Here is a 55,756-nt window from a genome sequence, read left to right on the forward strand (position 1 = left end):
TGGCAGCGTGACGACGGTCACCGAGGCGATCAGCAAAAAATCCGAGATCAAGGGGAACTACAAGGCACCGACCAGCGGCCCCGGCGACCTCACCAGCGTCATCCCGAAGGACGCGCAGAGCGACATCAACATCGGCAGCATCAATGCCGACTTCGACGCCAAAGTCAGCCTCTGGATCAACTCCATGATGGAGTCGATGGTTGAGATGGCAACCGGCGCGAACACCTCCGGCACCACGCCTCTCTGCGGCACCGCAGGCCAGATGGGCGGTTCGCTCAACCGGATGAAGTGCATCGGTGACTACCTAACGGTCGCCCGCGCTGGAATCGGTGCAGCAGACGTGGCGATCAAAACAGGAGCCACCGCGCTGCGCGTAGTCGCTGGCACGTTGTCCTCGGTCAAGGGTGTCGGCACCGGCCTCGATCTCGACAAGGTGGTAACGCCAATCTGGGATTGGGTGATCGAAGTGCCGGTCAAGCAGCTTGCCATGATGGCTACGTACATCGAGCCGATGGCCTTCTACTTTGGCGTCTTCCTGCCAAGCCTGCCCTACGTGATCTTCATGACCGTGGTGGTCGGCTGGATTCTGGCTGTGCTCCAGTCGCTGATTGCCGCGCCGCTGTGGGCGGTCATGCACATGACGCCTGACCGCACCTTCGTCGGCAGCCAATCGCAAGGCTACCTGCTGCTGTTGTCGCTGTTCGCCCGCCCGGCGCTGGCAGTGGTCGGCCTGTTTGCGGCCATGCTCGTGTCCGACCCGATCATCGACTTCATCGCCAAGGGCTTCTTCGCAATGCGCGGTGCCGTGGTCACATCAACCGGCACGGTCGGCGCAATCAGCTCGTTCCTCTCGTTTGCATGGTGGTTCATGGTCTTCGGCCTGACGCTCCTGCCGGTGCTCTACATGACCTTCGGCCTGCCGCAAATCCTGCCGGATCATGTGCTGCGCTGGATCGGTGCTGGCGTCAGCGACCTCGGCGAGACGCAAGCAGTCGGGCAGATGCGCAGCGGCATGGCACACGCCGCGTCAAGTGGTGCGCTGCCCAGTGGCGGCAGCAGCCCATCCCGGCGAATCGGGGGTGACGGCGGATTGCTCCCCGGTGGCGGCAATGGCGGCACACCACCCACCGGCAATGGCGGTGGCACTCGCGGCACTGCGACGCCTAAGCGGGCGTTGCTGAGTGCAGGCGACCAAGGTGTCGCTCCATCCGCTCCCGACTCACCCGCTCCGGCCCATCAGTCCGACAACCGTTCTGGGCGGCAAAAGGTCAGCGATGCCGCAGGCGTCGGACTGGGCCGAGCTGCTACCGGTGCAGCGGGAGCTACCGCCCGCAGCGCAGGCCGTGTTGCTGATGCAGCGATCTCGACTGGCAGCGCCGGAGTTGCTGCGTACCGAGACGCCAGCGAAAGTGGTGCAAGCCTCGGTCAGCGCATTCGGGCTGGGCTGACTGGCTCCGGTGCAGCCGCCGTCACTGGCTTTGGCGGTGCAGCTTCCGCATCCGCCAATGATTACGCCGCATCTGGTCGCACAGCTCTTGCCGAAGGCAAGGCCGCCTACTCCGAGGGGGCCGACGCCCGCATTGCGGCCTACAAGGAGTCGCTGCGCGGGAAACCCGTTAGCACCGGCAGCGAAGTCGTTACCGACTCGGACGGCATCGACCAGTCCTATGACAGCCGCTACTCCCCGCCACCGACCGATACCGATAACGGCGAAACCTCGCCGGACAAGGAGTGATGACCATGTACAAAACCGACGAGGCATTCACCGCCGAAAGCCATGGATTGGTCGTAGGTAAGGCTTACGGCCTCCGCCAAGGCTACGACGAGGGCTGGAATGCCGCTATCGCTCATGTGCAGCCTCAGTACGACGCCGCGCTCCGCGAGCAACGCGAGCTGGCCTATGCGCTAAACGCATTGTCGGTCATCGCCTATTCCGCGCTGGCTGCCCTGAAGGCAGCCCCAGAGCAGCATCGTCTCGCGGTCACCGACATCTACGCCAAAGAAGTGAATCGGTTGATGAAGGCTGGCCAGAACGCCCCCGGCGCGATCCGTGCCGTGCCGCACACCGACCCCGCCTTGCTCGCTCGGGAACACGACATCGCCAACCTGGTGCGGCAATGGTTTGAGCAATCACTGGCTCTGGCGAAGCAGCAGCAACGCTCCAACGACAACTCCCCCAGCCCATGAAGGAGGGCCATATGGACATGATCGACACCACCGTTCCCGCCGCCGTGCTGGCCATCCTGCTGTCTGTCGCGGACACCGTGTTGGCCCAGCGTAAACGCCGCAAAAACTCCCGGAGGGCTCGCGCATGAAGTTCATCAGTGGCGCGAAGCGCGCGGCCAAATTCACCTTGGTGGACATGCCGCTATCAATCCTTGGCTGGCGTCAGCTCAAGGCGAACCACGGATTCATCAGTGATCTATGGCACACCCTGCGCAATCCACGCTGTCCCGAATGCAGCCGCGGCGTCATGCACCTGCCCGCCGACGCCCAGTCCGATGACAAGGCGCTTTATGGCTGGGAGTGTTCCGCCAAGTGCGGCTTTGGCGTGTTCGCCCCGAACGACCAGACCGAGATTCGCCGCATCGTCGAGGCCCGCATAGCCGAGCGAGGAAAACAGCGCCTTGCCTTCCTCGGTGACCCCGAGCGGAACAAGCTCATCAGCAGCCACCTATGGAAGTCTCGCGCATACTGGGCAGTCGTCTTGCTTGCGTTCCTGATGGCCGCTTGGCTACTCGCAATGGGCGCTCCCATGGTGGTCGTCCTGAGCGTGCTATCGCTCACGTTGGCAGCCTCCAGCAATGCGATCCGCTGGAGCTATCGAGCATGGCAGATGCGTACTGGCACGCTGTTTGTCCCCGGCGCATTCAGCCGCTATGTGCGCGACATGCTATGGATTCGGAGGGTGCAGTAATGACCTCGATCCTGCGCACTGTCTTGCAACGCCTTAGCCGCGAGCGAATCACCGCGATCTGCTGCGCACTCGGCACCTGCCTCGCGCTCTGGGTGGAAAGGGACGTGCTGATTAACGGGCGCCCCGCCGACCAGCTCGGAACCATCGCCCTCGCCATCGTTGTCCCAATCCTATACCTGACGCCGCTGGTCTGGCTCGTTTACCGCTACCTCGTGAGGCCCGCCCATGAAAACCGCTGACAGCTATCTCGTACTGCGCGTCTCGTGGCTGCGCGAGCACGATCAGGTCATCGCCGAGCTGGTTGAGCTGTGGCTCGACCGGCAGGCCAAGCAGCAGCCCGAACCCAAGCCCATACGCATCAGGGCACAGCACAACGCCAACATCAGGATCAGGAGTCACCATGCCCATGCGTAACAAGCTCACCCCAGTGGCCGTATCGGTCAGCCACTTCGTCCGCAGCAACACCCGGTTCGCCCTCGGCATCGCCGTGGGCGTGTCGGTGATGTTCGCCGGGTACGCCGTGTCGGCGGTCAGCTCCGGCAGCGGCAGCATCCTCGGCAACGCGAGCAGCCAGTTGCTCTCTCAACAGACCTCGGTGGTCGCGGACAGCATCAAGGCCGACGCCGAAGCCTGCGCGACTGGTACTCAAGACGGCAGCATCGGCCACTCGATCCAGCAGGCCATGCAGATTCACCAGACGATTGCCGCCGCTCCGGTGAACGTCGAATCGCTGTTCGATGTGAACAGCGACTGCTTCTCTGGCCTCAACCAGATTTACGACCTCTCCTTCTCGATCCCGAGTCTTGCAAGCATCGTCGGCGCTGCCAGCGATGCCGTCATGAAGTACGCCCAGAAGAAGGTCTGCACGGCGGTCAATCAGGTGTCCGGCCTCGTCACCTCGCCGATCAATCAAGCCATCGACAAGATCAACGGCATGGGCGCGTTCGGCGACCTCAACGGGCTGACCAATGGCCTTGTGCAGCAGGGAATGGCCCACATCGACCCCAATATCGCAGCCGGTTACAGCAACAACCAGAGCGGCGGCACCTACACCGTGGGCACCAACCCGTTCGGCAGCTCGCAGGTCGATTTCGGCGGCTCCACCGGCACGAATGGGGACATGGGCAGCACCAACGCCCAAATCAACTCGCTCAACCAGCAGATCGCCAACGTGCAGGCTCAAGTCGGCCCGGCGCAGTACCAGCTCCAGCAGGCCCAGCAGCAGCTCTCGAACTGTCAGGCGTACCAGTACAACAACTGCACCTCGTATCAGCAGCAGGTCGCCAACGCCCAAAACCACCTCAACACCCTGAACGGGCAGCTCGCGACCCTGCAAACCCAGTTGGGCAACACCTCGCCGAGTATCTATGGCACCCAGACTGCCAGCGCGAGGAGCGCCCCAGCCGCCGCGCCGAAGCCAGCGGCATCGGACAGCAGCAGCTTCATCCAGTCCATCGGCAACCTGTTTAACTGAGATGGAGCAGAGTCCATGTTGAGAACAATCACCACCACCCTCCTGACCCTGAGCTTGGTCGGCGCTGCCCATGGCCAGATGCCCGTCCCGCTTCTCGACAACGAACCAGCCGCACCCAACGCAGCACTCTGGGCCGTGGCTGGCCCGATGCTGCAAGCGGCGCTGGAATGCCGCGAAGACCTGCCTGACCATCCGGCCACCCGCGCCCTGCTGCCGCGCAAACCAGCAGGCGAGGAACAGCACTACCGGCTGACGCCTCCCAGCGGATTCAAGGTGTTCGGCCTGCCGGTGGCCGAGATTGAGGTCTGGGTCGATGACGGCAGCGGCGAACTTGGCCACGGCTACACCTCACACATCCGGGGCAGGACACTGGCCGAAGTTGCCAAGGCGGCCAAGCTGAACAAGGGCAAGAGCTTCCACAACCGGAAAACGTCGATGGGTGGCTTAATGGCCGATCAGCCGTTCGGGCCGGAATCGGTGCAACTGACCTGCACCATCGACGGCACCTACGCCGCCCACGAAAACGAGTACCGGGAGCCATGACCATGCGCAAGCTGCTTGCTCTGGCCGCACTGGTGGCCGTGACTCCGGCACTGGCCGATACCTGCATGGTGTCGCCAACCGAGAAACAGACCGTCTCCGGGCGCTTCGGCAAGTTCCGGGGCGGTGGCTCTGGCAACTTTGGCAGCGCGAACCAGAAGCCGCACATGCACGATGGTCTGGACTTCTCGACCAGCGGTGCATCACAGCCTCTGTACGCCACAACGGACGGCAAGATCACCTTCATCGGCAACCGGCGCTCGGCAGGCAACGCGATCCTAATCGAGCGCAGCAATGGCGACGTGGTGGCGTACTACCACATGAGCGGCTTTGCCACCGGCTTGAAACAGGGCATGGAGGTCAAAGCCGGGCAGTACATTGGTCTGTCCGGCAACACACCCAGCGACGCGATGGTGAAGCACCTGCACTTCACCTACGGCACAGCGCAGAAGGATGAGGCCCGAGCCAAGGCGTTCACCCAGAGCGCATCACAAGGCACCTTCAATCCCGGCCAACTGCCGTTCGCGTTCAATCAGCAGCAAGGTATCGGCTGGAAGACCGATCCGGCTCCGTATTTCTGCGCGACTTTCCCGATCCAAGACGGCAATCCGCAGCACTACCCGATTCTGGGCAAGGACACCAAGGAACAGCATGCGATCCTGTTCGGCAACGTCCCTCCGGGCGGCGTGGCTCCGAACGTCAAGTTCGAGCCTGCGCAGGTCGTGGCGGCGAATGCGGACGCGGCGCTGGCCGCCGCCGAGGGTAAGTCTCCCGCCGAATGGCTGTCGGACAAGGACGGCTACGGCTCGCTACCGACCGCGCCCATCGGCGGCTATCAGACGATGAGCACCCAAGAGATGCTGCTGACCGAGGCGGGGCGTCGGCTCAGCGACGCCGAGTGGAATAACAACGTCACCAAGGTATCCAGCCGGGCGCTCTGGTCGGATTACGTCCATGCCGTTGGCGTCAGCAACTACTTGTCTGAGGCGATCTACCGCAAGAAGGAGCGTGTCGAAGCTCTGCTGGCCACCTACACGTCGCAGAAGACCGAGCGGCTGCGGCGACAGACTCAATCAGCACATGAGCGGGCGCAGCGCGGCGGCGTTTCGCGCAGCATCCAATAGTGGAGGAAGGCAATATGTTTGTGTTTCTGCACCCAGACGTGATGGAGCGTCTCTGCATGGAGAAGGAAGAACGTCAGAGGTTTGTCCAGGCGATGCGCTCGTGCCCCGGCGTGATTCTGGAAATGCTGCCATTCGCGCCCAGAAAGCGCAGGCCGGAACCTCGGATCGTGCTGATTCCGTCCAGTTTCCGACGGCAGCGGGAGTACCGCCGCGAGGAACTGGTCATCTGCTGCGACCAGTTTGATCTCGTCGAGAAAATCACGCTGCTGGCGTACATCTCGATACTCCAGATGCGGATCGAACAGGCGGTCATGGAGGGGCGGTAGCCCTACCCCTGCCGGGCTTTGACGATGGCGGCGGCGGCAACAGCCGCCGCTTCGTTTTCGGCAGCCTCACGCGCCCACCAGGCTGGCTGGGCGGCAGCACTCGACAGCGCCCCGGCTGCCCACATGGCAAGCTCCTTGTCGCCCAGATTGATAGCCTGAGTGAACACCGCGCCAAGCTGCCGCAGCTCGTCGGCCAGTGTCTGATATTCGGCAGCGGTCGGCATCACTCCACCCGGCCCTTTCTGGCTCCCTTCGGCGCGACCCCTGCCGCAGCCAGCCGCTCTTCGAGGCTGGCAAGCTGCCGCTGGACATCGCCAGCCTTGGCAAGCTGGCCTTGCAGGTCGATCACCTGCTGCTCGGCTTTTGCGAGTGCTACACGGGCTTCCCGCAGTTCGGCCTCCATGCGCATCGAGTGTTCGGCACGCTCTTCAAGGCGGCTAACCTTCAATTCCAGCGCCCGGTTCGCCTCACGCAGCGCGGAAAGCTCATCGGCGCGGGCGGCGTCCTGCGTCTCCAGCCGGGCGATTTCCTCGGTTGCCTCGGCCAGTTCAGTCTTCATTGCGCTGACGCGGGCTTCGGCGTCCTTGCGCACCGCCTCGGATTCCACCCGCGCCTGCTGGGCAACCTCGGCGTAGATGCTGCGCACGAGGTCTGCCCCGCGTGCCAGCAGAGCGTCCGGAACTTCTACCGCAGCCTCTTCGCCTTTTTCGCGCCGGGCTTCCCAGTCGGCCAGCATCGGCTTGAGCGTGGTGAATGACCCACCGACGCGCTGCTGGATCAGTCGGAAGGTGGGCTTGCCGCGTGCGGCGACGATGGCATCAGCGGCGGCATCTACCGCCTGCTGAGTGACGACCTGCTGCATGACTGCCTCCTTCTCATCGTAACATCATAACGTGTTACGTTATGATAACGTAACGATAGGAGTAAGCCAAGGTGAAACAGCCTTCGCTCCCTTTGGTCGCTGCGCGTCCGCCCGTGGACAACCTGCCCGCCCACAGCGCAAGGCTATGGACGGCCCGCCGCTGGCGGGTACGCAGGTATGCCCACCGGCTCCCTTGCTGGGGCTACTCGCATTTTTCAAATGCTGGATGGGCTACTTGCTGACGCCTCGCTGCGCTCGTTGTCGGCCAGCCGACAAGGCCGGGAAGGCTGCGCCATCCCCACCTTGACGACTGGCTCTGCTAGAAAACAGCCGGAGCGGCTCACGGCGCGTTTTTTGTTGCAGGCAGCAGGATAGGCATAGCTTTCACCGAGAACGCGCCATATCGGGCGTTTCCGGGCGCTTGCAGATGGATTCCAGCGGAGGGGCAGGGTCAAGGGGTTGGTGCGGCCCGCAGCCCGAAGGGCGAGGACACGGCCCCTTGACGCTGAACCGCAGCGGACAGCCTGTGCGAGTGGGGGCAGGGACGAAGGGCGCAGCCCGCCACCCCTGCTCCCCGAGCCTCACGGCGGCGAGTGCCCCCCCCGGCAGGGCCGCCGGAGGCACATTGAAAACAGCCGACGCCAAGTAGCCCCTGTCATTCTTTGAATGACGAGTAGCCGTAAGGAGGCCGGTGGGTAACGGCTTGCCGTTATCCACGGGCGGACGCGCAGCGACCGGAGGGCGCGAAGGATTGCCCACAGCCGAAGAGCGGCAGCTACTAGGTTTTTTATAAATACTAGAAAAGCCTAAAAGCTGAACTACTAGGGGCGGTCTTTCCATTTCGCTGAATCCCCCTCCCAGTGGGGCTTACAGGCGATTTCGCACGTCGGTCTTGACTAGCGATGTCACGTAAAACGGCTAGTGATGTCACGTGCCAATGACTAGCGATATCACGTGGACAACTTGCAGGAAAGCCGCCAAAGCCAGTTCTGGCAAGGGTTTTCAGCCTTGCTAGTGATGTCACGTGGACAACCTGGAGAACTCACAGGCTTATACCTTCTTCTTGGTCGCCGTGATGTGCAGACGAGCAGGGGTGAGGATCAGGTGCTCTTTCGTTTCCTCGATGTGGTTCCGAGCATCGGGATAGAACAGCAGGGCTTCATTTAACCGGAGCCGGAAATTCGTCTTGAAGTTGGCCAGCCCCTTGGGAGTATTCGCATAGCCAGAGCCGAACTGCATCATCAATCCAGCCCACGGCACCTGAGCAAGCCGCTTGCCGCCCTTGATTGTCGCCACGTTCAGACTGAACATGCGGTAGACCAGCCATGTGTAGATATCCATCGCCAGAGGCGACTTCTTGAGTGCTTGCAGTGCCTCCATCCTGATCGGCACCGGAGCATGGGTCAGGCTCTCGAAGAAATCGGTGCTCAAGGTGATTGAGCTGTCCCATAGTCCGGGCTGCTCAGTATCGCGGGTGTTCCAGAAGAGGAACGCCCGCTTGGCGATCAGGATGTTTTCGATGCCCAGCGCATCTCCGTCCGCGCCGCTGACGGAGATCAGCGAGCGGACTAGCCGCAAGCTCTGGTCACGCACTCGGGCGATGTACCGGCCATCGTTGTGCAGATCGAGTTTTTGCAGGAATTCCGCCTGTGAGCGCCCCAGCGATAGCTCTGGACTGCCTGTGCGGACGGCTTCTGTACACATCCACGCCAGCAGCAGGCGCGGCAGCCCGCCATAGGGCACGCCATACTTGGGGTTGGCTGTGATGGAAAGGGTCAGCTTGCCAGTGCCTCGCTCAAAATAGTTGCTCTTGGGGTCTGTGTGGGGGAGCGTGGCCTGCGCCAGAAAGTGCGCGATGTAGCCTGTCGCACCTGCGCTGCGGGCCTGCTCGATCTCCATCTCCACGGCTTCGTCGATCAGGTGGCGCACCCGTGGAGTCAATGCATGGGCGGCGTCGTGCTGCTCCGCCTGCTTTGTCACCTCGGCGGCTTTCTGCCTGATCCGCTCCAGCGGATCGCGCTTGGGCGTGGCTTCTGCCACGCCAGCGTCCAGCAAGCTGCCCAAGCTGCGCATCGTCGAATCCTGACCCTTGGCCTGCGGGATCGCAGCGATCAGGGATAGACAGCGTTGTTGCTGGCGGCGCGGGCGGCAGCGGCCTTTTGTTCGAGCCACGCGTCAATCTCGTGCTCAAGCCAGCCAACGACACGCTTGTTGATCTGGATGGATACCGGGAATGTCGGATCAGCGCGGGAGATGCGCCAGAGAGTCACTTCATTGATTTCGCCCAGCTTCTCGCAGACAGCCTTCTTGCGTAAAATCTTCATCGTCATCACCCCTGCATTTCGATTGAATGCAGACAGTTTCAGACGGCGGGCCAATCACGGTCACGGATTCCCAGAAGGGAATTTTTGCAGCAAAAAATCCGAAAGCGGCGATGCAGCACAGGCAAGCGATACGCGGGCCTCGCTCCGGGTAGCAGCGGCCAAAGTGTATATAGAAGTGACTACAAGATGAGAGAAAACAAGGTGAATGCCGCTTCTACATATGCGTTTCAGCCAGACTTCTTGTTTAACGTCTAAGCGAAACCGCACATTCCGAGAAGCGCCCCAAAGATTGGACCCTGGTCCGATCTTTGGGGTGTTTTTCATGGTGAGGCGTCAAGAGCAATGCGCGCCGCTTCAGGAAGGGCTTTGCGAGAACGGCATGAGGGACGAGAAATGATCGGTCGCGGCGAATAGGCTGGCTATTCGCCGCAAATCATGCGGTGAATAGCGGGATGACTGGCAGCGACCGGGTTGGACCGCATCAGCAGATGGTGTGATCGCACAGACGCAGGTTTTCAAGCGGCACCCAGCCCGCCTCTTCACCAATAAGCCTGACCGCCCACACCCATCCATTCAATTCGCGTTCTCCGCGCAGCATTTCGCCTTGCGCGACATCCAGTTCCTTGTTGGTGAAATCCTCCAGCATGGTGGCGCTGCCGTCGGCGTGACGGTCCAGGAATTGCGCCGGCACGAAGCCGGCTTGTTGGTCTGTTGGCGTGCACAGATACCAGTCGGGCCAGCCCTCGGGGCCATCGTACCGTTCGCCGACGGCGACGCGATCGCCCTTGCGCACCAGCATGGGTTCGGGGAACTCGCTGGCGTGGGCCTGGATGACGAGGTAGCGGCGGTCGGGATTCATGGGCATTGCTGGGTCCGTATTGCGGGTACGGAAGGAACTATGCCATGCGCTCCAGCAGCCGCGGCACCGCCGAGGCCAGCAACGCGACTCCGGAAGCCGTCAGCAGGCCCAGCACGATCTGCCGGAAGCGCGCCTCGCTGATGCCTATGTAAAGCTTGGCGCCCAGCAGCACCGGCACCAGCATGGCGGCGGCGACGATGGCGAACATGGGCAACATGGCGCGCGTGACGATGCCGCTGGCCAAGTACGTGCCCATGGTCACCAGCAGCATGGACAGGTTGAAGTTCTGGATGATGGCGCGTTGCGCGTCTTTGTCGAATCCGCGCAGGGTGCACCACAAGGTGGGCAGCGTGCCCGTGAAGCCGCCGATGCCGCCCAGCACGCCGCCAGCCATGCCGACGGCCGCGTCGGCGGCGCGCCCGCCTGCGGAGATCTTCGGGAGATTCTTGGCCAGCAACATGGCGGGGCACCAGATCACGAGCAGGAGGCCGAGTATGGTCTTGAACCAATCCATGTCCAGGCGCGGCAGCAACGCCACGCCCAGCGGAATGCCGAACAGGCCGCCGATCACGAAGGGCAGCAATCGTCGCAGATCGAAGCCGCGGCGCACGGTGATGGCGGCGAGGATCTGTCCGACCAGGGCGCCGAATACCGCGAGCGTCGCAGCCAGGCGCGGGTCCAACACCCAGGCCCAGAACGACATCGCCACCAGGCCGAAGGCAAAGCCTGACAGACCTTGCACGAAGCCCGCGATGACCGCGCCCAGGGTCACCACCAAATACACGGAATCCATTGCCGCCTCTTTGTTCTTATGTCGGGAACGGCTTGTATTCTGGATGATCCTGACGGCTCGCGAATCGCGTTTTGCTATGGGCCGATACCACGCTTCTTATGGCGGCGCAGTGGGTTCTAGTTCGGCGTCTTATCCGCCGCTCGCAGGAAGTTCGCCTCCAGCACGCTCAGCACGCGATTCAACGTATCGATATCCGCGGCCGACAACCCCTTGAGCGATTCTTCGAAGAAGGCCGCCCGCTTGGGCAAGGCTTCGTCCACCACGGCCTGGCCGGCCGGCGTGAGGCTGGCGTTGGTCAGGCGGTTGTCCTGCGGATCCACGGCGCGCGCGATCCAGCCCAGCTTCTGCATGGCCTGCAGCTGCCGTGTGAGCGATGCGGGATCGAGCCGGCAGCGTTCGGCCAGATGCTTCTGCGAACATTGGCCGCACTCATGCAGCGCCAGCAGGATGCGCCAGCGGGGCAGGGCGTGGCCAACCGTGCTGCTGAACGCGCTCTGCATGCCGCGGTAGGCCTGTCCCATGTGCTGGATGACCTGCAAGCCTTGTTGTTGTTTGGGCAAAAGCTATTCTCCGACGCCGGCCGGCTCTGGTTTGGAGGGGCGGATCAACTGGACCGGCGGCACGCGCCGCACGCACCAGAGCGCGAACACCGCAACCGCCAGGGCAATGAGCTGCCCTTCGTGGATGGCGCCGACGAGCGCGACGCGCGCGATTTCGATCAGCGAGGTTCCGTCCTGGCCTTGATGCGCCAATTGTGCCAGGAACTGCGTCTGGGCCGCGGGATTGACCAGCATCTGGGGATCGTTCAGCTCGGGCAGCCAGCGCGCGGAAGCGCCGCGCAGCGTGGATTCGACGCCGCTGAAATAGCTGTGGCTGACCATGGTGCCGACGATCGCCGTGCCCAGCATGCCGCCTATCATGCGCAGGGACTGCAGCAGCGCGGTGGCGATGCCCAGGTGGCTGCGGCCGGCGGTCTGCTGCGCGAAGACCGTCAGGTTGGGCATGATGAAGCCCATGCCCAGCCCGGCCATCAGCATGTATGCGGCGATGAGCGCATGTGACGTATAGCTATGGGTGGTAACAATGCCCAGACACGAGAGCGCCATCAGGATGAAACCTGCGTACAGCATGCGGTTGGGATTGCGGATGCGGGTGATGATGCGGCCGTTGACGATGCTGCCCACGGTGATGAAAACCACCATCGGCGTGATCAGCAGTCCGGCGTCCTGGGGCGACAGCCCGAAGCCGCCCTGCAGCAGCAGCGGCGCGTAGAACAGCAGCGAGTACATGGTCACGCCCACCAGCAGAGCCAGCGTGAAGAGCATGGCCAAGCCGCGATTGCGGAACATATCCAGGGGCAGTAGCGGGTGCGGGCAGCGCCGTTCCCACCAGAACAGCAGGGCGAAGGCCGCCGCGCTGCCCACACCCAGCAGCATGATGGATGCGCTCAGTCCTTCCTTGGGCAGCAGCTCGACCAGTAGCTGCAGGCTGCCCAGCGCCAGCGCGATGAGCAGCGCGCCCTGCCAGTCCAGCCGCACGCGGCCGGTCGTGTGGTTGCGCAGGTGCGGCAGATGGCGTCCGACGAACCAGAGGCCGAGGATGCCGATGGGCAGGTTGACGTAGAACACCGAGCGCCAGCCGTAGTGCTCGGTCAGCGCGCCGCCCAGGGTCGGGCCGATGGCATTGGCGATGCCGAAGGCGGAACTGAGCATGACCTGCCAGCGCAACCGCACGTGGGGATCGGGAAACAGGTCGGGGATGGATGCGAACGCCGTGCCTACCAGCATGCCGCCGCCTATGCCTTGCAGCGCCCGCGCCAGGACCAGCGTGAACATGCTGTCGGCCGCACCGCATAGCGCCGAGGCCAGGGTGAACAGCACGATGGCCGCCACCACGAATGGTTTGCGCCCGTAGTAGTCGCCCAGGCGGCCGAAGATGGGCACGGTGATGACGGAGGTAAGCAGGTAAGACGTCGCTACCCATGCATACAGTTCGAAGCCCTTGAGTTCGGCCACAATGGTCGGAAGCGCGGTGCCGACCACGGTCTGATCGATGGCGACCATCATCATGACGAAGCACATGCCCAGCATGGCAAGCAAGGTTTGGCGGAAAGGAAGCACCTGGCCGGGCGAGTGAGGGGTGCCTGTAGCGGGGGCGGACATTGTTGGATCTATCAATGATTGATGTATCAATCATTCTAGCCCTACAATCCGCGAGACAGAAAGTTGTCAGGTCCGAGGCCGGATTTCGACGTGCGGCATTGATGCTGATAGTGTTGATTTTGTGTTGCCTCGCCCGGCCATCTGCGCGAAGCCGGCCCGATTTGTTACGATAGCGCTATCTGTACGCTGGCTCGGCTGGCGTCTTCATCAAGCCTTCCTTGGCAGATCCCATTTTTGGCGCCGCAGCCCCAGGCTCGGCAAGAGAGCGGGCACGCCCTGAAAGGCCGTGGCTAAATGGGCCTGGCGGTTTTTCCGCAGCTAAAGCACCTTCCGCGCGCCTGGCGCCGCGGACGGCATTCAAGGATTTCCAGTCGAGGTACCGACGGGGCAGCAATGAAAACGTGGTTCAAGCGCATTTTGATAGGCCTGGTAGTGTTGGTTGTCGTGGCCGTCGTTGGCCTGGCCATCTTCTTGCTGACATTCGACCCCAACGCGTACAAGTACAAGCTGGAAGAGCTTGTCCAGCAACGCTACCAACGCACGCTGACGATCGACGGCGAGATCGAGCTGTCACTCTTCCCGCGCATCGGGCTGTCGGTGCAGGGCGTGTCGCTGTCCGAGCCGAACAGCTCCGAGACATTCGCCTCCATCGATAGCACCAGGCTGGCGGTCGCCGTGTGGCCGCTGCTGTCCAACAGCTTTGTCGTCGACCATGTGGCCATCACCGGTTTCAAGGCCCGTGTGGTGCGGGACAAGCAGGGTCATTTCAATTTCAGCAATCTCGTGGGCGGCACCGCTCCGATCACGGCGGCGCCGGCCAATCCGGCTGAAGCCTTGGCGGGCGCGGCGCAGAGCGCGGTGCAGGCCATCGCCAACGGCAACCTGCCGCAGCCGCGCAACAACATGCAGATCGACATCGCCGGGCTTGACCTGAAGGACGGCCAGGTGCAGTTGCAGGACGAGATCTCGGGCATGGCGGTGGCGGTCACCAAGATCAACGCCAACACCGGCCGCGTCACCTTCAATCAGCCGTTCGATGTGCGCATGACCGCGCGCGTCGAAGGGGGCGATCCACGCGTGGACGCCAATCTGACCGGTCAGGCCCTGCTGACGCTGGACCCGTCCGCCAAGCGCTACGCCGCGCAGAAGCTGGACCTGCGCATGGACGGCAAGCTGCCGGGCGCCGAGGCCAAGAGCCTGGCCATGCGCGGCAACCTGGCCTTCAACGGCCAGAAGTCGGCACTGGATATTGCCGGTCTGGAAATCGTCTTCCAGGGCGACGTCACGGATCCCGCCGCGCGCGCGACCAATGTGGATGCCAGCGTGGCCATCCCCAAGTTGGCGATCGACCCGCACAAGAGCCAGCTGCAGATCGAAAAGCTTGCCATCCGCGCCAAGGGCGGCATGGCCGACGGTCCCTTCGAATTCGCCGTGGACGCGCCCGCGCTCAACATCTCTCCGGCTTCGGCCACGGGAGAGGCGCTGACCGGCCGTGTGCGCATCAGCGGCCTGGACGCGAGCTTCGGCCTGAACGGCATCAGCGGCAATGCCGGCGAACTGGAAATCAAGGAAGCCAAGCTGGACAGCACGTCCAAGAACGGCGAACGGATCGTCAAGCTGAACTTCGCTTCGCCGCTGTCCTTGAACCTGCTGCAGCGCAGCGGCGGCTTGTCCGGCCTGCGCGGCGACGTCAACATTACCGATCCGGGACTGCCCAAGGGCAGCCTGCAGATTCCCGTGATCGGCAGCGCGACCGTGGATCTGCTGAAGGATCAGGCCACCAGCAAAATCAACGCCGTGCTGGAAGGCGGCAAGTTCGATCTGAGCGCGGACATCACCAAGCTGAGCGATGCGCCGAAGGTGAATTTTGCGCTGGTGGTGGACACGCTCGATCTGGACAAGCTGGTGCCTCCCGCGGCGGCAACGCCTGCGCAGCCGGCGCCCAAGCAGCCTGCGGAAGCCAAGAAGGAAGATGGCAAGCCGGCTCAGCCGGCTCCTGCGCCCGCCAAGCCTGCCGACGATACGATCGACCTGTCGGCGCTGATCGGCCCCAGCGTCAACGGCACGATCAAGGTCGGCAAGCTGGTCGTGCGCGGCCTGAAGGCCGATGACGTCGGCGCCGCGGTCAAGCTGGACAAGGGCAAGCTGGATATCTCCAGCCTGACGGCGGGCCTGTACGGCGGCAAGCTGGCGGGCACGCTGTCGGTGGATGCCGCGCAGGGTAACCAGCTGGCCACCAAGATGTCGCTGGCCGGCATTGCCATCGAACCGTTCCTGATGGACCTGGCGCGCCAGAACGTGCTGAGCGGCACGGGCAGCCTGGCGCTGGATTTGAAGACGGCGGGCGCCAACGCCTATGCCATGAAGAGCGGTCTGGGCGGCACGATGCAATTGCGCCTGCGCGATGGCGCGGTCAAGGGCATCAACCTGACGCAGACGCTGCGCGAACTGAAGGCCGCCTTCAAGCCTGAGTCGCAGAACGAAACCGTCGCCTCCGACACCAGCAAGCAGACGGAATTCTCCGAGATGGACGCCGATTTGGCCTTCGCCAAGGGCGTGGCCGCGGTCAAGCGCCTGAACGTGGTGTCACCGCTGTTGCGCGTGACGCAGGGCGACCCGGCCACCATAGACTTCGTCAAGAGCGAACTGGACCTGGTGGCGCGCGCCCGCGTCGTCAATCCGGCCGCCGATCCGGAAGGCAAGGAGCTGATAGACCTGAAGGACGTCACCATCCCCGTGCACGTCAAGGGGCCGTTCGACAAGCCGACCTACACTGTGCTCTGGAAGGACGCCATAGGCGGCATACTCCAGCGCAGCCTGGAAAACAAGCTGCGCGAAGCGGTGACGGGCAAGGGCAAGGGCGGCGCGGCCGTCGACAAGGCTTTGAAGGGATTGCTGGGCAAATGAACGCCGAGAACTTCCAACCCGTGGCCGAGTGCGGCTTGACCGCGCAGGCCGAGGCCGCGGGCTATCACCGGCAATGGCTGGTCGCCAACGATTCAGGGCAGTGGCTGAACCGCGCCCTGTGTCCGCGGCTGGCCGAGGTCTCGGTCGAGTTGCGGTTGGGCTACCTGGTGCTGAAGGCGCCAGGCATGCTGCGCATGGACATTCCGCTGGACGTCATCGAAGACGACGACAGCGTGCGCTACAGCATGAAGGTGGGTGAGCAGGTAGTCGATGTGATCGACGAAGGGGAGCTGGCCGCGGCCTGGATTTCCAACTTCGTGCAGGTGCCTTGCCGCATCATGAAGGTACACCCCGACACGCCCGTGGCCGCTTGGCCGGCCTGAAGGGGCCGGGCGCAAGGGCCGCTCAGGCCTTTGCGCCAGAGCGTTTGAATTCGAACGCCGCGTGGGCCAGCAGGCCTGCCAGCAGGCCCCAGAAGGCCGATCCGATACCCCAGAAACTGAAGCCCGATGCCGTGGCCAGCAGCGTGATGAGCGCGGCTTCGCGGCGTTGCGGGTTGGCCATGGCTGCAGCCATGCCGCCCATGATGGTGCCCAGCAGCGCCAGCCCGGCCAGCGCGGCCAGCAAGGCGGCGGGCAAGGCCTGGAAGAACACGGCCACGGCGCCGGCCACGACGCTCAGCACGACATAGCCCAGGCCGTAGGTGGCGGCGGCGATGTAGCGCTTGGACGGGTCCGCATGCGCTTCGGGACCGGTGCAGATGGCCGCGCTGATGGCGCCCATCGTGACGCTGTGCGCGCCGAAGGGCGCAGCCAGCAGGCCCAGCAGGCCGGTGGCCGCCACCAGGCGCGAAGCGGGCGGCTGGTAGCCGGCCGCTTGCAGGATGGCCAGGCCGGGAAGGTTTTGCGAGGCCATCGCGACCACGAAAAGCGGAATGCCCAGGCTGACCGCGGCCTGCGCGCTGAAGGCGGGCGTGGTCCAGACAAATTCGGTGAGGCGCCAGTCCAGCAGGTCCAGCTGGATCAGGTTCAGGCCGAAGGCGATGGCGATGGCCACCAGCATGACCACCAGCACCGCGTAGCGCGGCGCCCAGCGCCGGCACAGTAGATAGGCGGCGCACATCGCCAGCACCAGCGCCGGCTGCTGCTTGATGTTGCTGAAGACGCCCATGCCGAAATTGAGCAGCACGCCCGCCAGCATGGCCGCGGCGATTTCGCCGGGGATGCGGCGCAGGATGGGATCGATCCAGCCGAACAGGCCGCAGGCCAGCGTCAGCGCGGCGGCCAGGATGAAGGCGCCGATGGCCTCATTGAACGGAACCCCGGCCAGCGCGGTGACCAGCAGGGCCGCGCCGGGAGTGGACCAGGCCATGACGATGGGCAGGCCCGTGCGCAGGCTGTACAAGGCGCCGCCCAGGCCGAACGCCAGGCTGAGCGAGCCGATCCAGGAGCCGATGTGCGCGGAATCCAGGCCCGCGGTGTGGCCAGCCTGCACCATCAGCACGGCGGTGCCGCCGAAGCTGACCAGCACGGCGACCAGGCCGGCGGCGATGGCCGATGCGGACAGGTCGCGGCGGGCGTGGTGGGGGGAAGGAGGGAGGTTGATGCTGGACTGCGCGGCGTCGCTCATGCGGCACCGGTCAGCCGACGGTACTTGGCCATGAGCTGTTCCTGGCCTTCATTCCATTGCGGGTGCAGCTCGATGCACTCCACGGGGCACACGACCTTGCATTGAGGCTCGTCGTGATGGCCCACGCATTCGGTGCACCGGTCGGGGTCGATGACGTAATAGTCCTCGCCCATGGAGATTGCTTCGTTCGGGCACTGGGGCTCGCAAACGTCGCAATTGATGCATTCTTCGGTGATGGTCAGGGCCATGGCGGGCTGCGGTATGGGGCGGGTAGGGCTGAGCGCATTGTACCGCCGCCGTCCGCCCCGGGCTGCGCAGCGCAAGAAGGGCGCTTTGCGCGCCCTTCGAGGGTGGAGCAATACCTGCCCGGCGGGGCTCAGCCCGGCCAGGACTGTTCGCGGCGTTCCTTGGCTTTTTCCTGGAGCCAGCGCTCGACCGACGGAAACACGAACTTGCTCACGTCGCCGCCCAGCTGCGCGATTTCGCGCACGATGGTGCCGGAGATGAACTGGTACTGGTCCGAGGGCGTCATGAACAGTGTTTCGACGTCGGGCAGCAGGTGGCGGTTCATGCCGGCCATCTGGAATTCGTACTCGAAGTCGGACACGGCGCGCAGGCCGCGCACGATCACGCGTCCGCCCTGGTCGCGCACGAAGTCCTTGAGCAGGCCGCCGAAGCTTTGCACTTCCACGTTGGGATAGTGGCCCAGCACTTCGCGCGCGATTTCCACGCGCTCGTCGATGCTGAAGAAGGGCTTCTTGTTGCGGCTAATCGCGATCCCCACCACGACTTTGTCGAAAAGCGTGGCGGCACGGCGGACCAGGTCCTCGTGGCCTCTGGTCAGCGGGTCGAAAGTGCCGGGATATACAGCGGTGATCATAGGAGCTCCGTACCGTTATAAGTGGTGTACACCATCCTCCGAAGCTCGGATTATTGACCTATTTGCGCAATGCAGCAAATTCCAGCAGGTGGTAGTGGACCGCGCCTGCCTTGTCCTGCCGCAAGATCGTGAATCCTTCGGGGGCTTCGATGGGATTTTCCGCCTCTACGTAGACTAGCCCATGCTCGGTCAGAATGCCCGGCAGAATCGGCCACAGGCGCGGCAGCCAGCCCTGGCCGAAGGGCGGATCCAGCAGGATCAGGTCAAATCGGGACGCATCCATGCGTTCAGCGACCTGCATGGCGTCGCCTACATGGATGCGTATCATGTCGGCTTTGAGCTTGTCGCGCAGTGTCCGCAGCGCGGACGCAGCGGTCTTGTCCCGCTCGACCATCTGCACATGCGCCACGCCGCGCGAGGCCGCCTCGAAGCCCAGGGCGCCGCTGCCGGCGAACAGATCCAGCACCTGCTTGTCGGCGAAATCGCCGCCCCACAGGTGATTGAGCCAGTTGAACAGCGTCTCGCGCACCCGGTCGGGCGTGGGGCGCAGCGTCTCCACGTCGGGCACGGCAATGGGGGTGCGTCTGTATTGGCCCCCGACGATACGAATATACTTGTTACCCATGTTTAGCCGCTTCTTCAAGAAAAAATCCCCTCCGCCCGCCGCGCCGGTCCAACCCGCGCCGCCGCCGGAGGCCGCAGACGCCGTAGCCGCGCCTGCCGAGCCCGCCGCCGTCCCGGTTACTCCCGCGCCGCCGGCGCCCGTGGCCGCCGAACCGCGCCGCGAACCCAGCATCGAACAGGCCGCCGTCGCACCGGCTGCAACGCCGGTTGTTGCGCCAGTTGCTGCGCCGCACGAGGCTCCAGCAGTAACGCCCGCGCCGGTTGCACCCGCAGCGTTTACGCCGCCACCCGCTCAGGCAGCGTCACCGGCACCTGTTCCGGCGCCAGCGCCTGCGCCGGTAGCGGCTCCCGCGCCTGTCGCGGTTTCTGCGCCAGTGGCGGCAACGCCTGCCCCGGCCGCCGCGCCTGCGCCGGTTGCGGCTCCGGCCATGCCCGCCGTCGAGCCCGCCGCTGAAGCCCCCAAGAAGGCTTCCTGGCTGTCCCGCCTGAAGCAAGGCCTGTCGCGTACGGGCCAGAGCATCGGCGGCATCTTCATCGGCGTGAAGGTCGACGAGAACCTGTTCGAGGAACTCGAATCGGCGCTCATTATGGCCGATGCGGGCCTGGAGGCTACCGAAAAGCTCCTGACCGCGCTGCGCGCGCGAGTCAAGAAGGAACGCATCGAAGACCCTGCCAAGGTCAAGGCGGCGCTGCGCCAGTTGCTGGCCGACCACCTGCGTCCGCTGGAGCGCGCCTTCGATCTGAAGCGCACGCAACCCCTGGTCGTCATGATCGCCGGCGTCAACGGCGCCGGCAAGACCACTTCCATCGGCAAGCTGGCCCACACCTTCCAGCGCCAGGGGGCCAGCGTGCTGCTGGCCGCGGGCGACACCTTCCGCGCCGCCGCGCGCGAGCAGCTCATCGAATGGGGTAGCCGCAACAACGTGACGGTGATCTCGCAGGACGGCGGCGATCCGGCAGCTGTCGCTTTCGATGCCGTCAATGCCGGTCGCGCGCGCGGCATGGGCGTGGTGATGGTGGATACCGCAGGCCGCCTGCCCACGCAGCTGCACCTGATGGAAGAGCTGAAGAAGATCCGCCGCGTCATCGGCAAGGCGGATGCCGCCGCGCCGCACGAGGTGCTGCTGGTGGTGGACGGCAATACCGGCCAGAACGCCTTGGCGCAGATCCGAGCCTTCGATGCCGCCATCAATCTGACCGGCCTGGTCGTGACCAAGCTGGACGGCACCGCCAAGGGCGGCACGTTGGCCGCCGTGGCCGCGGGTAGCCAGGGCGTGCGCCCGATCCCGGTGTACTGGATCGGCGTGGGCGAAAGCCTGGAAGACCTGCAGCCCTTCGTGGCCGACGAATTTGCCGGGGCTTTGCTGGCGGATTGAGGCCCGGGGACCCGGCGCGCATGCGCCGGAAACAACAAAGGGACGGCGCATGCCGTCCCTTTTGCATTCAAGCCCGCATCACTTCCAGAACGGCTTGCTGGCGGCCAGGTCGTCGAACGCATTCTGCGCGTCGTCGGCCAGCTCTTCCAGGCGCGCGCTGATCCAGCCCAGGGCGAACCAGGCTTGCGGGTGGGTGGCGGTACACGACTCGTAGTAGTCCTTGGCCACCGCCAGGTCGTTGATTTCGCCCAGCACGTCCTGCACGCGCGACAGAAGCTTGCGATAGCCGCGCAGCTTGCCGGCGGGCAGCAGCGATTCGGCGAACGCCAGGCTATAGCGCAGGCGCTTGCCGCGCTTGCGCAGTTCGTGGCGCGAGGGGATGTCCAGCGTCGCGAACTGTGTACCCTGGTCGGCCACCTTGCTATGCCAGCGGTGCAGGCGCCGCGCGAGCTGCTTGTGCAGGCGTTGCGGATCGGGCTCGGGCGCCAGCATCGGAATGATGGTGGGTCTGACGCTGGGGCCGGCCACGCCGCCCTCCAGCTTGATGGCGGGTTCGGGCGCGGCGTCGCTGGGCGTGCCGTTGGCGATGGCCTGGTTGTCCACGGCGGGCAGGGCTGGCGGCACATCCAGGCTCCATTCCAGCAGGTCCAGCATCCAGGCCTGGAAGGCCTTGCCGCCGGCGATGCTGCGCGCGTCCTGTTCCGGGGGCGCGGCTTCCATGGGGATCACAGGCATGCCCGCCCGCGTCAGCGCGGGCGCCACCGTTTCGTTCAGCACGTCCTGGTCGCGGTTGGCGCCGAAGGCGGCGAAGTGCGTGCGCACGCCTTGCAGCAGAGCGTCGGGAATCGGCGCGATCCAGCCGTCGAACAGCTTCCAGGCTGAACGCAGGCGGCGCACCCCCACGCGCAACTGATGCACGTGTTCGGAGTTGCCGGCGCGGTAGACGCCCTCGGTGTCGACCTCGGCCAGCACGGCGGCGTTGCGCGCGATCTGGTCCAGGCATTCCGCGGCGATGCGCGCCATGGCCTGGGGCGCGGTCATGTCTTCGCGCAGCTTGACCGAAGCGGCGCCGCGCGGCGCCCAGAATTGCGCAATGGCTTGCGCGCGGCGGGCTTCGAGATCATCGCCGGGAATCGCGTCGGCATCGGCCAGGCGCTGCGCCAGCTGGGCCAGCGCGTCGCCGCGTTCGGACTTGCTGCGCGGATCCAGCACCAGGCTGTGGCGCCGCTGCCAGCCGCGAGCCGCCGCGAAGATGGCGGCGGGACGGCCCGACACCAATTCGAATTCCAGCTCGGAGATGGGCAGCTCCAACGCGCCGGCGCGCAGGATGCCGGTGTCGTAGGCCAGCTCCACCGTGCCGTAGCGCGTGCGGACCTTGCGCAGCAGCCGCTGCACGTCGGTTTCATAGCGCAGGCCCAGTTCGCCCTTGACGGCGGCCAGCGCGGCCTCGACCTCGGTGCCGGCATACACCGACAGGTCCAACACCGGACCCGGCCGTGGGTGGTTGAGTTCGATGCGCGTGATGGCATTGATGCCGGGCATCTTCAGCGTCTGCACCCAGTCGCGGCCTTCCTGGCGTAGCCGGATGGCGATGCGCGCACGCGCAAGTTCGCGTTCCGGCGTATCGAAATACATGGCGTGCAGGCGGATGCGGGTCGCCTCAAGCTGCTTGATCTCTCGCTGCACCGCCTGGCGCGAAGCCGCGGGCACGTGCAGTTTCAATTCCTGTTCCGACATGGCGACGAGCGTCCAACGGCAAAAGCCGAGATCTTAATCAAACGGGGAGGGCGATTTGATGACCGGTCATATTTATTTCACATGGAGCATAGACGCGTTTGCGGCGCATCAACAACTGGGGCGAAGGGCGCGCGGATCCTGGGCCGGAGCAGCGGACTGGCGCATTGGCGGCCGCGTGTGCTTGAGCGGATGTGCACTCTGAAATTACCCAGTTTCAGTGATATGCATGGTTACGGATCGCTTTTCTAATTGTAATCGGCGGGTTACGCGGCCCGCGCCATCCGATTCCACACGCGTCCGCATGGCGTCAGCCCGAGCGGGCCACGATTACAGAAGAGCGCCATGAACCGTACGTATCGCATTGTCTTCAACCGTAGCGCGGGCTTGTGGCAAGTTGTAAGCGAGCACGTCCGTGGGCAAGGCAAGGGCGGCCGCCATGCAAGCAGATCCGCGCGCAGACGCCTGCCCTTCATGGCGATGCTGCTGGCGGCCCTGGGTGCGGCCGGCCAAGCGCAGGCGGGGCCGATGGTCACCTTTACCGGCGATACTACTTTCGCACCCTACACAGGTCCAAATTTGGTGGCCTTCGCCCCGCTATATGTGGGCATATCCGGTGTAGGAACATTGACCGCCGCCGACGGCGGCCAGGTGACGATATCGCCGGGCTACACGGTGATTTTGGCCGACTCGGCCTCGGCTCAAGGCACGATCAACATCGGCGCGGCTCCTGGCGCTGCACCCGTGGGCGCGGGTTTCCTGGCGACGTCGCTACTCGAGTTCGGCGCGGGCACGGGCACGCTGAACTTCAACACCAACAGTTTTCACGACTTCGGCGCGGCGCTGGTCAGCAGGGATGCAGGCACGCATCAGCTCAATCACTATGCGGGCTCCACGCGGCTGGTCGGCGACAGTTCAGGCTTCGTCGGCAAGACCACCGTCACGGGTGGGAGCCTGCAGATTCTCAACATTCTGGGCACCACCGAAGGACGTATCGATGCCGGGCAAGCTCCCGGCGCCACGGCCCGGGTCAGCGTGTTCAGCCCCGGTTCGACCTGGGCGCTGACGGACAACCTTTTTGTCGGCGGCGCCGGACTCGGAGAGCTGAGCATCTCCAGTACCGGTACGGTCTCGAACCAGTTTGCAACGGTGGCTGCTCAGCAGAACGGAGCGGCGAAAGTGACGGTTTCCGATGTCGGGTCGCTCTGGAGCAATCGCGCAACGCTGCTGGTTGGCACCGAAGGCGGGATGGGCAGCGTTTCGATTCTGGCGGGTGGGTATGTGACCAGCGTCGATGGCGTCGTCGGGCGCGAGGAGGACGGCAGCGGCGTCTTCCTGGTGTCGGGACGCGGCTCGGCCTGGACCAATAGCGGCGAGCTCAGGGTGGGCGATGTGTACGGTCGGGGCATTCTGAGTATCGAGGCGGGGGGCTTCGTCTCGAACAAAGACAGCTATGTGGGCAGCGTGAATGGCAACGGCAGCGTCGTTGTCCGTGGCGCCGGCTCCATCTGGGACAACAGCGGCGCGATGATCCTGGGGTTCGGTACGGGATTGGGGGCGGGCACCCTGACGATCGCGCAAGGCGGCGCTGTCAACGTCGGCGCGAACGGTGGGGGGACCGTTTCGCTGGCGCAGGACCGGTTTTTTATCTTTCCCACCACCGGCACGATCAATATCGGCGCGGCGGCGGGGCAGCCGGCCGTAGGCGCCGGCACGCTCAACGCCAGCGCGATCCAGTTCGGCGCCGGTATTGCCACCGTGAACTTCAACCATACCGAGCCCGCGTACACGTTTTCGACGCCGCTGTTGAGCACAGGCGCCGGCACACATAGTCTGAACCAGATCGCCGGTACCACGTTGCTGACGGGCGCCAATAGCTCATTCCGGGGCAGGACCACGGTGTCGGGCGGCAAGCTGGTGGTGCTGGGCCAGTTGGGAGGTTCGGCCGCCGTCACGGGCGGGGTCTTGCAGTACGGAGACGGCGCCACGGGCGCGGCCAACACCCTGAGCGGCAACCTGAATGTCTCAGGCGCCGGCAGCACGCTGGCGGTGCATCGGGGCGCCACGCTGGCGGTCACGGGCGACGTGGAAATGGCCGATGGCACCGTGCTGGACTTGATGGCCGGTACGGGCAGCCCGTTGTTGCAGGCAAACAAGGTCACGCTGGGCGATGGCGTGGTGTTCAGGCTGAGCGGCATCGCCGACAAGAGCGGGCTCAATACCGTGTTGATCGAGGCGCCCACGGGCGGTATCGACGGTGATTTCGGCGCCGTCAGCGTGGGCGGTTTTACCGGAGAGGTCGACTATCTCACCGTCAACACGCGCAAGTCCGCGGACAACAAGCAGTACCTTGCCACCTACGGCCTGAGCTGGACCGCCAACAACAACCTGGCCCATGGCACTTTCACGCTGGCTGATGCGTCGAACCGGTTCACGCTGGGGGTGCCGCTTTCCGACCAGGCCGCCAATGCCGCCGCCGGTTGGGACGGCAAGAGCTTGACCAAGACCGGCGCAGGCACGCTGGTGCTGCAAGGCGCCAACACGTACAGCGGCGGCACGGCCATCGTAGGCGGCACGTTGCAGGTCGATCGCGATGCCAACCTGGGCGCTGCCGCCGGAAGGCTGCGTTTCGGCGACGGCACGCTGGCGACCACCGCCAGCTTCGACACCGCGCGCGCCGTCACGCTGGCGCAGAGCGGACGTTTCGACGTCGCGGCGGACACCACGCTGGGCTTGACCGGCGCGGTGTCGGGCGCTGGGGCACTGGTCAAGAGCGGCGCGGGCACGATGGTCTTGAGCGGCAGCAATAGCCACGGCGGGGGGACGACGATTGCCAGCGGCACGCTGCAGATCGACCGCGATGCCAACCTGGGGGCAACGGCCGGCGGCCTGGCCTTCGGCGACGGCACGCTCGCGGCCACGGCCACTTTCGACATCGCGCGCACGGTCGCCTTGGCGCAGTCGGGGCGATTCGACGTGACCACGGGCGCCACGCTGGGCCTGACCGGCGCGGTCTCGGGCGCAGGCGCGCTGGCCAAGAGCGGCGGCGGTACGCTGGTTCTCAGCGGCAACAACAGCTATAGCGGCGGCACTACGATCGCCGCAGGCACCTTGCAGGTCGCAAGCGATGCGAACCTGGGCGCGGCGTCTGGCGGCGTGGCATTCAGCGGCGGCACGTTGGCGGCATCGGCGTCCTTCGATACCGCGCGCGCCATGACGCTGACCCAGGCCGGACGCTTCGAGGTGGCTGGCGGCGCGACGTTGGGGCTGGTCGGCGCAGTCTCGGGCAATGCAGACCTGATCAAGACTGGCGCCGGCACGCTGCGGCTGGACAACGCGGGCAACGCCTATGGCAACACCCAGATCCAGGAGGGCGCGCTGATCGGCAATGCCGGGTCGATCCGGGGCAATGTCGATAACAACGGCACCCTGGTGTTCGACCAAGGCGCGAATGCAACGTTCGGCGGCGCCATCTCCGGCGGCGGTGCGCTGGTCAAGAACGGCGCCGGCACGCTGGGGCTGACCGGCGACAGCTCGGGCTTTACCGGCAGCACCACGGTGCTGGGCGGCCGGCTGGCCTTGAACGGCAAGCTGGGCGGCGCGCTCACCATCGGCCAGGGCGGCGTGCTCGGAGGCCGGGGGACCATAGGCTCGGGCGTCGGCTCGGTGGTCACGGTGGCGGCCGGCGGCACGCTGGCGCCGGGCAATTCCATCGGCACGCTGACTGTCGATGGCAATCTTGTCATCGAGAATGGCGCGCGCTACGCCGTGGAAACCAATCCGCAGGGCGCCGATGCCGATCTCATCCATGTCACCGGCAATGCCACGATCAATGGCGGCTCCGTCGCGCATATCGGCATCGGCGGCGGCTACGGGCTGCGTTCCGTCTACACGATATTGGCGGCTGATGGCACCTTGTCCGGCCGCTTCGACACGGTGACCTCCGACTATGCCTTCCTGACGCCGAAACTTGGCTATGACTACGGCGCCGGCCGCGTCTCGCTGGAATTGACGCGCAACGGCACCGCAATGGCTTCGGCCGCCAACACGCGCAACCAGCACGCCGCAGCGGGCGCCATCGACAGCATCGGCATGGCGGCGGGCAATGGGCTATACGATGCGATCGCCACGCTGCCGGACGACAAGGGCCTGTTGCGCTCCAGCTTCGACCAGCTATCCGGCGAAATCCATGCATCGGCCAAGACCGTGCTGCTTGAGGACAGCCGCTACGTGCGCGACGCCGCCAACGAGCGCCTGCGTTCGGCCGCAGGCGCGGTCGGCGCTTCGGCGGCGCCGGTGCTGGCGTCCGCCGGGGGCGGCGCCCGTCTGGCTCCGGCAACTGCGATGGGGCCAGCCAGCTGGATACAGGGGCTGGGTTCCTGGCGCCAGACCGATGGCGACGGCAATGCCGCCCAGGTCAAGAGCTCGACCGGCGGCTTTCTGCTGGGCGTGGATGCGCCGGTTTCCGATGCCTGGCGGCTGGGCCTGATGGCGGGCTACACCCGCACGGATTTCGATGTGCGCGACCGCGCGTCTTCGGGCGACAGCGACAACTACCATCTCGGCGCCTATGGCGGCGGCCAATGGGGCGCGCTGGGCCTGCGCGGCGGGCTGGCCTATAGCTGGCACGACATCGCCACTCGGCGCTCGGTTTCCATGCCGGGTTACTCAGACCGCCTCAAGGCCAATTACGATGGCCGCACGGTCCAGGCTTTTGCCGACCTCAGCTATCGCATCGACACTAGCGTCGCCGCGTTCGAGCCGTTCGCCAACCTGGCTTACGTCAATCTCAAGACCGACGGCTACAACGAGAGCGGCGGCGCAGCGGCGCTGCGCGCAAGCAGCCAGACCACCGAGACCACCTACACGACGCTCGGCTCGCGGGTCATGTCCGGGTTCGAGCTGGGCGGCGCGCAAGCCACGGCCCGGGGATCGCTGGGCTGGCGCTACGCCTTCGGTGACTTGAAGCCCACAGCGACCCAGGCATTCTCCGCTGGCGATGCCTTTACCGTGGCCGGCGTGCCCATCGCCAAGAACAGCGCCGTGCTGGAGGCGGGGCTGGATGTGCAGGTGTCGCGCAAGGTGTCGTTCGATCTGTCATACCAAGGGCAGCTCGCAAGCGGGGCGCAGAACCACGGCGTCAGGGCCGGGGTGAGCGTGCGGTTCTGATTCGTCGGCGCAAAAAAAACCGCCCGTTGTCCGGGCGGAGCAAAGGAACGCTGTAGGGATCCGCGGACGCGTCAGAGAATGCGTTTGCGGACCTGGGTGATGATGATTTCGGCCACCACGACCACGGCGAAGATGGCGGCCAGCACCAGGGCCACGCGGTCCCACTGGAACAGGTTCAGCGCGGTGTCCAGCGCCATGCCGATGCCGCCGGCGCCCACCAGCCCGAGCACGGCCGATTCGCGCACATTGATGTCCCAGCGCAGCAGCACGATGGACCAGAAGGCGGGGCGGATCTGCGGCCAGTAGGCATACCAGATTACCGATGCCTTGCTGGCGCCGGTGGCGGTGACGGCCTCGATCGGGCCGCGCTGCGCTTCCTCGATGGCTTCGCCGACCAGCTTGCCGACGAAGCCGATGGAACGGAACGCAATGGCCAGCGTGCCGGCCAGCGCGCCCGGCCCGAAGATGGCGATGAACAGCAGCGCCCACACCAGCGAGTTGACCGAACGGCTGGACACCAGGATCAACCTGGCCAGCATGTTGACGGTTTTGCTGGGCGTGAGATTGTTGGCCGCGAGCAAGCCCACCGGCACCGCCATCACCACGGACAGGATGGTGCCCAGCGTGGCGATGTGCAGCGTTTCGATCAGCGCGCCGTGCACGCCTTCCGGGTAGTAGGCCCAGTCTATCGGCCACATGCGCCGGAACAGGTCGGCCATCTGCTCGGGCGCGTCGTACAGGAACTCCGGGATGATCTCGACGCCGCGGATCGCCTGCACGATGGCCGCGACCACCAGCAGGTAGAGCGCAAAGCGCAACAGGCGCTGGCCCATGCTGTAGCGCTGCCAGACGCGCGGCGAACCCGCCGGATTGAAGGTGGAGGCGTGGGCGTTCATTCGTCCACCTCCGCGCGGCGCTTGACCGGCGTTGCGCTGCCCCCGAGGCCGCGCGCACCCGCGAAGCGGCCTTGCAGGATGCGGTCGAAACCCAGGTTGTCCAGGAACACGGCGCGCACGAAGCCCGCCAGGATTTCGCCCAGCATGATGATGGCGATCAGGGTCAGCAGGATGGCGCTGACGAAGTCATAGTCAAAACGCTGGAACGCCGAGAACAGCGTGCCGCCCACGCCGCCCGCGCCCACGATCCCCACCATGGTGGAGTTGCGCAGGTTGGAGTCGAACTGGTAGGTGGCAAAGCCGATGAAGCGGGCGAACACCTGCGGCAGCACGCCGAAGATGATCACGTTGGCGAACGAGGCGCCGGTGGCGCGCACGGCTTCCACCTGCTTCAACGAAATCTCTTCGATGGCTTCGGTGAACAGCTTGCCGATGAAGCCGACCGAGGCCACCGTCAGCGCCAGAATGCCGGCCAGCGCGCCGAAGCCCACCGCCTTGACGAACAGGATGGCGACGATGACCGGGTGCAGCGCGCGGCACAGGGCCACGATGGCGCGGGCGGGCCAGGATACCCAGGTGGGCATCATGTTGCGCGCGCCCAGCAAGCCGATGGGCAGGGCGATGATGATGCCCAGGACCGAGGCCAGTACCGCGATCTCCAGGCTTTCCGCGATGCCCTTCCACAAGGTGGCGGGCTTTTCGAAGTTGGGCGGAAACATGCGCGCAAGAAAGGTGGACGCGTGGCCCATGCCGGTTTCAAAGCGCGCCCAGCTGAAGTCCAGCTGCGCGCCCGCGTACAGCGTGTAGGCCAGCAGCAACAGCACGCCGGCCTTGGCGCGCCCGGACATGGCGAAGGGGCGGGCGCCCTTGGGTTGGATCATTCCAGCCAAGACTCGCCTCCGTAGATGGTCTTGAGCATGGCGGCGTCCAGCCCCTGGCCGTCGCCGTCATAGACCACGTGGCCGCCGGACATGCCGACGATGCGGGTGGCATAGCGGCGGGCGAGTTCGACGTCGTGGATGTTGACGATGACGGGAATGCCGGTGGCGCTGCCCTGCTCGGACAGCAGCTCCATGATCTCGACGGAGGTCTTGGGATCCAGCGAGGAGGTGGGCTCGTCGGCCAGCAGCAGCTGCGGGCGCTGCATCAGCGCGCGGGCAATGCCCACGCGCTGGCGCTGGCCGCCCGACAACGCATCGGCGCGCTGGTCGGCGAAACCCGCCAGGCCCACGGTGTCCAGCAGCTTGTAGGCATGCTGGATGTCCTCGGGCTCGAAGCGGCGCATCCATGCCTTGACGGCGGAGGTGTAGCCCAGCCGTCCGGTCAGGAGGTTTTCCATGACCGTCAGGCGTTCGACCAGGTTGTATTCCTGGAACACCATGCCGATGCGGCGGCGCGCGCGGCGCAGCGACGCGCCGCGCACGCGGGCCAGGTCCACGGACCCGTCCTTCGACTGCAGCACGATCTCGCCCTTGGTGGGTTCGATCAGCCGGTTGATGCAACGCAGTAGCGTGCTTTTACCGGTGCCCGAGGGGCCGATGATGGCGGTCAGCCCCTGTCCCGCGATTTGCAGGTCGATGCCGTTGAGTACCGGCCTGCCGGCCCGGTATTCCTTCACCAGGCCGGAAATGCGTAGCGACGTCGTCATACGGAATTACTTCTTGCTCTTGGCGGATTCGCGGTCGTAGGCAGCGCGGTTGAAGCTTTCGCCGCCCGATTCGGCGACCTGGCGCACGATGGCCCAGTCCTTCTCGTAGGTCACCGGATAGAAGCGGTCGGCGCCGTCGAAGGCCTTGGACATTTCCGCCGGGAAGCGGTAGTCGTAGAAGCACTTGAGCATCTGGTCGCGGAACTTGGGCTCCAGGTCATGCGCGTAGGCGAACGACGAGGTCGGGAACTTCTCGCTCTTGTAGATCACGCGGAAGTCGGCTTCCTTGACCTGGCCGCGCTCGACCATGCGCTTGAACACGTCCGAGGCCACGGCCGCGGCGTCGTAGTCGCCGGAGTTCACGCCCATGACGGACTGGTCGTGCTTGCCGGAGAAGATGACCTTGTAGTCCTTGTCGGGGGTCAGGCCTTCCTTGGGGAACAGCGCCACCGGCGCCATGTGGCCAGAGTTCGAGGACGGCGCGGTGTGCGCGAGCTTCTTGCCCTTGAGGTCGGTCAGCTTCTGGTAGGGGCTGTCCTTCTTGACGATGACGATCAGGTTGTAGCCCTGGAAGCCGTCGGCATAGCCCTTGACCGCGAACGGCACTGCGCCCGCGATGTTCACGGCGAAGGCGGTCGGGCCGGTCGAGAAGCCGCCCACGTGCAGGCGGCCCGAGCGCATGGCCTCGATTTCCGCGGCGTTGCTTTGCACCTGATAGAACACCACGCGCTTGCCCGTGCATTCGGACAGGTGCTTGGTGAAGGGCTTGAAGATGTCTTCGTAGACCGCCGGGTCTTCCACCGGGGTGTAGGTGAACACCAGGGTGGACGGGGTCTTCAGCTTGGCCGGATCGGTGGGCGTGTCGGCCACCAGGTCCTTGTTGGCGTCGCAGTACATCTGGTCCAGGTCGCCGCGGTTGGGGCAGGCGTCGGCGGCTTGCGCGGCGGACGCGCCCAGGGCGAAGGCGGCCAGCGTAGCCGCTTGAAGCAGGCGCAGAGCTTGCATCTTGTGTCTCCTCTTTCTTTGTTTGTGTGACATGTCACTTAATTCAACTTGAATTCAAACATGGAAGAGGAGGGGACGCACTCGGGAAAGTCCCTGTGTTTCTTTTCGGCTTTTGTTCGCTTTGTTCGATTTATGTTCGTTTTTGCGCGAATTTCATCCGGTCAACTCCGGTGCCCGAGCTTGCGCGAGATTTCCTGCGCGCAGGCCAGCAGCGGCCGGGCGATGGCGCCGTCCCATGCCACGTCGAACAGCCCGGTGGGACCCAGGCTGGTCAGGGCCAGGACGATGTTGCCGGTGTTGTCGAAAACCGGGACCGACAGCGCGTCCACGCCCGGCAGCGGGTTGCCCAGCGCGCGCGCCATGCCGTGCACGCGGATGTCCGCCAGCTGCGCTTCGATATTGGCGCGGGAGGCCTTGCGCGGGGGCGGCGTGCTGGCGATGACGGCGGTGTCGCCTTCCTCGCGCGCGATGTAGTGTTCGCTGACCTTGGGCGGCAGCCAGGCCGCGAACACCAGGCCGGTGGCCGTGTGCAGCATGGACATCACCGTGCCTTTGCGCATGTTCACGTGGACCGGGTAGCTGGCCTCGGTCATGTGGATCATGGTGGGGCCGTGCGAGCCGAGCACGGCAATGCCCAGGGTGTGGCCGATCTCCGATTGCAGCTTGGCGATCTCCGGCATGGCGACGCGCACCGGGTCCAGGCGTTGCAGGCTGACCAGCCCCATCTGCAGGGCGAAGGGGCCGAGCTCGTACTGGCCGGTGATGGCGTCCTGCTGCACCAGGCCGACTCGGATGAAGCTGACCAGGTAGGGGTGCGCCTTGGCCGAGGTCATGCCGGCGCCCGCGGCCAGGTCGCGCAGGGTCAGGGGCTTGCCGGCGTCGACCAGGGCGGCCAGCAGCGGCACGCCCACCTCGATCGACTGGATGCTGCGGCGGCCGTCGTTGGCGGCCGGGGAGGAAGCGGAAGGGGATGTCGCCACGGTGTGCGGACCTCAGGCCGGCTGTGCTTGGGTGGACCGCGCGGCGAGCAGCCGGTCGGCCATTTCGACGAAGCCCGCGCCGCCATGGTGGGCGGCGACGAAGGCGGGGCGGTGGGTCAGGCGGTGCAGCTGGGCCTGGATGTTGGCCACGCCGACCGAAATCGGAAAGTAGGCGAACATGGGCTCGTCGTTGGGCGAGTCGCCGATGAACAGGGTGCTGTCCAGGGCGCCGGCCACGTCCGCGCCGAACTCGCGCTGGAACATGGTGCGCGTCATGGTGAGCTTGTCGTAGTCGCCGAACCAGCCGTTGACGTGGATGGAGCTGACCTTGGCCTGGGCGCCGGCTTCCTCGAAGATCTGGACGATCCGGCTGATGGCGGAATCGGGCAGGGCGGGCACGTCCTCGCAGAAATCGATGGCCAGGTCGGCCACGCGGTAGTCCTGGTCGCTGGCCACGGCGGCGCCGGGCACTTCGGCCAGGACGCGGTCGCGGATGGCGTCCAGCTTCCTGCGGCTGGCCTGGCGCGAGGCGGCGTCGGTCCAGTAGTGGGTGGTCATGCGGCGGGCCTGGCGGTCGTAGGCGTAATAGAAGGCGCCGTTTTCGCCGACCACGGCGCGCACCGGCCACATGCGGGCGATGTGGTCGCACCAGCCGGCCGGGCGGCCGGTGATGGGCACGACCTGGATGCCGGCCTGTTCCAGGCGGTCCAGCGCCGCATAGGCGTCCGCCGGCAGGCGGCCTTCGGTGGTCAGCGTGTCGTCGATGTCGGTCAGCACGACGCGGACGGCCGCCGCGACGGTCAAAGGCATGGCCGCAAGGGCTTGCATGTGGGGTTTCCTTGGCTCGGTTTTTAAGGGGTGGTCTCCGGGCGAAAGTTTACCGGACACCCCCGGCTGGCGGGGCTGGCAGGGCCGGATAGGGGTTCCGCCTCCAGGAGCGGTAAAATCCGGGCTTTCCCGCCTGGTTTACGTGCCCGCCATGTCCGTCCAGTTGTCCCCTTTGCCCGGCTCCGAGCCGGAATCCTTCGGCATCGCTACGGTTGCCGAGATCATCGCCGAGCTGCGCGCCGGCCGCATCGTCATCCTGGTTGACGAGGAAGACCGTGAAAACGAGGGCGACCTGGTCATGGCCGCCGAATTCGTCACGCCCGAAGCGATCAACTTCATGGTGACGCACGGCCGCGGCCTGGTCTGCCTGACCTTGACCGAAGAGCGCTGCCGCCAGCTCGATCTGCCCCTGATGGCGGCCCGCAACGGGACGCGCTACGGCACCAACTTCACCCAGTCGATCGAAGCCGCCGAAGGCGTCGAGACCGGCATTTCGGCCGCTGACCGCGCCCGCACCATCCAGGTGGCGGTGGCGCGCGATGCCAAGCCGGCTGACCTGGTCCAGCCCGGCCACATCTTCCCGGTGCGCGCCGTGCCCGGCGGCGTGCTGGTGCGCGCCGGCCACACCGAGGCGGGCTGCGACCTGACCGCCATGGCCGGCCTGACGCCCGCCGCCGTGATCTGCGAAATCCTCAAGCCCGACGGCACCATGGCCCGCCTGCCGGACCTGGTGCAGTTCGCCCGCGAACACGGCCTGAAGATCGGCACCATCGCCGACCTGATCCAGTACCGCAGCGAACACGAATCCATCGTCAAGCGGGTGGGCAAGCGCACCATGCAGACCGCCTGGGGCGAATTCGAGGCCGTGGCCTATGAAGACGCCGCCACCGGCTCCGCCCATTTGGCGCTGGTGCATGGTAACGTGACTCCCGACGCCGAGACGCTGGTGCGCGTGCACGAGCCGGCCTCCGTGCTGGACGTGCTGGACACTGGCGCCAGCCCGCACAGCTGGGGCGTGGCGCAGGCCTTGCAGGCCATCGCGGCCGCACCCGCCGGGGTGCTGGTGCTGATGAACTGCCAGTCGTCCACGGAACACCTGTTTGGTCAGATCGCTGGCTGGAACGACCCGAAGGCCCAGGCCAACCCCGGCAATGCCGACCGCTACGGCCTGCGTACCTACGGGATTGGCGCCCAGATTCTGCGTGACCTGCACGTGGGCCAGATGAAGCTGCTGGCCCGCCCGCGCAAGATGCCCAGCATGGCGGGCTTCTCGCTCACCATTACGGGTTACGATTGCGACCCTCCGAATACTCCCGCAACACACTGAAGGCCGACCTATGAACCCTTACATCCTTACCCCCGACCTGAACGGCGAAGGGCTGCACATCGGCATCGTACGCGCCCGCTTCAACGAGGAAATCGGCCAGGCCGAACTCGAAGCGTGCCTGAAGGAACTGGCCGAACTGGGCGTGGACGAGCGCGACGTCATGGTCGCCACCGTTCCGGGCGCCCTGGAACTGGGCGTGGCCCTGTCCCACATGGCCGAAACGTTTGAATTCGACGCCCTGATCGCGCTGGGCGCGGTCATCCGCGGCGAGACCTATCACTTTGAAGTGGTCAGCAATGAAATGGCCACGGCAATCACCCGTATTTCCCTGGAAACCGGCATCCCCGTCGCCAACGGCGTGCTGACCGTCGATACCGACGAGCAGGCGCAGGCGCGCGCGGCCGGCAAGGGCCGCGATTGCGCCCAGGTGGCCGTTGAAATGGCCAACCTGGTGGCGGCCCTGGAGCCCGAGGAAGAAGACGAAGACGACGAAGACGAGGACGAAGATTTTGACGACGAAGAAGACGACGACCAGCGCTGATAGCGCGGCGCAGGCCCGCGCCAACGCGCGCAGCGCGCGCCGCCGCGCCCGCGAATTCGCCCTGCAGGGCGTGTACGCGTGGCTGCTGCGCGGCGGCGAGGGCACGCAGGACGCCGGCGAGATCGACGCCCATCTGCGCGACACCGAGGATTTTTCCGAGGCCGACGCGCAGTGGTTCAAGACCTTGCTGCATGGCGTGCTGCGCGAAGCGCCCGCGCTGCGCCAGCGTTTCACGCCCTACGTCGACCGTCCGTTGGCCGAACTGTCGCCTGTCGAGCATGGCATCCTGCTGATCGGCAGCTTCGAACTGATCCATCATGTCGAAGTGCCGTACAAGGTCGCCATCAATGAAGCTGTCGAACTGGCCAAATCGTTCGGCGGCACCGACGGTTTCAAGTTCGTCAACGGCGTGCTCGACAAGCTGGCGGCCGACGTGCGCGCCCACGAAGTCAATAAGAGGTAATTACCCCCCGAAGCGCTGCGCGCTTCCCCCCCAGGGGGGCGCCGCTGCGGACCGGCGGAGCCGGATCCGCGCGGCCCGGATTGGGGGGGCACCTGTTTCTTGCCGCGAGGTCTTGCCGCGCGAGGAGTGGGTTGGGGTTTCTTCCGAGTTGCGGGGCGCGCCGCATGATTTGTGGGGGCGGCAAGCCCCCGTGGGTTTCAATGCCGGCCTGCCGTGCCGGACTGCGGAGTTGCCTTGGCGTCCGAATTTGATTTGATCGCGCGCTATTTCACCCGCGCGGCTCCTGCCGGCCTGCTGGGCGTGGGCGATGATTGCGCCCTGTTCCCGGTTCCTCCCGGCGAACAGGTGGCCACCAGCACGGACCTGCTGCTGGAAGGCCGCCATTTCTTTCCCGATGTGGATCCGAAGTCGCTGGGGCACAAGGCCCTGGCGGTGAACCTGTCCGACCTGGCCGCCATGGGCGCGCGCCCCATCGGTTGCGTGCTGGGCCTGGCCTTGCCGCGGCTGGACGAGCCCTGGCTGGCGGCGTTTGCCGAAGGCTTCCACGCGCTGGCCGCCGCCCATGGCTGCCCGCTGATCGGCGGCGACACGACGCGCAGCGCGCATGACCTTGCCATCAGCGTCACCGTGTTCGGCGGCGTGCCTGCCGGGCGGGCATTGCGCCGGGATGGCGCCCAGGCTGGCGACGACATCTGGGTATCCGGAGAGCTGGGGGCGGCCGACGTGGCCTACCGCCTGCTGGACGGGCAGTACCCTGCCGATGCGGCGCTGCTCGCGGCGACGCGCGGCGCGCTGGAATGGCCTGAGCCTCAGGTAGCGCTGGGTCTGGCCTTGCGTGGCATCGCCCATGCCGCCATCGACATTTCCGACGGACTGCTGCAGGACCTGGGCCATATCCTGGCTGCCAGCCGCGTGGGCGCCACGCTGCATTACGCCGCGATGCCCATGTCACCCGCCCTGGCTGGCCTGCAAGAAGCGCCGCTGCGCCGCGCGGTGCTGGGTGGCGGCGACGTCTACCAGCTATGCTTTACCGCGCCCGCCTCCCGGCGCGAGGCCGTGCTTGCGGCGGCGGCTGCGGCCGGCGCGCGCGTGACGCGCGTGGGGCAGATCCAGGCGCAGCCGGGCTTGTCCGTGCTGGACGGCCAGGGCCAGCCCCTGAACGACCTGCCGGCCGGTTTCGATCATTTTCCCGCGGCCTGATCCGCCGCGTCCCAACCCGCATACCCATGCCGTCCACCGACAACCGTCCTACCTCCATGCGCGACCGCGCCCGGACTGCCTACCCGCCCTTGTCCTGGGTCTGCCGCGATCCGGGCCGGCTCATCGCGTTCGGCTTCGGCAGCGGCCTGATCCGGCCGGCCTCGGGTACCTGGGGCACGCTGCTGGCTTGGGCAATCTGGGTCGCCGCGGCACCCGCCGCGTCGGACTGGGCGATCGGCGCATTCCTGGCGCTGGCATTTTTGTACGGCTGCTGGGCCTGCCATCGCGTCGGCCGTGAACTCCAGCAGTCGGATCATGTCGGAATGGTCTGGGACGAGATGGTGGCGTTCTGGCTGGTGCTCTGGCTGACGCCCACGGGCTGGTTGCCGCAGGCGCTGGCGTTCGTGCTGTTCCGCACGTTCGACATCGTCAAGCCGCCTCCCATCAAGTTCTTCGACGCTCACATCAAGGGCGGTTTCGGCGTGATGTGGGACGATATCGTGGCGGCCGGATATGCCCTGCTGATCATGGCGCTGGTCGTGCGCACAGGAGTCTTGGGATGAACGGACAACAAGAAAGCACCCGGCCCAATCTGTCGGCCGAACAGTTGGCGCAAGCCACCTCGCTGGCGCTGGCCGAACGGCTAGGCGAAACGCTGCGGCGCAAGGGCTGGATGCTGGGCACGGCGGAATCCTGCACCGGCGGCCTGTTGGCCGGGGCGATGACGGCGGTGGCCGGTTCCAGCGACTGGTTCGAGCGCGGCTTCGTGACCTACAGCAACGAAGCCAAGGTTGCTGAACTGGACGTGTCGCCCGATGCCTTGCATCACTTTGGCGCCGTCAGCGAACCGGTGGCGCTGGAGATGGCCAACGGCGTGCTGCTGGCGTCCCCCGCCGCGCATGTGGCGGTGTCCACGACCGGCATCGCCGGGCCGGGCGGCGCGACGCCGGGCAAGCCGGTGGGCATGGTGTGCTTTGGCTTTGCGCAGCGTTCGGGCGAAGGCATCAGCAGCCGCGCCGTCACACACGTGTTCCCGGGCGACCGCGCGCAAGTGCGCCAGGCGGCGGTGGACTACGCGCTGCGCGGGCTGCTGGAGTTGTTGGGAGCGCCGGTCAACCGGCGCTGAAGGACTGGGCTTGCGCGGTTGGGGGCGCGAGGCCCCCGTGCCGGATCAGCGCACCGCGTTGATCGCGTCGCGCAGGCCCTTGGCCGCCGTGCCGGCGGCCTCGCGCCAGTCGTCGCCGCCGCTGGCGTAGATGATGGCGCGGGACGAGTTGATCATCATGCCGCTGCGGGCCGCGTTGGCGCCCGCGTTCACGGTGGCGGTGATGTCACCGCCCTGGGCGCCGATGCCCGGCACCAGCAGGGGCACCGCGTCGCCGATGCGTGCGCGCACCGCGGCCAGCTCATTCGGGAAGGTCGCGCCCACCACCAGGCCACACTGGCCGTTGGCATTCCATTTGTCGGCGACCAGGCCCGCGACGTGCAGGTACAGCGGCTCGCCATTGTCCATCTTCAGGAATTGCAGGTCCGAACCGCCGGGGTTGGAGGTGCGGCACAGCACGATCACGCCGCGGTCGCGCCACGCCAGATAGGGCTCGACCGAGTCCAGGCCCATGTAGGGGCTGACCGTCAGCGCGTGCGCCTGGTAGCGCTCGTAGGCTTCGCGGGCGTAGTTTTCGGCGGTGGAGCCGATGTCGCCGCGCTTGGCGTCCAGCACGATGGGCAGGTCGGGATGCTTTTCGCGGATGTGCTGGCACAGCGCTTCCAGCTGGTCTTCGGCGCGGTGCGCGGCGAAGTAGGCGATCTGCGGCTTGAAGCTGCAGGCATAGGGCGCGGTGGCGTCCACGATGTCGCGGCAGAACTGGAAGATGGCGTCCGGCTTGTCCTGCAGTTCGCGGGGGAAGCGCTGCGGATCGGGATCCAGCCCGACTTGCAGGAGCGAGTTGCTGGTGGTCCAGGCGTGTTCGAGTTTTTGCAGGAAATTCATGGGAGTTCAGTGCAGTTTGACCCGCGGGCGCGTGCGCCGCATGAGCAGGCGGGCCAGGGCAAGGGAGGCGGTACGCGAGATGCCGAGCACCGCTTTGTGGTGCATCAGGTGCAGGCTCATGTACATCAGGCGTGCCAGTGTACCGCTTACGAACAGTCCTCGTCCGGCGAGCTTGCCCATCAGGCTGCCGACGCCGGCGTCCTGGCCCAGCGACACCAGCGAACCGTGGTCCTCGTAGACGTAGGGCGCGGTGGGCTCGGGCGTATGGCGCAGGCGCGCGGTGAGCTTCTTGGCCAGGTAGTCGGCCTGCTGATGCGCGGCCTGGGCGCGGGCCGGCACGCTGCGGCCGTCGCGCCACGGCGCGGCGCAGCAGTCGCCCAGCGCCAGGATGTGCGGATCGGCGGTTTCCAGCCGTTCATTGACTTCCAGTTGGCCCACCTTGTTCAGCGGCAGGTCCAGGTCGGCCAACAGGGCCGGGCCCTGGATGCCCGCCGCCCACATGCATAGCTGGGCCGGGAATTCGCGGCCGTCGGCCGTCTTGACGCTGTCGGCGGTGACTTCCGAGACCCGGCAGGACGCTTCCACCCGGATGCCCAGTTCCGTCAGGCGGTTGGTGGCCGCGACCGAGATTTTCTCGGGCAGGGCCGACAGGATGCGCGGGGCGCCTTCCACCAGGGTGATGGCCAGATCGCGTTCGGCGCGGAAATTCGGCAGGCCGTAGGCGCTGACCACGTGGCTGGCCTCGACCAGCTCCACCGCCAGCTCGACGCCCGTGGCGCCGCCGCCCACGATCACCAGATCCAGCCGGGCCGAAGGATTGCGCACCTTGGCCTGGTCCACCAGGGCCATGGCCTTGAGCATGGTCAGGCGGAACTGCTCCGCGTTCTCGGTGGAGTCCAGCGTGACCGCGTGTTCCGCCGCGCCAGGGGTATTGAAGAAATTGGACGTGCTGCCCAGGGCCAGCACCAGCGTGTCGTAGGCCAGTTCGCGGCGCGGCAGGACTTCCTGGCCTTGCGCGTCGTTCACGGCGTCCACCGTGATCCGGCGCTGCTCGCGGTCTATGTGTTCGAGGCGGCCCTGCGCGAACGAAAACCCGTTCATGTGGGCCAGCATCAGATAGGACAGGCCTTCCTGGTGGATGTCCAGCGTGCCGGCGGCAGCTTCGTGCAGCGAAGGCTTCCAGATATGGAAGGGGCGGCTGTCGACCAGCGTGATGTGCTGCCGGCCATGCACGCGGCCCAGCTTGGCTGCCAATTCCAGGCCGCCGGCGCCGCCGCCGACGATGACAATGCGCTCAGAGGAGTCGGGCGTCGATCTAGGCATCATGGCTTCCAGTATAAATAGCGGCGCATCTCCCAGGAGATGACTAGCCGTGTCAATGCATGACGAATCGGCTGATGGCCACGCCGACCCAGACCGTGCCGGCGAAGATCAGCAGCAGCATCACGGCGGCGCTACCCAGGTCCTTGGCCCGCCCCAGGAGCGGGTGCGATTCGACGGAAAGCGCGTCGGCCAGCGCCTCGATGGCGGAGTTCAGCAGCTCCGCCGCCAGCACCATGATCACCGTGCCCACCAGAAAAAACACTTCAACCGTGGTGCGGCCGAGGAAGAACGCGGCCGGGATCATCAGGACGGCCAGCGCCAGCTCCTGGCGGAAAGCCGCCTCGTACTTGATGGCCGCCTGCAGGCCCTGCAGGGAGTAGCGCAGCGCATTCAGGATGCGGCGCAGGCCGCCGGTGCTCTTGTAGGGCGAATGATGCGGATTCTGTGACATGGGTACGGAAAATGGGCTGGGTGTGGCGGCTTTTTAACAGATATGCATTGCCCGCGAAGCCATCGCGCGCATCTTTGGGCAAACCCTAATTGTGACGCATCCGGGACCGGCGCAAGATTTGGTCAATTGGTAAGGCCACTTTACCTTTTGGCCTGACTTATCCACCGGTACACCCGCAGTCCATGCCCATCCAGACCATCGAACCCCGCCGCCTGTATCGCCAGATCGCCGACCAGCTTCGCCTGCTGATCGAGTCGGGTGAGTTTCCGGCCGGCGCGCGCTTGCCGCCCGAGCGCGATCTCGCGCTCAAGCTCGGCGTATCGCGTCCTTCGGTGCGCGAGGCGCTGATCGCGCTGGAGGTCGAAGGCTGGGTGGAAGTCCGCATGGGTTCGGGCGTCTATGTGCAAAGCCTGGCGGGCGGGCCGCGCGCCAGCCTGACCGCCGAAAGCCCGCTGGAAACCATACGCGCCCGCCAGGTGATCGAGGGCGAACTGGCCGCGCAGGCCGCGTTGCGCAATACGCCCGCGCTGGTGGACGGGTTGGCCGAAGCCGTCGGCACCATGGAAGACGAGGCGCTGGCCGGCAATGTGCCGATCCGCGGAGACCGGCTGTTCCATCTGCGTGTCGCCGAAATGGCGAACAACGCCGTGCTGGTGCGCGTGGTGAGCGAACTGTTCGACGAGCGCCACAATCCGCTGTCCGTGAAACTGGGCGACTACTTCGAGAATCCTTCCAGCTGGGAGGCCGCCATCGCCGAACATCGCAAGGTGATCGACGCCATCCGCGCCGGCGACGACCGCGGCGCGCGCGCCGCCATGCACCACCATCTGGCCTGCTCGCATGACCGCCTTACCGCAAGCTGGCCCGGCGCGGACGCGTCCGGCCTGCCGTTGGACAGCCGGGAGCAGGCGGAACCATGAGCGCCTTACGGCCGTCCGCAATGCCAAGGAGCAAGTCGTCATGACGCTGGCCTGTCGCATCCACGGGGCGCGCGATTTGCGCCTGGAACCGGACGAAGTCGCGCCCTTGGCGCCGCACGAAGTGGAGCTGAGGCTGGGCGCCGCGGGCATCTGCGGATCCGACCTGCACTATTTCCTGCATGGCCGCGTGGGTGCCTTCGTCATCCGCGAACCCTTGATTCCCGGCCATGAGGCTTCCGGGGTGGTGCTGCGCACGGGCGCTGCCGTGAAGTCGGTAGCGCCGGGCATGAAGGTCGCCATCAATCCTTCCCACCCTTGCGGGGGCTGCGATTACTGCCGTGCCGGCCGCGACAATCTGTGCCGCAACATGCGCTTTCTCGGCAGCGCCAGCATCTATCCGCACGTGCAAGGCATGTTCCGCGAGCGCTTCGTGATGGGCGAACGCCAACTCACGCCGGTGCCGGAAGCGGACGTCACGCTGGGCGAGATCGCCTGTGCCGAGCCGCTGTCCATCGGACTGCATGGCGTCAACCGGGCCGGTCCGATGATGGGCAAGCGCGTGCTGGTCACGGGCGGCGGCACCATAGGCTGCATGACCGTGCTCGCCGCCAGGCTGGCGGGCGCGGCCCACGTGACCGTGGCGGACGTGGCCGACCGGCCGCTGGACATGGCCCGTCAGGTCGGCGCCGACGAGGCCGTACGCAGCGACCAGCTCGCGCCCGCCGACCTGGCCGATATCGCCGACATCAGCATCGAGGCCGCCGGCAGCCCTGCGGCGCTGGCGACCTGCCTGACGGCGACGCGGCGCGGCGGCCGCATTGTGCAAGTGGGAACGCTGCCCGCCGAGGGCATCGCGTTTCCGGCCAACAACATCATGGCGCGGGAGCTCGACTACGTCGGCGCGTTCCGTGCGGGCGTGGAGTTCGATTGGGCCGTCTCCTATCTGCGTACGCGCAAGGTGGACGTGCGGCCCCTGATGAGCGCGCAGTTGCCGTTGTCGCAGGCGGTCGAGGCCTTCGAGCTGGCGGCGGATCGCAGTCGCAGTACCAAGGTGCAACTTGTAGTTGAAGCGTGACCCGCTGGCGGCTCACCATGGGCCGCCACGCCGGGCATTCAAAAAACAACGAGGAGACGACATGAACCTAGGCAACGCCGTCAAGGCGCTGGTCGCCGCCCTGGCGCTCGCCGCCAGCGGCAGCGCAATGGCGCAGACCAAGCTCAAGTGGGCCCACGTGTACGAAACATCCGAACCCTTCCATACCGCCTCCGTCTGGGCGGCGCAGGAAATCGGCAAGCGCACCAACGGCCGCTACCAGATCGACGTATACCCGGCCTCGCAGCTGGGCAAGGAAAACGACATCAACCAGGGCCTGACCCTGGGCACGGTGGACATGATCATCTCGGGCTCCAGCTTCGCGGCCAAGAGCTTTCCCCGCATCGGCGTCACCTACTATCCCTACATCTTCCGCAATCCCGAGCACCTGATCGCCTACACCAAGAGCGATATCTACAAGGAACTCACGCGCGGCTACGACGAGAAAAGCGGCAACCACATCGTCGCCACCACCTACTACGGCACGCGCCAGACCACGTCCAACCGGCCCTTCACCAAGTGTTCCGAAATGAAAGGCCTGAAGATCCGCGTGCCTGACGTGGCCGCCTATCTGGCCATGCCGCGCGCCTGCGGCGCCAATACCGCGCCGATCGCCTTCGCCGAGGTCTACCTGGCTTTGCAGAACGGGACCGTGGAGGCGCAGGAGAACCCGCTCACCACCATCGAGGCCAAGAAGTTCTACGAAGTGCAGAAGAACATCATCCTCACGGGCCATATCGTCGATCACCTGAACACCGTGATCTCGGGCAAGCTGTGGAAGAGCCTGTCCGACGAGGACAAGAAGATCTTCGCCGAAGTGGCGCAGCAGGCGGCCGAAAAGGCTTCCGCCGAGGTCGCCGAAAGCGAGAAGAAGATGGTCGAAGTGTTCCGCAAGCGCGGCCTGAACGTGGCGGAGGTGAACGTCCAGGACTTCCGCGACACCGTGCTGGAGAAAGTGCCGTTCAAGCAGTACGGCTACGAAAAATCGGATTGGGAACGGATCCAGGCCGTGAAGTAAGCGCGCCCGGGGCCGCCCGGGCGGCCCCGCATCGACCCGTCCGATTCCGCACAAGGGGAACGCCATGCATTCCGATGCCAAGGCCGCCGTGATGGCGGCCGCCAGCAGCAACCCTGTCCATCCCGCGGGGCACCAGCCGCCCGCCACGGCGCAGGAGATCGTCCAGAGTTTCGAGGAAGCCGACCGCCACGAGGTCAGCCTGGCGGGCTACCAGCCCGAGGACTGGATCTGCCTGGGCATATTCTGGGTCATGGCGCTGCTGGTCTTCCTGCAGTTCTTTTCGCGCTATGTGCTTAACGACTCCTACGCCTGGACCGAGGAACTGGCCGTCTATTGCCTGATCGGCGTGGTGTTCATCGGCTCGTCCATGTGCGTGCGCGCCTGCCGCCACATCCAGGTGGACTTCCTGTACCGCTACCTGCCGCGCCCCGTCGGCCGCGCGCTGGCCACCATCATCGACCTGCTGCGCACGGCGTTCTTCGGCTATGCCGTGTGGCTCACCTACCGCTACATCGTACTGGTGGGCGACGAGCCCATGACCACGCTGTTCTGGAACAAGGCCTATGTCTACTGGATGGCGCTGGCGGGATTCGTCCTGATGTTCCTGCGCTCGGTGCAGGTGTCGGTCTGCAACTGGCGCCAGGGCTACTCCATCCTGGAAAACCCCGCGGCCTACGAGTCGCAGGACTAGCCGGGGCAGCCCCGGAATCCGACAACGACAACCGGAAGCGAGACATGGGCATACTGATCGGAACCTTTCTGCTGTTGATGATCTTCGGCCTGCCGGTGGCGGTGGCCATGGCGGGCGCATCGCTGCTGTTCGTGCTGATTTCGGGCAGCGTGCCCGACGTGGTGGTGGCGCAGCGCATGATCGCGGGGGTGGAGTCCTTTCCTCTGCTGGCCGTGCCGTTCTTCATCCTGGCCGGCAACCTGATGAACATCGCCGGCATTACCGGCCGCATCTACAACTTCGCCGTGGCGCTGGTGGGCTGGATGCGCGGCGGCCTGGGGCAGGTGAACATCATCGGTTCGGTGGTGTTCGCGGGCATGTCGGGCACCGCCATCGCCGACGCCGCGGGTCTGGGCACCATCGAAATCAAGGCCATGAAGGACCATGGCTACGAGACCGAGTTCGCGGTGGGCGTGACGGCTGCCTCGGCCACGCTGGGCCCCATCATCCCGCCGTCGCTGCCCTTCGTCATCTACGGCATGATGGCCAACGTGTCGATCGGCTCGCTGTTCCTGGCCGGCCTGATTCCCGGCGCGGTCCTGACCGTGCTGATGATGCTGACCGTGGCCTATTACGCGCGCCGCAACAACTGGGGCGGCGACGTGTCCTTCGACTGGAAGCGGCTGGGCGCCGCCGGGCTGGAAGTCGGCATCGTGCTGGCCTTCCCGCTGGCGATCTGGCTGATGACCGAGGCCGGCGTGTCGGCCAACCTGGCCGCAGGCATCGCCTTTGCCGTGTTGCTGGCGCTGGACTGGCGCTACAACTTCTCGGCGGTGATGGCGCTGATGGCCCCCGTCATCCTGATCGGCGGCATGACGTTGGGCTGGTTCACGCCCACCGAGGCCGCCGTGGCTGCGGTGATCTGGGCGCTGTTCCTGGGCTTGGTGCGCTATCGCTCCATGACCTTGCGGACCCTGGCCAAAGCGATTTTCGACACCATCGAGACCACGGCCTCGGTGCTGTTCATCGTCACCGCCGCCTCGGTGTTCGCGTGGCTGCTGACCACCACCCAGGCGGCCCAGGCGCTGACCGACGGCATTCTCAGCGTGACGCAGAACAAGTGGGTGTTCCTGCTGATGGCCAACGTCCTGATCCTGATCGTGGGCTGCTTCATCGACACCATAGCCGCCATCACCATCCTGGTGCCGATCCTGCTGCCCATCGTGCTCAAGCTGGGCATCGATCCGATCCATTTCGGCCTGATCATGACGCTGAACCTGATGATCGGCCTGCTGCATCCGCCCATGGGCATGGTGCTGTTCGTGCTGGCGCGCGTGTCCAAGCTGTCGGTGGAACGGACCACGGTTGCGATCCTGCCGTGGCTGGTGCCGCTGTTCGTGGCGCTGATCGCCATTACCTATATCCCTCAGATCACGCTCTGGCTGCCCGGCGTCATGGGCATGGCCAAGTAAAAAGGAAGACGTCATGACTGGAAGGCTGCAAGGCAAGACCGCCATCGTCACCGCCGCAGGGCAAGGCATCGGCCGCGCCGTGGCCGAGGCCTACGTCCGCGAAGGCGCCGACGTGCTGGCGCTGGACATCAACGGCGGCGCGCTGGAGACGCTGGCGGGATGCCGGCGCCGCACGCTGGACGTGACCGACGCCGCCGCCATCGGCGCGCTGGCCGCCGAGGCCGGACCGGTGGACGTGCTGTTCAACGGCGCCGGTTTCGTGCATGCCGGGACCATCCTGGACTGCGACGAAAAGGCCTGGGACTTCTCGTTCGAACTGAACGTGAAATCCATGTACCGCATGATCCGCGCCTGCCTGCCCGGCATGCTGGCGCGCGGCGGCGGCGCCATCGTCAACATGGCCTCGGTGGCGTCCAGCATCAAGGGTGCGCCCAACCGCTGCGTCTATGGCGCCACCAAGGCGGCGGTGATCGGGCTGACCAAGTCCGTGGCGGCGGATTACGTCGGGCAGGGCATACGCTGCAACGCCATCTGCCCGGGCACGGTGGAATCGCCTTCGCTGCGCCAGCGCATCGAGGCGCAGGCCAGCGCCGGCGGGCAGACGCTGGCCGCGGTGGAGGCCGCTTTCGTCGCCCGCCAACCCATGGGCCGCATCGGCAGCGCGGAGGAAATCGCCCTGCTGGCGGTGTACCTTGCCAGCGACGAGTCCGCCTTCACCACCGGCACGGCCCAGGTCATCGACGGCGGCTGGTCCAACTGAACATTCACTACACATGAGGAACATGCGATGAAACTGTTGCGCTATGGTGCGAAAGGCGCGGAGAAGCCCGGAATGCTGGACGCCCGCGGGCAGGTGCGGGACCTGTCGGCGGTCCTGCCGGACATAGGCGCCGCCACGCTCACGCGCGCGGGCCTTGCGCCGCTGCGTGCGCTGGACCCGGCCAGCCTGCCGCTGGTGGATCGCCCGGGCCGCCTGGCGCCGCCCTGGAGCGGCATGGGCAAGTTCATCTGCATCGGCCTGAACTACGCCGACCACGCAGCGGAGTCGGGCCTGCCAGTGCCGGCCGAGCCCGTGGTGTTCATGAAACCGACCTCGGCCGTGGTCGGCTGCAACGATCCGGTGGTGCTGCCGCAAGAGTCCGTCAAGACCGACTGGGAAGTGGAACTGGGCGTGGTGATCGGCGAGCGGGCCCGCTACGTCAGCGAGGCAGAGGCCATGAACCACGTGGCCGGCTATTGCGTGGTGAACGACGTGTCCGAACGTGAATACCAGATCGAGCGCGGCGGCACCTGGGACAAGGGCAAGGGCTGCGACACCTTCGGCCCGGTCGGCCCGTGGCTGGTCACCGCCGACGAGATCGCCGACCCGCAGGCGCTGGACATGTGGCTGGACGTCAACGGCAAACGCTATCAGAACGGCAGCACGCGCACCATGGTGTTCGGCGTGGCGCAGCTGGTGTCCTACGTCAGCCGCTTCATGACCCTGTACCCGGGCGACTTGATCAGCACCGGCACGCCGCCGGGCGTGGGCATGGGCCAGAAGCCGACGCCCGTGTACTTGAAGGCCGGCGACGAGATGCGACTGGGCATTGCCGGCCTGGGCGAGCAGCGGCAGCGCGTCCACGCCTGGGACCCTGCGCTGATCGACGGTTAGCGGCGCGAGAACGCCAGGAGGCATTCATGTCTGAATCCGATACCGCGGTCATACGCATCCACCCGGCGGACAATGTGGTGATCGCCAGACGCCAGCTGGCCGGCGGCACGCGCCTGGCCGGCGAAGACGTCGTCGTGCGCGGCCTGGTGCCGCCAGGGCACAAGGTGGCGACCTGCGCCATCGCCGCAGGCGAGCCGGTGCGGCGCTACAACCAGATCATCGGCGTGGCGCGCTGCGACATCGCGCCTGGCGCGCATGTCCATACGCATAACCTGGAGTTCTCCGACTTCGAGCGCGATTACGCCGTGGGCGCCGACGCGCGCGCCACCGACTACGTCGACGCGCCCGCGCAGTTCGACGGCATCGTGCGCGCCGACGGTCGCGTTGCCACGCGCAACTACATCGGCATCCTCACCAGCGTGAACTGTTCGGCTACCGCCGCGCGCGCCATTGCCGACCATTTCCGCCGCGACATCCATCCGGAAGCGCTGGCCGCCTATCCCAACGTGGACGGGGTGGTGGCGCTGACGCATGGCGCCGGCTGCGCCACGGGCAGCGAGGGCGAGCCTCTGCGCCTTTTGCGCCGCACGCTGGGCGGCTACGCCAGGCATCCCAATTTCGCGGGCCTGCTGGTGCTGGGCCTGGGTTGCGAAACCAACCAGATCGGCGGCCTGATGGAGCAGGAAGGACTGCGCGAGAGCGGCTTGCTGCATACCTTCAACATCCAGGAGACCGGCGGCACGCGCAAGACCGTGGAGCATGGCATCGAACTGGTGCGCGCCATGCTGGCGCAGGCCGACCGCGTCCAGCGCCAGCCCGTGCCTGCAAGCCTGCTGACCGTGGGCCTGCAATGCGGCGGGTCCGACGGCTATTCGGGCATCAGCGCCAACCCGGCGCTGGGCGCCGCGGTGGACCTGCTGGTACGCCATGGCGGCAGCGCCATCCTGTCGGAGACGCCGGAGATCTACGGCGGCGAGCACCTGCTGACCCGGCGCGCCGCCACGCCCGAAGTCGCGGCCAAGCTGCTCGCCAGGCTGCGCTGGTGGGAGGAGTACTGCGCCCGCAACGACGCGGAAATGGACAACAACCCCTCGGCTGGCAACAAGGCCGGCGGGCTGACCACCATCCTGGAAAAGTCCCTGGGCGCCATCGCCAAGAGCGGCACGACCCGCCTGGCCGACGTGTATGAATACGCCGAAACCGTGCGCGCGCGCGGGCTGGTGTTCATGGATACGCCGGGCTACGACCCGGTGTCCGCCACCGGCCAGGTTGCGGGCGGGGCCAACCTGATCTGCTTCACCACCGGCCGCGGCTCGGCCTATGGCTGTGCGCCCGCGCCGTCCTTGAAGCTGTCGACCAACACGGCGCTGTGGCAGCGGCAGTCCGACGATATCGACATCAATTGCGGCGAAGTGGTTGACGGCGCGCAAAGCGTGGCCGGGATGGGTGAGCGCATATTCCGTCTGATGCTGGAAACGGCCTCGGGCCGGCGCACGCGCAGCGAGGAACATGGCTACGGCCAGAACGAGTTCGTGCCCTGGCAACTGGGCGCGGTGATGTAGGCGCCCGGCGCCGTCCGGGAGTTTCCAGCATTCCACGGGACCATCCATGAAGATTACCCAAGCGCGCGTCATCGTTTGCAGCCCCGGCCGCAACTTCGTCACCTTGAAGATCGAAACCGATGAAGGCCTGTACGGCATCGGCGATGCCACGCTCAACGGCCGCGAACTGGCCGTGGCGGCCTACCTGACCGAGCACGTGATTCCCTGCCTGATCGGCCGCGATCCGCAGCAGATCGAGGATATCTGGCAGTACCTGTACTGCGGCGCATATTGGCGGCGCGGTCCGGTCACCATGTCCGCCATCGCTGCCGTGGACACGGCCTTGTGGGACATCAAGGCCAAGGCCGCCAACATGCCGCTGTACCAGCTGCTGGGCGGCAAGAGCCGCTCGGGTGTCATGGTCTACGGCCACGCCAATGGCCGCGACATCGACGAAACCGTGGACGAGGTGCTGCGCTACCGCGAAATGGGCTACCTGGCCATCCGCGCGCAAAGCGGGGTGCCGGGCCTGAACTCGGTCTACGGGGTGGGGCGCGGCCGCATGTTCTACGAACCCGCCGACGGCTCGCTGCCGTCAGAACATGACTGGTCCACGGAAAAATACCTGGACCACGCGCCGCGCCTGTTCCAGCGGGTGCGCGATGCGGTGGGCTGGGACACCCACCTGCTGCATGATGTGCATCACCGGCTCACGCCCATCGAGGCCGGCCGCCTGGGCAAGTCGCTGGAGCCTTACCGCCTGTTCTGGATGGAGGACGCAACGCCCGCGGAAAACCAGGAAGCCTTCCGCCTGATCCGCCAGCACACGGTCACGCCGATCGCGGTGGGCGAAGTCTTCAACACCATCTGGGATTGCAAGGACCTGATCGAGAACCAGCTGATCGACTACATCCGCGCCACGGTGGTGCATGCGGGCGGCATCACGCATCTGCGCCGCATCGCCGATCTGGCCGCGCTCTATCAGGTGCGGACCGGCTGCCATGGCGCCACCGACCTGTCGCCGGCCTGCATGGGCGCGGCGCTGCACTTCGACCTGTGGGTGCCGAATTTCGGCATCCAGGAGTACATGCGGCACACGGACGAAACGGACGCGGTGTTTCCCCATGCTTACAGCTTCAACCAAGGCATGCTATACCCTGGCGACGCGCCGGGCCATGGTGTCGACATCGACGAAAAGCTCGCCGCCAGATATCCCTACCAACGCGCTTACCTGCCGGTCAACCGGCAGGCGCATGACGGCGCACTATGGCACTGGTAATCCATGCTCGAACGCTTGAACTCGGAGTCCCTTGCGCATCTGCCCGAGGATGTGGAATGTCCCGCTTATGACCGCAGCCGGGTCACGCCCGGCATCGTGCATCTGGGCATAGGCGCTTTCCACCGCGCCCATCAGGCGGCGGTGACGGACCTGGCCATGGCCGCCAGCGGGGACCTGAGTTGGGGCATCGTGGGCGTTTCGCTGCGCAGCCCGGCCACGCGCGACGCGCTGACGCCGCAGGACGGCCTGTACACCCTGGCGCTGCGCGACGCCGACGCGGACGGGCAGTTGCGGGAACAGCTGCGGGTGATCGGGTCGGTGCTGCGGGTGGTGGTGGCCGAGGAAGATCCCCAGGCGGTGCTGGAGCGCATTGCCTCCGCCCAGACCCGCATCGTCAGCCTGACCGTCACCGAGAAGGGCTACAGCCACGAACCGTCCACCGGCCACTTGTGTTGGGACGACCCGGACATCGTGCACGACCTCGCGCATCCGGTCAGGCCGCGCAGCACCATCGGCATGCTGGTGTACGGCCTGGCGCTGCGGCGCGAACGCAGCCTGCCTCCCGTCACGCTGCTGTCTTGCGACAACCTGCACGCCAACGGCGACACGCTGCGCAGCCTGGTGCTGGCCTTCGCATTGCGGGTCGACGTGGGCCTGACCGCATGGATCGACAACCACTGCACCTTTCCGAATTCCATGGTGGACCGCATCGTGCCGGGCACGCAGGACGAAGACCGCGCGCGCGTGGCGCAGCGCCTGGGATTCGAGGACGCCTGGCCGGTGGTGGGAGAACCCTTCCTGAACTGGGTCATCGAGGACAAGTTCGCCGCCGGCCGGCCCGCCTGGGACGCGGCCGGCGCGAGCTTCGTACGCAACGCGGCGCCCTACGAGCGCCTCAAGCTGCGCATGGTCAACGCGCCGCATTCCGCATTCGCCTACCTGGGTTCGATGCTGGGCCTGCGCACCAATAGCGAGGCCGCCGCCACGCCGGTGTTGCGCCGCTACGTCGACGACATGATGCGGCTGGAACTCGCGCCCACGCTGCGCGGCGTTCCGGAGTCGGGGTTGGATGAATATCGCCAGCGCTTCCTGGCGCGCGTGTCCAATCCGGCGCTGCCGCACCTCACCCGGCAGGTCGCGATGGATGGTTCGCAGAAGGTGCCGCAGCGCCTGCTCGCCGCCATCCGCGACCGCAAACAGCGGGGCGACGATTTCAACCGGCTGGCGATGTCCGTGGCCGCCTGGCTGCATTACTTGCGCGGATACGACGAGCAGGGCAACGCCTATGCCATCCAGGATCCGCTGGCAGGCGCGCTTGCCAAACTGCTGGCGCGCGCCGAGGTCGCCGCAACGGCTTCGGCTCCGTCCCAGGCAGCGCATCGGCGCGCCACGGTGATGGCGGGATTCCGGCCTGTTTTCGGCGACCTGGGCAGCAAGCCCGTATTTGTCGAGGCGCTGGCCCTGCAGCTGGAACGTCTGCGGACGCTCGGCGTGCTGGGCGCGCTGGAGGCGCTGGAGCGGGACGCGGCCCAGCAAGGCTCCGTGCAGCCCGTGCCGGCCGCTTGACCGCTGGCGGCGCGCCGCCGGCATCCACAAGGAGCACAGCATGGCAAGGCGGGAATGCGTGGACGCGGCGCAGTGGCAGCAATGGGGCGAGGCGTGCTTGAGGCGTCTGGATTTCAACGAAGACGATGCCCGCTGCCTGGCATCCAGCCTGGCACAGACCAGTTTGTGGGGCATTGATTCCCATGGCATCGCGCGGCTGCCGCACTATCTGAACCGCGTCGTCCATGGCTCGATCCTGGCGCGGCCGCAAATCCGTATCGAACAGAGCGGGCCGGCAACCGCGCAGGTGCATGGCGGCAGGGGCCACGGCATCGTGGTGGCGCACCGCGCCAGCCAGACGGCCATGGCGCTGGCGCGCGAGGCGGGCGTGGGCGCGGTCGGCGTCAGCGATTCGTCGCATTGCGGGGCCATCGGCCTGTACACGCGCGCGGCCGCCCGGCAAGGGCTGATCGGCATGGCCTACACGCATTCCGACGCCATTGCCGCGCCGTTCGGCGGCCGGCAACCGTATTTCGGCACCAATCCCATTTCCTTCGCTTTCCCCAGGCAGGATGGCGAGCCCCTGTGCCTGGACATGGCGACGACTTCAATCCCGTGGAACCGGGTCATGAACGCGCGTCGCGACGGCGCCGAACTGCCCGCTGGCGTGGCGCTGGATGCCGAGGGGCGGAACGTGACCGACGCGGAGCGTGTCCGCGCCTTGTCGCCGCTGGGCGGCGACTATGGCCACAAGGGCTACGGCCTGGCGATGATGGTCGAACTCTTGTGCGGGCCGCTCAACGGCAATCCCCATGGACCGCACATCGGTCCCATGTACGAGCAGCTGGATCGTCCGCGCGAACTCGGGGCGTTCTTCATCGTCATCGATCCCGCCCGGTTTGCGGGCGGCGCGGCGTTGGCCGCCGTGGCGGCGGGCATGGCGGCCGAACTGGCGGGACAGCCCGGATCGCCACGCATGCCGGGCGATCCGGAACTGGCCTCGCAGGCGCAGCGCCAGGCCGCGGGGATTCCGGTGCCGCCGGCCTTGAAGGCTGAAATGGCCGAATGGAGCGCCAGGTTGGGGCTTGCTCCGCCGCCGTTCACGCCGGCGGAGGCCCAGGCCTGATCGCAGCCGTCCCGCTACGCAAGAAGCGTCAGGGGACCAGACCGAAGAATTCCATCGTGTTGCGGCTCAGAATCTTCTGCTGCACTTCCGGCGGCAGGCCGGCGTGCGTCACCAGCTTGCCCACTTCCTGCTCGCCCAGCGGATAGGGATAGTCGGAACCCAGCAGCACCCGGTCTTCGCCCATCACGTCGATCAGCAGGCGCAGCGCGCGCGGGTCGAACACTGCGCTGTCGGTGTAGAAGCGGTCGGTGTAGGAAGAGGGCAGCTGCGGACAGTCCTGGCGGATGATGTCGCGATGGCGCCAGGCATTGTCCACGCGGCCCAGCAGGAAGGCGAAGCTGCCGCCGCCGTGCGCGAAACAGAGCTTCAGGCTGCGCGGGATGCGTTCGAACGCGCCGGACAGGATCAGCGACAGGATGCCCAGCTGGGTTTCGGCGGGCATGGCGACCAGCCACGGCAGCATCCATTTCTTCATGCGGCCGTCGGTCATCATGTCCCAGGGATGCACCAGCACCGGGATGTGGTTGTTGGCGCAGTGGATCAGGAACTGCACCAGGGTCTCGTCGTCCAGGTCGCGCGGGCCGACGTGGTTGCCGATCTGCACGCCCAGGTGGCCGGCGGCGCGGGCGCGCGACGCTTCCTTGCAGGCCAGCTCCAGATCCTGCAGCGGCACTTGCGCCAGCGCCTTCAGGCGCGCCGGCGCGTGGGCGCAATGCTCCAGCGCCAGGTCGTTCATGCGGGCGGCCCAGTCGGCCGCTGCCTGGGCGGGATAGGAATAGCCGAACATGATGGGCGTCGCGCACAGGATCTGCAGGTCCACGCCGTTGCGGTCCATCTGCTGCAGGCGCAGGGCCGGGTCCCACAAGGTGGCGTCCACCGGGCGGAACGGGCGTTCGCCCGCCATGATCTGGCCGGTCGAGCCGCCGCCGTCCAGACGCAGCCAGGGCGCGTTGACGGGGTCCAGCGCCGCCGCTTCCTGCCGGGTGATCGGCGGGAAGAAGTGCGCGTGCATATCGATTTTCTGGGTCATGTGCGAAAGAAAAAAGTCGGTCGGGCGTGCGGCGGCGTGCCGCGAGATCGGGCTGGCTGAAATGGCCTCTAGGCCGGAGCCGCCTGCGTGGACGGCGCATGCCCCTTGCCTGGATGGATCTCGCCGCAACTGGGACAGGTGCGTTTCTCGGTGCTGGAATAAAAGGCCTGGAACAGCGGCGGCAGGTCGGTCACGATGCTCTTGAGCTGCACCTCCACGCGGTGCACCAGGCTGCGGCATTGCGGGCAATACCACTCGAAGCCGTCCAGCAGGCCTTCCGGGCGCTGGCGTTCGATGACCAGGCAGGCGCTGTCGGTCTCCGGACGTTGCGGCGAATGCCGCACGTGCGGCGGCAGCAGGAAGATGTCGCCTTCCTTCAGGTCCACGCGTTCGGGCTTGCCGTCCACCCACAGCGACAGCCAGGCGTTGCCGCGCAGCTGGTAGAAGAACTCTTCCAGCGGGTCGTCGTGGTAGTCGGTGCGGTGGTTCGGGCCGCCGACCACGGTGACGATGAAGTCGGCGTCCTGCCAGATCTGCTGGTTGCCGACCGGCGGCTTGAGCAGATGCGCGTGGTCGTCTATCCAGCGCTGGAAATTCAACGGCGGGCCATAGGCAGGCATGCGGATCTCCGGAAGTCTGGGGGCGGACCGGGGCTGCCCCATAGCCCGCAGTCTAGGCGGGACCTTGCGGGCCTGCACAATAGAAATTACGCCGTTGGGTATGCGGCTTGTCTATGGCGGGATAACCCTGATCCACCTGTCAGCCGACGGTTTCAGCGCGCTGCGCCGCGATCTGCTTCAGATGGTCCACCAGGCGCTGGCAGGCCGGCGTCAGCGGGCGGTCCGCACGCACCGAGTAACCCACGTCGCCGAATGCGCCGAAGGCGTCGGTGGGCAGGCGGGCCAGCATGCCCGTCGCAAGGAACGGCGCCGCCGCGTCATAAGGCAGCAGCGCCAGCGCGTCGCTGTGCATGAGCACGCCGATGTTGGTCAGGAGCGATAGCGATTCGACATGCCTGGCCGGCAGGCGCAGGCCGGCGTCCAGGAAGCTGCGCTCGATCGAGGCGCGCAGGATCCAGATGTGATCGGTCAGCGCGGCCAGCGGCGCGGGCGGCGCGCCGGCCAGGGGATGGGCGGCGCGGGCCACCAGGCACAGCTCTTCCCGGTACAGCTTGTGGTGGTCCACCGCCACGCCGGAGATCGATGCCATGTCGGCGCCGGGCAAGCGGCCAACCACGATGTCCAGATCGCCCGTGGCCAGCGCTGGCAGCAGCTGGGAGGTCGGCCCTTCGCGCACGCTGACCTGGATGCCGGGGTGCGCAGTCATCAGGCGCGCAATCGCCTCGGGCAACAGCTTGGCCGACGCGGCGATGAGCGTGCCCACCACCACATGGCCGCTGGCCCCGCCCAGCACCGCATCGATGTCGTCGGCCATGTAGCGGATCTCGGCCATCATGGCCTGGACCCGGCGGCCCAGCACCACGGCCAGCTCCGTCGGCGTCACGCCGCGGTTGGAGCGGTCGAACAAGGACGCGCCGAAGAAGGTCTCCAGTTCGTGGATGGCCTTGGTGACGGTGGGCTGGGTCAGATGCAATTCGCTGGCGGCGCGCGACAGTGAACGGCACGCCAGCACGCGCTCGAACACCTGCAACTGGTGCAGCTTCAGCTTGCGGCTGAGCGCGTTGGGCGTAATGCGGAAGTCCGACATGCGCCGCTAGCGCGCCTGCGGCTTGTAGGCCACCGCCTTGATCTCGATCAGCAGCTGCGGATGCGGCAGCTGATGCACGGCGACGGTGGTGCGGGCCGGGCCGTCGAAGTCGAAGTACTCGCCATACACCTGGTTGTAGCCGCCGAAATCGTTCATGTTGACGAGGAAGGTGCTGATCTCGACCACGTCGGCCAGCGTCGCATCGGCCGTTGCCAGGATGTCGCGGATGTTTTCGATGACGGCGCGCGTCTGCGCCCGGATGTCCAGCGTGGCGGTGCCCATCGCATCGACCTCGGCGCCCGCGATGCGGTTGTCGGGCAGGCGCGAGCTGGTGCCGGAGACATACAGG

Annotated in this window: 56 protein-coding genes (2 of these 56 cut by a window edge); 30 read left to right on the plus strand and 26 right to left on the minus strand. The window is 66.2% G+C overall.

Annotated elements, in window-relative coordinates:
• The 9 genes from NGK62_RS16655 to NGK62_RS16695 all read left to right on the plus strand — a co-directional run.
• On the plus strand, positions 1-1,735 hold the 3' portion of the coding sequence (locus NGK62_RS16655) for a DotA/TraY family protein (RefSeq protein WP_104148303.1). 1,148 nt of this gene lie to the left of the window's left edge; 1,735 of the gene's 2,883 nt are visible here — the last part of the coding sequence; the start codon falls outside the window, past its left edge; its stop codon occupies positions 1,733-1,735.
• A 5-nt stretch (positions 1,736-1,740) separates the two neighbouring features.
• Positions 1,741-2,187, plus strand: a complete 447-nt coding sequence (locus tag NGK62_RS16660) for a hypothetical protein (protein ID WP_033945011.1) — start codon at positions 1,741-1,743, stop codon at positions 2,185-2,187.
• 124 nt (positions 2,188-2,311) lie between these two features.
• Positions 2,312-2,917 carry a hypothetical protein gene (locus NGK62_RS16665; protein ID WP_033945009.1) on the plus strand — a complete coding sequence of 202 codons (606 nt, stop codon included), beginning with the start codon at positions 2,312-2,314 and terminating at the stop codon, positions 2,915-2,917.
• Positions 2,917-3,156, plus strand: coding sequence for a hypothetical protein (locus NGK62_RS16670; protein ID WP_033945008.1), 240 nt, complete (start codon positions 2,917-2,919; stop codon positions 3,154-3,156). The genes NGK62_RS16665 and NGK62_RS16670 overlap by 1 nt, the downstream gene beginning before the upstream one ends.
• Positions 3,143-3,331, plus strand: a complete 189-nt coding sequence (locus tag NGK62_RS16675; protein WP_033945006.1) for a hypothetical protein — start codon at positions 3,143-3,145, stop codon at positions 3,329-3,331. The genes NGK62_RS16670 and NGK62_RS16675 overlap by 14 nt, the downstream gene beginning before the upstream one ends.
• On the plus strand, positions 3,324-4,391 hold the full coding sequence (locus NGK62_RS16680) for a hypothetical protein (RefSeq protein ID WP_251879206.1): 1,068 nt from the start codon (positions 3,324-3,326) through the stop codon (positions 4,389-4,391). The genes NGK62_RS16675 and NGK62_RS16680 overlap by 8 nt, the downstream gene beginning before the upstream one ends.
• A 15-nt stretch (positions 4,392-4,406) precedes the next feature.
• Complete coding sequence (locus NGK62_RS16685) at positions 4,407-4,934, plus strand: hypothetical protein (protein WP_251879209.1); 528 nt, start codon at positions 4,407-4,409, stop codon at positions 4,932-4,934.
• Positions 4,935-4,936: 2 nt separating this feature from the next.
• On the plus strand, positions 4,937-6,055 hold the full coding sequence (locus NGK62_RS16690; RefSeq protein WP_251879211.1) for a M23 family metallopeptidase: 1,119 nt from the start codon (positions 4,937-4,939) through the stop codon (positions 6,053-6,055).
• A 14-nt stretch (positions 6,056-6,069) separates the two neighbouring features.
• Complete coding sequence (locus NGK62_RS16695) at positions 6,070-6,381, plus strand: hypothetical protein (protein ID WP_251879213.1); 312 nt, start codon at positions 6,070-6,072, stop codon at positions 6,379-6,381.
• A 2-nt stretch (positions 6,382-6,383) separates the two neighbouring features.
• On the opposite strand, the gene NGK62_RS16700 is transcribed toward NGK62_RS16695, so the two are convergent.
• The 8 genes from NGK62_RS16700 to NGK62_RS16735 form a co-directional block, all read right to left on the minus strand.
• The gene (locus NGK62_RS16700) at positions 6,384-6,605 is read right to left on the minus strand and encodes a hypothetical protein (protein WP_251879216.1); all 222 of its coding nucleotides are present in this window, start codon (positions 6,603-6,605) and stop codon (positions 6,384-6,386) included.
• A complete protein-coding gene (locus tag NGK62_RS16705; protein ID WP_251879218.1) occupies positions 6,605-7,243 on the minus strand; it encodes a DNA-binding protein in 639 nt (212 codons plus the stop codon). Before NGK62_RS16705 ends, NGK62_RS16700 begins: the two co-directional genes overlap by 1 nt.
• Positions 7,244-8,293: 1,050 nt before the next feature.
• Positions 8,294-9,316, minus strand: coding sequence for a replication protein RepA (locus NGK62_RS16710; protein WP_251879220.1), 1,023 nt, complete (start codon positions 9,314-9,316; stop codon positions 8,294-8,296).
• A gap of 38 nt (positions 9,317-9,354) precedes the next feature.
• Entirely contained in the window at positions 9,355-9,573 is a 219-nt protein-coding gene (locus NGK62_RS16715) for a helix-turn-helix transcriptional regulator (protein ID WP_232092874.1), read from the minus strand.
• A 475-nt stretch (positions 9,574-10,048) separates the two neighbouring features.
• On the minus strand, positions 10,049-10,426 hold the full coding sequence (locus tag NGK62_RS16720; protein WP_251879222.1) for an SH3 domain-containing protein: 378 nt from the start codon (positions 10,424-10,426) through the stop codon (positions 10,049-10,051).
• A gap of 37 nt (positions 10,427-10,463) precedes the next feature.
• Positions 10,464-11,219: a sulfite exporter TauE/SafE family protein gene (locus tag NGK62_RS16725; protein WP_251879224.1), complete on the minus strand. Its 756-nt coding sequence runs from the start codon at positions 11,217-11,219 to the stop codon at positions 10,464-10,466.
• A 116-nt stretch (positions 11,220-11,335) separates the two neighbouring features.
• Positions 11,336-11,779, minus strand: a complete 444-nt coding sequence (locus NGK62_RS16730; RefSeq protein ID WP_059371354.1) for a MarR family winged helix-turn-helix transcriptional regulator — start codon at positions 11,777-11,779, stop codon at positions 11,336-11,338.
• 3 nt (positions 11,780-11,782) lie between these two features.
• Positions 11,783-13,381, minus strand: coding sequence for an MDR family MFS transporter (locus tag NGK62_RS16735; RefSeq protein WP_251879226.1), 1,599 nt, complete (start codon positions 13,379-13,381; stop codon positions 11,783-11,785).
• Between the two features lie 393 nt (positions 13,382-13,774).
• On the opposite strand from NGK62_RS16735, the gene NGK62_RS16740 reads away from it, so the two are divergent.
• Positions 13,775-16,288, plus strand: coding sequence for an AsmA family protein (locus NGK62_RS16740; protein ID WP_118931358.1), 2,514 nt, complete (start codon positions 13,775-13,777; stop codon positions 16,286-16,288).
• Positions 16,285-16,671 carry an MOSC N-terminal beta barrel domain-containing protein gene (locus NGK62_RS16745; protein ID WP_118931357.1) on the plus strand — a complete coding sequence of 129 codons (387 nt, stop codon included), beginning with the start codon at positions 16,285-16,287 and terminating at the stop codon, positions 16,669-16,671. The genes NGK62_RS16740 and NGK62_RS16745 overlap by 4 nt, the downstream gene beginning before the upstream one ends.
• A 22-nt stretch (positions 16,672-16,693) precedes the next feature.
• Here NGK62_RS16745 and NGK62_RS16750 read toward each other — a convergent pair whose 3' ends face one another.
• From NGK62_RS16750 to rsmD, 4 genes are all read right to left on the minus strand, one after another.
• A complete protein-coding gene (locus NGK62_RS16750; RefSeq protein WP_059371358.1) occupies positions 16,694-17,917 on the minus strand; it encodes a benzoate/H(+) symporter BenE family transporter in 1,224 nt (407 codons plus the stop codon).
• The gene (locus NGK62_RS16755; RefSeq protein WP_042795127.1) at positions 17,914-18,165 is read right to left on the minus strand and encodes a YfhL family 4Fe-4S dicluster ferredoxin; all 252 of its coding nucleotides are present in this window, start codon (positions 18,163-18,165) and stop codon (positions 17,914-17,916) included. Before NGK62_RS16755 ends, NGK62_RS16750 begins: the two co-directional genes overlap by 4 nt.
• Before the next feature lie 128 nt (positions 18,166-18,293).
• Positions 18,294-18,797, minus strand: a complete 504-nt coding sequence (gene coaD, locus NGK62_RS16760; RefSeq protein WP_013396175.1) for a pantetheine-phosphate adenylyltransferase — start codon at positions 18,795-18,797, stop codon at positions 18,294-18,296.
• 58 nt (positions 18,798-18,855) lie between these two features.
• A complete protein-coding gene (rsmD, locus tag NGK62_RS16765; RefSeq protein WP_173145624.1) occupies positions 18,856-19,422 on the minus strand; it encodes a 16S rRNA (guanine(966)-N(2))-methyltransferase RsmD in 567 nt (188 codons plus the stop codon).
• Positions 19,423-19,849: 427 nt separating this feature from the next.
• On the opposite strand from rsmD, the gene ftsY reads away from it, so the two are divergent.
• Positions 19,850-20,797, plus strand: a complete 948-nt coding sequence (gene ftsY, locus NGK62_RS16770; RefSeq protein WP_410469170.1) for a signal recognition particle-docking protein FtsY — start codon at positions 19,850-19,852, stop codon at positions 20,795-20,797.
• Between the two features lie 78 nt (positions 20,798-20,875).
• Here the strand turns inward: ftsY and NGK62_RS16775 are convergent, their stop codons facing one another.
• A complete protein-coding gene (locus NGK62_RS16775; protein WP_251879230.1) occupies positions 20,876-22,534 on the minus strand; it encodes a CYTH and CHAD domain-containing protein in 1,659 nt (552 codons plus the stop codon).
• A gap of 342 nt (positions 22,535-22,876) precedes the next feature.
• Between NGK62_RS16775 and NGK62_RS16780 the strand changes: the two genes are divergently transcribed.
• Complete coding sequence (locus tag NGK62_RS16780; RefSeq protein WP_251879232.1) at positions 22,877-27,700, plus strand: autotransporter domain-containing protein; 4,824 nt, start codon at positions 22,877-22,879, stop codon at positions 27,698-27,700.
• A gap of 71 nt (positions 27,701-27,771) precedes the next feature.
• On the opposite strand, the gene phnE (NGK62_RS16785) is transcribed toward NGK62_RS16780, so the two are convergent.
• The 6 genes from phnE (NGK62_RS16785) to NGK62_RS16810 all read right to left on the minus strand — a co-directional run bounded on the left by phnE (NGK62_RS16785) (position 27,772) and on the right by NGK62_RS16810 (position 33,057).
• A complete protein-coding gene (gene phnE / locus NGK62_RS16785; protein ID WP_251879234.1) occupies positions 27,772-28,596 on the minus strand; it encodes a phosphonate ABC transporter, permease protein PhnE in 825 nt (274 codons plus the stop codon).
• Entirely contained in the window at positions 28,593-29,477 is an 885-nt protein-coding gene (gene phnE / locus NGK62_RS16790; RefSeq protein ID WP_118931355.1) for a phosphonate ABC transporter, permease protein PhnE, read from the minus strand. The genes phnE (NGK62_RS16785) and phnE (NGK62_RS16790) overlap by 4 nt, the downstream gene beginning before the upstream one ends.
• Positions 29,474-30,244, minus strand: a complete 771-nt coding sequence (gene phnC, locus NGK62_RS16795) for a phosphonate ABC transporter ATP-binding protein (RefSeq protein WP_054451933.1) — start codon at positions 30,242-30,244, stop codon at positions 29,474-29,476. Before phnC ends, phnE (NGK62_RS16790) begins: the two co-directional genes overlap by 4 nt.
• Positions 30,245-30,250: 6 nt before the next feature.
• Complete coding sequence (gene phnD, locus NGK62_RS16800) at positions 30,251-31,249, minus strand: phosphate/phosphite/phosphonate ABC transporter substrate-binding protein (RefSeq protein ID WP_059371363.1); 999 nt, start codon at positions 31,247-31,249, stop codon at positions 30,251-30,253.
• Positions 31,250-31,410: 161 nt separating this feature from the next.
• The gene (locus NGK62_RS16805; RefSeq protein ID WP_059371364.1) at positions 31,411-32,229 is read right to left on the minus strand and encodes an IclR family transcriptional regulator; all 819 of its coding nucleotides are present in this window, start codon (positions 32,227-32,229) and stop codon (positions 31,411-31,413) included.
• A gap of 12 nt (positions 32,230-32,241) precedes the next feature.
• Positions 32,242-33,057, minus strand: coding sequence for an HAD-IIB family hydrolase (locus NGK62_RS16810; protein WP_251879236.1), 816 nt, complete (start codon positions 33,055-33,057; stop codon positions 32,242-32,244).
• A gap of 151 nt (positions 33,058-33,208) precedes the next feature.
• Between NGK62_RS16810 and ribBA the strand changes: the two genes are divergently transcribed.
• From ribBA to NGK62_RS16840, 6 genes are all read left to right on the plus strand, one after another.
• On the plus strand, positions 33,209-34,384 hold the full coding sequence (gene ribBA, locus NGK62_RS16815; RefSeq protein WP_118931430.1) for a bifunctional 3,4-dihydroxy-2-butanone-4-phosphate synthase/GTP cyclohydrolase II: 1,176 nt from the start codon (positions 33,209-33,211) through the stop codon (positions 34,382-34,384).
• A gap of 10 nt (positions 34,385-34,394) precedes the next feature.
• Positions 34,395-34,925 carry a 6,7-dimethyl-8-ribityllumazine synthase gene (ribH, locus tag NGK62_RS16820; RefSeq protein ID WP_006391339.1) on the plus strand — a complete coding sequence of 177 codons (531 nt, stop codon included), beginning with the start codon at positions 34,395-34,397 and terminating at the stop codon, positions 34,923-34,925.
• Positions 34,894-35,388 (plus strand): transcription antitermination factor NusB, encoded by a 495-nt coding sequence (gene nusB / locus NGK62_RS16825; protein WP_059371366.1) that lies wholly within the window; start codon positions 34,894-34,896, stop codon positions 35,386-35,388. Before ribH ends, nusB begins: the two co-directional genes overlap by 32 nt.
• Positions 35,389-35,622: 234 nt before the next feature.
• Positions 35,623-36,588: a thiamine-phosphate kinase gene (gene thiL / locus NGK62_RS16830; protein WP_251879238.1), complete on the plus strand. Its 966-nt coding sequence runs from the start codon at positions 35,623-35,625 to the stop codon at positions 36,586-36,588.
• A 56-nt stretch (positions 36,589-36,644) separates the two neighbouring features.
• Positions 36,645-37,151 carry a phosphatidylglycerophosphatase A family protein gene (locus NGK62_RS16835; protein WP_251879604.1) on the plus strand — a complete coding sequence of 169 codons (507 nt, stop codon included), beginning with the start codon at positions 36,645-36,647 and terminating at the stop codon, positions 37,149-37,151.
• A complete protein-coding gene (locus NGK62_RS16840) occupies positions 37,148-37,714 on the plus strand; it encodes a CinA family protein (protein WP_059371368.1) in 567 nt (188 codons plus the stop codon). Before NGK62_RS16835 ends, NGK62_RS16840 begins: the two co-directional genes overlap by 4 nt.
• A gap of 45 nt (positions 37,715-37,759) precedes the next feature.
• On the opposite strand, the gene pyrF is transcribed toward NGK62_RS16840, so the two are convergent.
• The 3 genes from pyrF to NGK62_RS16855 are packed head-to-tail and all read right to left on the minus strand — an operon-like array spanning position 37,760 to position 40,352.
• Positions 37,760-38,578, minus strand: coding sequence for an orotidine-5'-phosphate decarboxylase (pyrF, locus tag NGK62_RS16845; RefSeq protein WP_054451925.1), 819 nt, complete (start codon positions 38,576-38,578; stop codon positions 37,760-37,762).
• Positions 38,579-38,584: 6 nt separating this feature from the next.
• Positions 38,585-39,904, minus strand: a complete 1,320-nt coding sequence (locus NGK62_RS16850; RefSeq protein ID WP_118931353.1) for an NAD(P)/FAD-dependent oxidoreductase — start codon at positions 39,902-39,904, stop codon at positions 38,585-38,587.
• 49 nt (positions 39,905-39,953) lie between these two features.
• Complete coding sequence (locus tag NGK62_RS16855; RefSeq protein WP_054451923.1) at positions 39,954-40,352, minus strand: diacylglycerol kinase; 399 nt, start codon at positions 40,350-40,352, stop codon at positions 39,954-39,956.
• A 182-nt stretch (positions 40,353-40,534) separates the two neighbouring features.
• On the opposite strand from NGK62_RS16855, the gene NGK62_RS16860 reads away from it, so the two are divergent.
• The 11 genes from NGK62_RS16860 to NGK62_RS16910 all read left to right on the plus strand — a co-directional run bounded on the left by NGK62_RS16860 (position 40,535) and on the right by NGK62_RS16910 (position 52,670).
• Complete coding sequence (locus NGK62_RS16860) at positions 40,535-41,272, plus strand: FadR/GntR family transcriptional regulator (RefSeq protein WP_059371370.1); 738 nt, start codon at positions 40,535-40,537, stop codon at positions 41,270-41,272.
• A 40-nt stretch (positions 41,273-41,312) separates the two neighbouring features.
• Positions 41,313-42,347, plus strand: coding sequence for an L-idonate 5-dehydrogenase (locus tag NGK62_RS16865; RefSeq protein ID WP_251879240.1), 1,035 nt, complete (start codon positions 41,313-41,315; stop codon positions 42,345-42,347).
• A gap of 61 nt (positions 42,348-42,408) precedes the next feature.
• Entirely contained in the window at positions 42,409-43,383 is a 975-nt protein-coding gene (locus NGK62_RS16870) for a sialic acid TRAP transporter substrate-binding protein SiaP (protein WP_059371372.1), read from the plus strand.
• Positions 43,384-43,447: 64 nt separating this feature from the next.
• Complete coding sequence (locus tag NGK62_RS16875; protein WP_205736580.1) at positions 43,448-44,074, plus strand: TRAP transporter small permease; 627 nt, start codon at positions 43,448-43,450, stop codon at positions 44,072-44,074.
• 44 nt (positions 44,075-44,118) lie between these two features.
• Complete coding sequence (locus NGK62_RS16880) at positions 44,119-45,525, plus strand: TRAP transporter large permease (protein WP_251879242.1); 1,407 nt, start codon at positions 44,119-44,121, stop codon at positions 45,523-45,525.
• A 13-nt stretch (positions 45,526-45,538) separates the two neighbouring features.
• Positions 45,539-46,285, plus strand: coding sequence for an SDR family oxidoreductase (locus NGK62_RS16885; protein ID WP_251879244.1), 747 nt, complete (start codon positions 45,539-45,541; stop codon positions 46,283-46,285).
• Positions 46,286-46,312: 27 nt separating this feature from the next.
• Positions 46,313-47,179 (plus strand): fumarylacetoacetate hydrolase family protein, encoded by an 867-nt coding sequence (locus NGK62_RS16890; protein WP_251879246.1) that lies wholly within the window; start codon positions 46,313-46,315, stop codon positions 47,177-47,179.
• 26 nt (positions 47,180-47,205) lie between these two features.
• Positions 47,206-48,741, plus strand: coding sequence for a UxaA family hydrolase (locus tag NGK62_RS16895; RefSeq protein ID WP_251879248.1), 1,536 nt, complete (start codon positions 47,206-47,208; stop codon positions 48,739-48,741).
• A 46-nt stretch (positions 48,742-48,787) separates the two neighbouring features.
• Entirely contained in the window at positions 48,788-49,999 is a 1,212-nt protein-coding gene (manD, locus tag NGK62_RS16900) for a D-mannonate dehydratase ManD (RefSeq protein ID WP_251879250.1), read from the plus strand.
• A 3-nt stretch (positions 50,000-50,002) separates the two neighbouring features.
• Entirely contained in the window at positions 50,003-51,565 is a 1,563-nt protein-coding gene (locus tag NGK62_RS16905; RefSeq protein ID WP_251879252.1) for a mannitol dehydrogenase family protein, read from the plus strand.
• Between the two features lie 40 nt (positions 51,566-51,605).
• On the plus strand, positions 51,606-52,670 hold the full coding sequence (locus NGK62_RS16910; RefSeq protein ID WP_251879254.1) for an Ldh family oxidoreductase: 1,065 nt from the start codon (positions 51,606-51,608) through the stop codon (positions 52,668-52,670).
• Positions 52,671-52,698: 28 nt separating this feature from the next.
• On the opposite strand, the gene NGK62_RS16915 is transcribed toward NGK62_RS16910, so the two are convergent.
• From NGK62_RS16915 to NGK62_RS16930, 4 genes are all read right to left on the minus strand, one after another.
• The gene (locus NGK62_RS16915) at positions 52,699-53,700 is read right to left on the minus strand and encodes an amidohydrolase family protein (protein ID WP_059371380.1); all 1,002 of its coding nucleotides are present in this window, start codon (positions 53,698-53,700) and stop codon (positions 52,699-52,701) included.
• A gap of 68 nt (positions 53,701-53,768) precedes the next feature.
• Complete coding sequence (locus NGK62_RS16920) at positions 53,769-54,320, minus strand: 3-hydroxyanthranilate 3,4-dioxygenase (protein WP_059371381.1); 552 nt, start codon at positions 54,318-54,320, stop codon at positions 53,769-53,771.
• A gap of 139 nt (positions 54,321-54,459) precedes the next feature.
• The gene (locus NGK62_RS16925) at positions 54,460-55,407 is read right to left on the minus strand and encodes a LysR family transcriptional regulator (RefSeq protein WP_251879256.1); all 948 of its coding nucleotides are present in this window, start codon (positions 55,405-55,407) and stop codon (positions 54,460-54,462) included.
• A gap of 6 nt (positions 55,408-55,413) precedes the next feature.
• Positions 55,414-55,756, minus strand: partial view of a RidA family protein gene (locus tag NGK62_RS16930; RefSeq protein WP_251879258.1) — the 3' portion only. The gene runs 95 nt beyond the window's last position; the window shows 343 of its 438 coding nt (coding positions 96-438); the start codon falls outside the window, past its right edge; the stop codon is at positions 55,414-55,416.

It is taken from the genome of Achromobacter sp. Marseille-Q4954 (genome assembly GCF_943737025.1).
In the GTDB taxonomy this organism is placed as follows: Bacteria; Pseudomonadota; Gammaproteobacteria; order Burkholderiales; family Burkholderiaceae_B; genus Achromobacter; species Achromobacter bronchisepticus_A.

What these genes read in the sequence shown, in the direction of transcription:
- NGK62_RS16865 (WP_251879240.1), top strand. Translation starts at nt 41,313, where the DNA reads ATGACGCTGGCCTGTCGCATCCACGGGGCGCGCGATTTGCGCCTGGAA.
- NGK62_RS16745 (WP_118931357.1), top strand. Translation starts at nt 16,285, where the DNA reads ATGAACGCCGAGAACTTCCAACCCGTGGCCGAGTGCGGCTTGACCGCG.
- NGK62_RS16895 (WP_251879248.1), top strand. Translation starts at nt 47,206, where the DNA reads ATGTCTGAATCCGATACCGCGGTCATACGCATCCACCCGGCGGACAAT.
- pyrF (WP_054451925.1), bottom strand. Translation starts at nt 38,578, where the DNA reads ATGAATTTCCTGCAAAAACTCGAACACGCCTGGACCACCAGCAACTCG.
- NGK62_RS16810 (WP_251879236.1), bottom strand. Translation starts at nt 33,057, where the DNA reads ATGCAAGCCCTTGCGGCCATGCCTTTGACCGTCGCGGCGGCCGTCCGC.
- NGK62_RS16680 (WP_251879206.1), top strand. Translation starts at nt 3,324, where the DNA reads ATGCGTAACAAGCTCACCCCAGTGGCCGTATCGGTCAGCCACTTCGTC.
- NGK62_RS16690 (WP_251879211.1), top strand. Translation starts at nt 4,937, where the DNA reads ATGCGCAAGCTGCTTGCTCTGGCCGCACTGGTGGCCGTGACTCCGGCA.
- NGK62_RS16915 (WP_059371380.1), bottom strand. Translation starts at nt 53,700, where the DNA reads ATGACCCAGAAAATCGATATGCACGCGCACTTCTTCCCGCCGATCACC.
- NGK62_RS16840 (WP_059371368.1), top strand. Translation starts at nt 37,148, where the DNA reads ATGAACGGACAACAAGAAAGCACCCGGCCCAATCTGTCGGCCGAACAG.
- NGK62_RS16715 (WP_232092874.1), bottom strand. Translation starts at nt 9,573, where the DNA reads ATGACGATGAAGATTTTACGCAAGAAGGCTGTCTGCGAGAAGCTGGGC.
- NGK62_RS16860 (WP_059371370.1), top strand. Translation starts at nt 40,535, where the DNA reads ATGCCCATCCAGACCATCGAACCCCGCCGCCTGTATCGCCAGATCGCC.
- NGK62_RS16710 (WP_251879220.1), bottom strand. Translation starts at nt 9,316, where the DNA reads ATGCGCAGCTTGGGCAGCTTGCTGGACGCTGGCGTGGCAGAAGCCACG.
- ribH (WP_006391339.1), top strand. Translation starts at nt 34,395, where the DNA reads ATGAACCCTTACATCCTTACCCCCGACCTGAACGGCGAAGGGCTGCAC.
- NGK62_RS16750 (WP_059371358.1), bottom strand. Translation starts at nt 17,917, where the DNA reads ATGAGCGACGCCGCGCAGTCCAGCATCAACCTCCCTCCTTCCCCCCAC.
- NGK62_RS16700 (WP_251879216.1), bottom strand. Translation starts at nt 6,605, where the DNA reads ATGCCGACCGCTGCCGAATATCAGACACTGGCCGACGAGCTGCGGCAG.
- NGK62_RS16850 (WP_118931353.1), bottom strand. Translation starts at nt 39,904, where the DNA reads ATGATGCCTAGATCGACGCCCGACTCCTCTGAGCGCATTGTCATCGTC.
- NGK62_RS16870 (WP_059371372.1), top strand. Translation starts at nt 42,409, where the DNA reads ATGAACCTAGGCAACGCCGTCAAGGCGCTGGTCGCCGCCCTGGCGCTC.
- NGK62_RS16755 (WP_042795127.1), bottom strand. Translation starts at nt 18,165, where the DNA reads ATGGCCCTGACCATCACCGAAGAATGCATCAATTGCGACGTTTGCGAG.
- NGK62_RS16855 (WP_054451923.1), bottom strand. Translation starts at nt 40,352, where the DNA reads ATGTCACAGAATCCGCATCATTCGCCCTACAAGAGCACCGGCGGCCTG.
- NGK62_RS16920 (WP_059371381.1), bottom strand. Translation starts at nt 54,320, where the DNA reads ATGCCTGCCTATGGCCCGCCGTTGAATTTCCAGCGCTGGATAGACGAC.
- NGK62_RS16885 (WP_251879244.1), top strand. Translation starts at nt 45,539, where the DNA reads ATGACTGGAAGGCTGCAAGGCAAGACCGCCATCGTCACCGCCGCAGGG.
- manD (WP_251879250.1), top strand. Translation starts at nt 48,788, where the DNA reads ATGAAGATTACCCAAGCGCGCGTCATCGTTTGCAGCCCCGGCCGCAAC.
- NGK62_RS16880 (WP_251879242.1), top strand. Translation starts at nt 44,119, where the DNA reads ATGGGCATACTGATCGGAACCTTTCTGCTGTTGATGATCTTCGGCCTG.
- coaD (WP_013396175.1), bottom strand. Translation starts at nt 18,797, where the DNA reads ATGATCACCGCTGTATATCCCGGCACTTTCGACCCGCTGACCAGAGGC.
- NGK62_RS16720 (WP_251879222.1), bottom strand. Translation starts at nt 10,426, where the DNA reads ATGAATCCCGACCGCCGCTACCTCGTCATCCAGGCCCACGCCAGCGAG.
- NGK62_RS16910 (WP_251879254.1), top strand. Translation starts at nt 51,606, where the DNA reads ATGGCAAGGCGGGAATGCGTGGACGCGGCGCAGTGGCAGCAATGGGGC.
- phnD (WP_059371363.1), bottom strand. Translation starts at nt 31,249, where the DNA reads ATGCAAGCTCTGCGCCTGCTTCAAGCGGCTACGCTGGCCGCCTTCGCC.
- NGK62_RS16875 (WP_205736580.1), top strand. Translation starts at nt 43,448, where the DNA reads ATGCATTCCGATGCCAAGGCCGCCGTGATGGCGGCCGCCAGCAGCAAC.
- ftsY (WP_410469170.1), top strand. Translation starts at nt 19,850, where the DNA reads ATGCCCGCCGTCGAGCCCGCCGCTGAAGCCCCCAAGAAGGCTTCCTGG.
- phnC (WP_054451933.1), bottom strand. Translation starts at nt 30,244, where the DNA reads ATGACGACGTCGCTACGCATTTCCGGCCTGGTGAAGGAATACCGGGCC.
- NGK62_RS16925 (WP_251879256.1), bottom strand. Translation starts at nt 55,407, where the DNA reads ATGTCGGACTTCCGCATTACGCCCAACGCGCTCAGCCGCAAGCTGAAG.
- NGK62_RS16685 (WP_251879209.1), top strand. Translation starts at nt 4,407, where the DNA reads ATGTTGAGAACAATCACCACCACCCTCCTGACCCTGAGCTTGGTCGGC.
- NGK62_RS16675 (WP_033945006.1), top strand. Translation starts at nt 3,143, where the DNA reads ATGAAAACCGCTGACAGCTATCTCGTACTGCGCGTCTCGTGGCTGCGC.
- NGK62_RS16665 (WP_033945009.1), top strand. Translation starts at nt 2,312, where the DNA reads ATGAAGTTCATCAGTGGCGCGAAGCGCGCGGCCAAATTCACCTTGGTG.
- NGK62_RS16780 (WP_251879232.1), top strand. Translation starts at nt 22,877, where the DNA reads ATGAACCGTACGTATCGCATTGTCTTCAACCGTAGCGCGGGCTTGTGG.
- rsmD (WP_173145624.1), bottom strand. Translation starts at nt 19,422, where the DNA reads ATGGGTAACAAGTATATTCGTATCGTCGGGGGCCAATACAGACGCACC.
- NGK62_RS16705 (WP_251879218.1), bottom strand. Translation starts at nt 7,243, where the DNA reads ATGCAGCAGGTCGTCACTCAGCAGGCGGTAGATGCCGCCGCTGATGCC.
- NGK62_RS16695 (WP_251879213.1), top strand. Translation starts at nt 6,070, where the DNA reads ATGTTTGTGTTTCTGCACCCAGACGTGATGGAGCGTCTCTGCATGGAG.
- phnE (WP_118931355.1), bottom strand. Translation starts at nt 29,477, where the DNA reads ATGATCCAACCCAAGGGCGCCCGCCCCTTCGCCATGTCCGGGCGCGCC.
- phnE (WP_251879234.1), bottom strand. Translation starts at nt 28,596, where the DNA reads ATGAACGCCCACGCCTCCACCTTCAATCCGGCGGGTTCGCCGCGCGTC.
- ribBA (WP_118931430.1), top strand. Translation starts at nt 33,209, where the DNA reads ATGTCCGTCCAGTTGTCCCCTTTGCCCGGCTCCGAGCCGGAATCCTTC.
- NGK62_RS16660 (WP_033945011.1), top strand. Translation starts at nt 1,741, where the DNA reads ATGTACAAAACCGACGAGGCATTCACCGCCGAAAGCCATGGATTGGTC.
- NGK62_RS16740 (WP_118931358.1), top strand. Translation starts at nt 13,775, where the DNA reads ATGAAAACGTGGTTCAAGCGCATTTTGATAGGCCTGGTAGTGTTGGTT.
- NGK62_RS16835 (WP_251879604.1), top strand. Translation starts at nt 36,645, where the DNA reads ATGCGCGACCGCGCCCGGACTGCCTACCCGCCCTTGTCCTGGGTCTGC.
- NGK62_RS16890 (WP_251879246.1), top strand. Translation starts at nt 46,313, where the DNA reads ATGAAACTGTTGCGCTATGGTGCGAAAGGCGCGGAGAAGCCCGGAATG.
- NGK62_RS16905 (WP_251879252.1), top strand. Translation starts at nt 50,003, where the DNA reads ATGCTCGAACGCTTGAACTCGGAGTCCCTTGCGCATCTGCCCGAGGAT.
- NGK62_RS16670 (WP_033945008.1), top strand. Translation starts at nt 2,917, where the DNA reads ATGACCTCGATCCTGCGCACTGTCTTGCAACGCCTTAGCCGCGAGCGA.
- NGK62_RS16775 (WP_251879230.1), bottom strand. Translation starts at nt 22,534, where the DNA reads ATGTCGGAACAGGAATTGAAACTGCACGTGCCCGCGGCTTCGCGCCAG.
- NGK62_RS16725 (WP_251879224.1), bottom strand. Translation starts at nt 11,219, where the DNA reads ATGGATTCCGTGTATTTGGTGGTGACCCTGGGCGCGGTCATCGCGGGC.
- NGK62_RS16735 (WP_251879226.1), bottom strand. Translation starts at nt 13,381, where the DNA reads ATGTCCGCCCCCGCTACAGGCACCCCTCACTCGCCCGGCCAGGTGCTT.